Origin of the sequence: Acetobacterium sp. (assembly GCF_030652775.1) — a bacterium.
Lineage (GTDB): Bacteria > Bacillota > Clostridia > Eubacteriales > Eubacteriaceae > Acetobacterium.
The window spans coordinates 1-57,671 of the sequence record NZ_JAUSPS010000097.1; the positions used below are offsets into that span (position 1 = coordinate 1).

Below are 57,671 nucleotides of genomic sequence, written 5' to 3' on the forward strand. Positions count from 1 at the left end.
TGAACATCGTTTGCTAATACAAAACGATCCGACCTCAAACCAGGCACTCCATCAATATGTCACTCAGGCTAATAATGATGCGCTCGAGTTTGTCATAGTAACCTATCCTGATGGCAGCGGTCATGAAGAAATTTTCACTGACCAGAGCATTTTAAACTTGGCTTACCAAAACACTGTTACCCCATTAACAGAACCCTATTTTTGGATCGACGGCGATGCCGCGCTGGGACTGCATCTATTTTGCCGTTACCCACTGACAGATCCAAACCAGAATCCCAATGGCGCACTGCTGATGGGTTTGAATCTGGCTGATCAGGAAACGGTGGACTATATCAAAAACACCGCTGCTTTGGAGGCCACGGTTTTTGCCGGAAATACCCGGATTGCCACTACCATTATCAAGAATAATGAAACCCAGGTTGGCACCACCCTGGATCCGTCGATTGCCAAGATTGTTCTGGACAAGGGACTTACGTATGCTGGAAAGGCCGAAATTCTGGGTGATCCCTATCTGGTTACCTACGTTCCGATCATCAATCCTGGTGATGAGGTCGTTGGTGTTTTGTTTGTTGGAAAGTCCATGGTCTCCATTTTCACCATCCGCAACCAGATTATTCTATACCTTATGATTTCAGGCTTTTTCTTGTGGTTATTTTTTTATGTGCCTTCTAACCGCTGGCTGAAAATCAATATTACCAATCCCATCTGTTGGGTCGCTGACACAATGAAAATGATTTCCCAGGGGGAATACAAGGTTCTTGAACATATGCCAGAAGCCAAATATGAAGAAGTTGAAATGCTTCAAACCACCATGTATGACATGGTCAGTGAGTTGGTGACGGGCAAAAAAAACTTGGAAACAGCTGCTTATATTGATTCCATTACTGGTTTACCAAATCGGGTTGCGCTATATAAAAAATATCAAGAAACTCCTCTCGATGACAATCGGAACGCCTTAACGCTGATTTTTTACATTGACGTTGATAATTTGAAATACATCAATAATTTGTTTGGACATCGCGTCGGAGATAACCTGTTACGTCAGGTTGGCTACATATTACAGGGGTTGTTCAGCGGCTTCCCCCATTATGAGGTATATCGAATATCTGGCGATGAATTCGCCGTTTGCAAGATAGGTCTCCACAATACTGAAGAGATTTTCGCTCTTGCCAAATCAATTATCAAAGAATTCGAAAAAGCCATTACTATAGGTACGCAGATCATCAGTACCAGCGTCAGCATTGGCATATCCAGAAACGAATTATGTAATAAAAGTAAATGCATATCCTGTACCGACGGATGTAAGGATAATTTGGAAAAACTGCTGAAAAAATCAGAACTTGCTATGAATCAGGTGAAAATAAGCGGGAAAAATAATTTTATGATTTTTGACCCCTCCATGAATGTGATCATCCAGCGAAAAGCTTCTTTGCAGCAGGATTTAAAACAGGCTCTTAAAAACAAACAACTCGAAATTTATTATCAGCCAAAATTCGATCTCGCCTCAAACCGCTATGATGGTTTTGAAGCCCTGGTTCGATGGAATCACGCCGAACGTGGTTTTATCCCCCCCCTTGAGTTTATCCACATTGCTGAGGAATCAAACCTCATCATCGAATTGGGTGACTGGATTCTTGAAGAATCCTGCCGATTTATCCGTAATTATAATATCGCCCACCAGTCCAGTTATTCCATTGCGGTTAACATCTCAACCTTTCAACTTTTAAACGATGATTTCGAAGAAAAGGTAACAAAAGTACTTGAAAAAACAGGCTTAGATCCTTACCTTTTGGAATTGGAAATTACTGAAACCATGTTGATGAACTCCATGTCAATCGCTTATACGAAGCTCAACTTTCTCAGAGAAAAAAATGTCAGCATCGCACTAGACGATTTCGGCACTGGTTATTCCTCACTGACCTATTTGAAAGCACTGCCGATTACGACTGTCAAATTGGACAAATCATTTATTGATGATATTGCTACTGATGAACTTTCTTTGAAAATCGTCGAAAACGTCATCCAGATCGCCAAAAACATTGGCCTCAAAATTGTGGTAGAAGGTGTGGAAACCATTGATCAGTTAGAAATATTAAAACAGCTCCCCTGTAATAAAATTCAGGGCTACTATTTTTCAAAACCGGTCTCAGAATTGAATCTCACTAAGGTTCTCAGTGAATATCCATAAAATCAGACATTCACATTAATACAAAATAACGCCGATAAATCAGATTTATATATAATTCAGCCCTCCCAAGACCGACGATTATATCAATTGTCGGTTTTTTTCGTGCTCAATACTACACTTATTTCACTTTCTTGAAGCGAAATAATCTTTCTCAAAGAAGTCTATTTATCTTTCAGTTTTTAAACTATCTACCCCATCGTATTTTTATTGCATCAGATGCTTCTGCCCCACCCCCAGCGCTTGGTAAAAAGCAACATTTCTGAAAATTCGAACTTTTTTGGTCGAATCCATTCGAAACTGAATGGCATTCAGTTAAAAAAGAAAACGTCGTCATGACTCATGACCAACTCTCATTTTTACTTATTGGCAAGTTATTTCATTTTAGCTTAAGCAAAAATTAACCATTTTAACGAGCTATTTTGACATCATTAAAAATTCGAATATTGATCATCAAACGCAGTCCCTTTATTAGCGCCGTTTCTTCTCATATTACAAATTTCGACATCGACCTTATCCCGATGATTTCTTAAATGGGTTTAACAGTAAGATTGCAATTTCTTCGGGTCTATTGTATTATACGCATTGCCAATTTGTAAATAAATTGCAACATTCAATGATGCATTTAAGTCACACACAACACCGTGACACCATCATGTTTTGACATTGGAGGTCAAATGAAGAAAAACTTAATAAAAAGCGCATGTGTGAGTCTTGCCTTTGTTTTATGCCTGGGCATGGCGCCGGGCGCTGTTATGGCAGAAGAAGCAGAGGTAGATTTGACGCAAATCGCCCAGGCGGTAGAAACAGCTGAAGAAACAGCGCCTCTGCCTAACTTGTTTTCAGCACGAACTGCGGGACCAGGCTCAGATAATCCCTATTTTTTTGCCAATAACCCCTATTCACAGGGCGGATACGGCTTGCCGAATTGTACCGCTTATGCCTTTGGACGAGCGTATGAAATTTTGGGAACGACCCCAAATTTATGTATGGGCAATGCAAATTCCTGGTGGGACTATAATCAAAGCACTGGTTATTATCCCTCAGGATCCACGCCAAAGCTTGGCGCTGTTATCTGTTGGGGCGGCAGCTCAGACGGACATGTGGCAATAGTTGAAGCAATCAATGGCGATACGGTCACCCTTTCCGAATCAACCTATAGCGGCATCTACTTCCAAAACTACACCTATACCATTGGTGCTGAGAATGCCACCTCGGTCGGTGGTTTCCAGGGTTATATCTACATCGGTGATTACATTGATGCCGCAGCGGACACAACGCCCCCAGCCTTATCAAATGTGCTGGTTACCGACTATGAAGGTGAAGGAATTAAGGTCACCGCCCTGGTTTCTGACGACTTAAGCGGCATGGGACAGGTTTACTTTCCCGTCTGGACCGAAAACGGCGGACAGGATGATTTAATCTGGCATACCGGAACTGTTTCCGGCAATGTCGCCAGTTGTTTTATTCCATACAGTGATCACAATACCGAACTTGGCGACTATAATGTCCATGTTTATGCTTATGACAGCGCCGGTCACTACACCATGACCGCAACTTCTATCACCAAAACTGACACCTTTACCAGCTTAGGTGAAGTTGCTCTCGAGAGTTAAATAGTTAAGCAACTTTCAGCTAAAAGAAAAAGCCTTCCAGACAGCGTCAACGGACGCATCTGGAAGGTCTTTTTTTTTACTTTTTATAAGTTATTTCCGGGGATAATCTGACGGTGATAAAACCACCAGAGCCGGTCTTTTTAGTATTTGTCCATTTCCATATCATCCAGTATAATCTGCGGTTTTGCCGGTTGATGGCTGACTTGCTCAGTAATTTCCTGAGGGGCTGAAGCAACCGGTTGTCTTGAGCTTGCGGCACTGCTTGATATACCTTTCAGCTTAAACTCAGAAACCATATTCTTCAACAGTTCGGCCTGACCAGACAGTTCTTCGCTGGCTGCCGCACTTTCTTCAGCGGTTGCTGAATTGGTCTGCACCACCTGGGAAACCTGTTCAATCCCCTGGGTGATCTGGGCAATGCTGGTGGCCTGATCATTTGATGCTACGGCAATGTTGCTGACCAGATCGGTTACTTTGGCCACTGATTTTAAGATCCCTTCCAGACTGTCGGCGGTATCATTGGCAATTTTTGCGCCGGCTTCCACCTTGTCAATGGAGCCTTCAATCAGACCGGTTGTTTCATGTGCGGCATCAGCACTCCGAGCGGCCAAACTACGCACCTCTTCGGCTACCACAGCAAAGCCTTTGCCATGCTGTCCGGCCCGAGCCGCTTCAACTGCGGCGTTCAGCGCCAGGATATTGGTTTGGAAGGCAATATCATCAATGACTTTAATAATCTTGGAAATGTTATGGGAGGCTTCATTGATTGCTTCCATGGCATTGACCATGTCCCCCATCTGTTTGTTGCCCGCTTCGGCGGTTGCCCGAACCTCAAGGGTTCGTTCATTGGCGGCGTTGGCATTTTGAGCATTTTTCTTGGTTTCCTCAGCCACTTCATCAATGGAAGCGGACAATTGCTGGATGGCACTGGCCTGCTCGGTTGTTCCTTGAGCCAGTGCCTGGCCGCCATCGGATATCTGGCGGGATCCGGCTTCCACCTGGTTGGCGGAGTTTCCGATTTCGGTCAGGATTTCGCTGAGATGGGCGGTGATATCATTAATAGCATGTTTAATCGTGACAAAGTCGCCCAGATAGTTGGCCGTGATTTCCTGATTGAAATCGCCATTGCTGACCTTTTCCAGGGTTTCCGAAATTTCATGGACATACTGTTTCAGGAAGGCAATGGTTTTGTTCATATCTTCTTTGATCTGACCGTTTTGTCCCAAGTAGTCACCAACCATGGCCGTATTTAGATTACCCTGAGCCAGCTCATTGAGAACCTGGGAGGCTTCCTGCATCGGTTCGGTTAAGGCGTCCAGGGTGTTATTGAAGCCGTTGATTACTTTGGCATAATCTCCCGGGAATCGGGACGCATGAGCCCGGTTATTCAGATCGCCTGCCACGGCGGCTTTGGCCATGCTGTCAGATTCTTCCAGTAGCATAATAATGTTTTCCATCAACATGATAAAACCTGGTATTAACCGATCATTTTCGCTCAGTCGCCCAGTTGCCTTTAGCCCATCCAGCATTTTCATATCACCGTTTGAGATATCATCTACAGCTCTGACCACAATTATTAATGAATCTTGAATGGTATTGATAGATTTGGCAATTTCGCCATAAATCCCGGAGTATTCGGCATCAATTCGTTGGGTTAAATCATTTTTGCTCATCAGCGCTAAAACTTCATTTCCTTCTGTCAGAGCCCCAAGTCCATCAATACAGGAATTGATACTGTTTCTCAAAGCGGCAAAATCACCCTTGGCTTCCTGATTTATCTTTTCTGGGATTTCTCCCTTTCCGATCCGATCGATGTAGCCCGATGCCATGTTCAAAGGTTCAATTACCGCATCCAGCGTGGCATTAAACCCTGCTATGATATCCCTGTAACCACCATTTAGCGCATCTGTATTTCCGCGAACAGACAATCTGCCAGCTACTGCAGCTGCCGTCAACATTTCTGTTTCCTGAATTAGCTCCCGTAAAGACTTGACCATGTCAGCCATGCTGATTCCTAATACATCTTGATCGGATCTCGGGATGACATCCATCATCAGATCACCTGCTGCAATCCTTTCTGCTGCCATTGCCTGTTCTCTGGTATTGTCGGCCATCTCCCCAAACGCTGCCGTCAGCTCCGTTATTTCACTGCTGATGGCGGCAATTCCATCAGTACTCACTTCAACATTTCCGACCGCCAGCTTGTTAGCAACGCCGGCTAGCATATTGATTGGTTTCGCAATTTTTTTGGATGTAAAGGCGGTCAGCAGCACCATCCCAACAATAACAATCAGCATAATGATGAAAGTAATTAGCTGAATCAGATTATAGGCACTGTTAAACTCTTTATCCGGTAGACCAGTGGTTATCGTCCATCCGGTATTTCCGACCATCGCAACATAACCGTGATTATGTAACCCTTCACTGCTATATTCGATCGCTCCGGTCTTTTGCGTCAAAACGGCATCTTTGATATTATCGGACATATTTGAATCTTTGATATTGGTATTGATATATTCCTGGTTGGGATGATAAATCAGCTGTCCGTCAGCGCTTGCCAGAATGAAAAATCCTGTTTCCCCTAATTTATACTCGCTCATCATCGCCGAAACACTGTCCAGTGTAAAATCCAACCCCGTTGCGCTGATCACATCCTTTGTGCCAGCTCGATAAATTGGTGAAACGGCGGTAACCACCATTTTACTTGTCAGTGCGTCTACATAGGGTGCCGTCATCGTTGTTCCACCGACATCCATCATTTGGGTGTACCATGGTCGTTCAACCATGATCCAATCTGGACTTGCATAAAAACCTTTTGACAAAAGCAAATTATTCGAATCGGGATCGCCTACCCAGGCATCCAGAATATTTGGATCAGATGCCTTGACACCTGATAGTGACTTTTCCGCTTTTGCAAATCCCGGGGCTGCCATTGGATCCATGCCTGGCATAATCTCGGCTGTAACATCTTCAAACTGACTGTTGACAGCCATTTGTCTTGTGATTTCGAGATATTTGTTGAACGCTCCAGCAATTTCATTGGCTGCGGCATCGGATTCTGTCGCAAGCTGTTTCTCCGTCAGACCAGTAATTGATGTATTCACATTATACAGGGTTATGAACGAAGAAATACCGTAAATTATTACAATCGGGATACCGATGTAAATAAGTATCCGGGTTAGTAGATTAACCTGTTTTTTAGGCGCTGTTTCTGTTTTTTCCATATTAGTTTCTCCTTTGAATACTTAACATCGTGATGATATTCATATCATTGACTCCTTCTGTGCTCTTTGATACTAAATTTTAAGATGCTACGTGAACTCGTAAATTCGACAAAAAAATAAACGTTTTCATTGGTGCACATATATAATTATCGACAGCTTTGTTGTCACCTTAAGGGTAAATAATTGCCGTTTTGAGTAGTGTTTTTTCCCTGTTCGCACCCCCAGGAAACTATAAAAAAACAACGATGTTGCTATCGTTGTTTTTTTGTTTGTTTATTATTGAGAAACCGTACTTAATTCAATGTGATTATTCCGACAATAAGATTCCAGCAGGTCTTTGGCTAATTGGGCCTCTGGTGTATCTTGTTTAATCTTCATCAAATCCTGCAGAAGCGCAACGGCCTGGGTGTCATCCATATAACGAAACAAACCCGAACCCCATTTTGCCGATACTTTTCCCGTTGCATTGGCATGATAATTCCAGAATTGCATGTTTTTAGCTTCTTCCAGTGTCAGGGTGATTTTATTAGTCGATTGGGTTGAGACATAGCCTGATTCCCGATCATTACCTTCCAACACATCATCAATTAAAAATACTCCAAAAATAATTCGTTCCGCTTCCTTAGTATTTGGCAGACGGGTGGTGAGTACCGCCAAACTATTGCGCCGGGCACTCTTTATCTTTCTTGTTTTGCCGTCTCCATCTTCGCCAGCCATAACTTTCCAGCTTTTCAACAACTGACTCTCGTAACAGCCACTACCATCCACCAACGAATCGTCTAGGGCTGTTCGATCGATATCCCCATTGAGATATTGCGAGCAAAGACATTCTTTGCTGCCACACCAAACCCGCTTCTCTTTTTCGATATTATAACGAATCGTTGCATCACTGCAAACACCATTAAATCCGATTTGTTCTGGGGCTCCCCCATCGCAATAATTCAGTTTAAAGGCAATGTTCTGTCGGGTGTTGGTTTTTTTCGCCTTGGTTTTAGCCGGCAGTTTTTTCTTTGATTCTTCCAGAGCCTTTATATGCGCTACTCTTTTTTCCCGCTTTTCATGTTCCTCTAATTCCCGGCGCTTATCTTCCTCAACATCCTTGATTTTTATGAGACTATCAACCTGTTCAGCAATTGCTGGATCATTGATTTTCAAAAATTTCTTAAAGGCATCGGGATAGACAAACTTCTTTTCCGTAGGTTCCCCTGAATCACTCGCTCCAAATTCAATGACGACGTGACCATTTTCTACTTCTTTAATCTTTCCGGTACCGAAGGTTTTATGAGTAACCGCAGCTTTTATTAATTCAATCATTTTTTCTCCTATTCTATATGACCACAACAGTCTGGTACGATCATCTCTTCTCGTGCCCCTGAATCGGAATCAGATTGCCTCTGCCGACGGCTATTGCAATTAAATTATACCATAAAAAAATGAATCGTAAAACAGATAAAAAAAATTGGCCCCCGGAAATGGACTTTCACAATATTCAAAAATTCTGATGGAACTCAATCTACCTCTTTCACCTAGTCCTCAAACCAATCTTTCTTAAGTGTTTCCGTTTCCGCTTTTATTTCTTCAACAGTCTTCTCGATAACACTTTTTATGGCCTTTTCCTGACGATCTTTTTTACTCATCTTCCTTTTTAAGCGCCCATTCATCATTTCAGCTAGATAACCACCACGAAACATTTTAGGTTCAAAAGACACAATAAAAGCTCTTGGTTCATATTTCTCAATAATCTTCAGCAAATTTTTCTCGCATTTACGCTTGGTAAGAATATCTAAATTCGTTCGTTTTCCATGTTTTCCTTCCCCAAAATAAACAGTTACACCAAATCCTTCCTTTCTCAAGTCCTCAATCAAGGTTGTGTTTTCTTGTTCAATATTAACTTGAATCGTTGTAAATCCGATAGCTAATTTTTGCTCAATGTAAATACCCAAGGTTAAGCCGGCTGCAAAACCAGCGGCATATACAACCATCTCCAGAATACTTTGACCACCGGATAGGACGATCGCCAAACCAAAAATATAAATCAGCGCTTCCATGAATCCAAAAACGCAAGTCAGTACTTTTAAATTTTTAACCATACAAATGGTGCGTAGTGTCAACATGGGAACATAAAGTAACTGAATAAAAATAATTAAAAACAATCGCATCATCGCTACTCCTTTTCTTAAATGAGAATGGATCATTTGATTCTGTTTTGATTCGATTGCTTCGCATTATCACCCAGAAGCAGTCAGAATAGCCCAAAAATGTTTTCTAAAACATCTATTTCTTTTCATTGTATCAGATGCAAATCACAATAAAAAGGGTGCAACAGAAAATAAACGTATCCGTTTTTCAGGGTGCGACACTTTTTACCACTATCGTCACAAAAAACAGCGACTAAGCAACCGAATCCGATCTCGCAAAACTTAATAAAGTCAATCTTTTTTTGACAAATTGATTTTATTTTGCTATTATGATACATATCATCAAACAACATTATGTGAAGTATATGTATTGAGTAATTCTATTTGTGAGCTTGTTTACGTATTTGTCTGAATGTGGAAATAAGTAAGCTAATTATTAATCCAATGAAATTTACATGGAAAAACATCCTGGATGGAACTGGGGCTTGTATAGGATCAGCATGGTCATATACTATACTATTCTGCCTAAAATTTATTGGGCATTGTGAATGGTATAAGGTGAGTTATCTTTAGCGAAACCTATGCACTCTAACTCTGTGAACACAGAGTTAGAGTGCATTTTTTTTATAATCAATTCTGAACGAGTTGAAAATAAAATTATTCACAATCTCGCACCCCCTTCACCCTAACCAAATTTATTATGCGTATCTGAAAGGAACAAAAAATGCAAGAAGCGATCAAACTAACACAGGAACATTTGAATACCGACCAATCCTCAAATTATTTAATGAATAAATGGACCGATTGGCGCTGGCAAATTAAAAATACGATTCGAAAAGTCGACACGGTTGAGAAAATTATGGGAATTAAATTTTCTGATGAAAAGAAAAAAGAAATTAATGAAACCATTGAAAAATTTCCAATGGCAATCACGCCGTACTACTTATCTTTAGTCGACGAAGATGATTTTGAAACGGATCCAGTCTTCAAACAGTGCTTTCCAAGCATTGATGAATTACTCATCTCTCCCATTGATATGAAAGATCCGCTTCATGAGGATAAGGATAGTCCCGTCTGTGGTATTACCCATCGATATCCAGATCGGGTACTTTTTCATGTCAGTAATGTATGCGCAATGTATTGCCGTCATTGTACTCGGAAAAGAAAAGTTGGCGATGTTGACTCCGTTCCTTCGGATGAAATGATTACCGCAGGCATTGACTATATTAAAAACACACCCACCGTACGGGATGTTCTTCTTTCCGGCGGCGATCCATTCCTTTTGTCCGACGAAAAGCTGGACTATATCCTCGGCCTTGTTACCGCAATTCCCCATGTTGAAGTTATTCGTATTGGCACTCGCACTCCGGTTGTTCTTCCCTATCGGATTACCGACAACCTGATAAAAATTCTCAGTAAATATGATAACCTCTGGATCAACACCCACTACAACCATCCCCGGGAAATTACTAATACCTCAATCGCTGCACTAAAAAAACTAACCGGTGCAGGAATTCCTTTAGGCAACCAATCGGTGTTATTAAGAGATGTCAATGACTGTCCGCAAATTATGAAAAAACTGGTTCATAAATTAGTTGCAAACCGGGTCCGTCCCTATTATTTATATCAATGTGATTTATCAGAAGGGCTTGAGCATTTTAGAACCAATGTTGGTAAGGGCATTGAGATAATGGAAAATTTGCGAGGCCATACCAGCGGGTTCGCCATTCCAACTTACGTAATCGACGCCCCTGGCGGTGGTGGCAAAATTCCAGTAATGCCAAACTATCTTATTTCCTGGTCGACCAATAAGATAATCCTGAGAAATTATGAAGGCGTTATCACCACGTATCAGATGCCAGACACCTACGAGCACACGGCCTGTGACTTAAACTGCAATAATTGCAAGCTTCAATTAAAATTAAATAGCGAGGAAAGTGACCGCAAACCCATCGGTATTTCCAAATTACTGTGCGATTATGAAGATACCATCACACTCGTTCCAGAAAATCTTGAACGCGACCAAAGAAATCAAAATGATGAGGCCGTCGTATGACAGATATCATTGAAGGCTATGGCCATAGCCTTCTTCAGCACGGAAAAAACAGCAATCGAATCTATTTAATGAAATGTGATGTTTCCGAGGTCAACCAACTTATCTCGCATATGAACCAATTAGCGCTTGATAAAAATTATTCAAAAATTGTTGTCAAGATTCCAGATTCTCTCGATTTAATTTTTAAAGCAGATGGGTATCAAGAGGAAGCTGCGATCCCAAGCTTTTACTGCGGTAAGGAAACGTGTAAATTGCTGGGCAAGTACCTATGCCCTAAAAGAAAAAGCCTTACTAACGACATGGAATTAAAAGAAATTCTTTATGATGCAATTGAAAAACAAACAAACACGATCACTAAAACCCTTCCCGGAGAATTTAAAATCAGACAATTACTAGAATCGGATATACCCGAACTCGCACAAATATACAGCACGGTTTTTAAAAGCTATCCCTTTCCAATTTTTAAGGCAGACTATCTACTTGAAACCATGTCAGAACATGTTCTGTACTTTGGAGTATTTCACCATAATCATTTGGTCGCCGCTTCTTCCAGCGAAACTGATCCGGATAATTTAAATTCAGAGATGACTGATTTTGCGGTACTCCCAGCGTATCGTGGTCAACAGTTGGCTCTTCACCTCCTCCATGAAATGGAAAAAACTATGATTTATGCTGGCTATCATCTGCTCTATACTATTGCCAGAGCGTCTTCACATGGAATGAATACAACCTTCGCCAGAGCGAATTATCGATATGGCGGCACACTTAACAACAATACCCAGATTTCCGGATCAATCGAATCCATGAATATCTGGTATAAAGAAATATAAGTAGCTAAATGATTTACCAGCGGCGCAATCTTTTAACGCTGTTGCAGAATAAGTTGTGCTTAATCCGCCGCCATTATATAATAGTAGCAATCAATTAGGTAATTGCAAAATGAAAAAGATTTGAAGCTCAGAAAATTCGGCGGTAAAAACCAGACAGAATTCATGAAGTCGGACGGGAAACGGAACAACAAAGCAATGAATGTGTTGAAGAAGATTAAAAAAGAGCGCAAAAATAAAAGCTGGGCAAAGAAGATAAAAAGTCCAACTAGGCAACGAGTGGTTTAAGACTGCGTAAGTACTGATGCTGATGAATCGTATCGGAAAGAATTGCCGTGATCAGCTGGGTAATTCCAGCCAACAGCAAATCGGCGTGAAGTGTCTTGGCATTCTGAGTTTTACGGTTGGCAAGACAGAAACCGTCTTTAAAATGGTTGATGTATTGTTCAACAACGCCCCGGATTTTATAGATCCGAACCCATTCAAGTTTCCCACGAAGGGTACCGGGGTAAACCCGGAGATTTTTTCAGGATAGATGAAAACATCCGACCACACGAAGACGGAGTACAGGGATTTTTGCAGAAACACTGACGTTTGGCTTTCCCGGTTTGCTGTTTGATCCATTTTGTTTTGGGACAGGTGAATTTAAACCGGATCAGGCTGTTCTTTCGTTTGGCCCGCCCTTCGAATTTCATGGGAAGTGAAGGATCGTTTGGACAGCAGGGAATCCCATCTGCATTAACCGGACAATCCGGATAGGAAAGGCTGCCACGCTGATTCAATGGAATAAAAGCTTTTTCAAATTTCAGTTCCCCAAGAAGAGACTGATAAATCGCTGAACTATCAAACGCAGCATCGCTAATGAAAAGTTTGGGGATAATCAGCGGGTGCTTTTTAAAGAAATCTGTAAGAGCCGGTCAACAAAACGATGAAAGAGCGATTGTAAGTCCAGTAGGTATTTTTTTTGAAACGGGTCAGTTGTGATGCATGGGGAACCCGGTTAAAACTGCAGAAATCCCTGAGTTCTCTGGAAAACTTGAGAGAAGTAATCAGAAGTGTATCCGTGGGGATGGAAAAAATCCGCTGCAGGATCAGCGCCCAGAGAATCGAATAAAGTTCAAAATCCCGATATCGGCCATGAGCACAATAGTAATGCTGATAAAAAGAATGCCGAATCAACGCATGAAGATTCAGATTCTCTTCCAGTAGTGAAAGAAAGTGATGTTTGTCACTCTCAAAAAAATGAGTGCAATAAGAATAAATTTCAGCCAACGAAAGCTGTTTTTGTGATAAAATAGTCATAATATAACTCCTTTCAGGTTGATAGATTTGTTTTTAAGCAACTCAATTTTATCACAATCTGGTGAGGAGTTATATTTTTTTATGTCAAAAATATCCTGTAATTATGCGGGATTTGGCGTTTTGCAAACGCCTATTAACAACTAGTAAAGTGGAGGTATCCCGTGACAAAGGTTCTAATTCTAACATCGACGAAACGCATGGAAAAATTTTCTGATTTATCTGGCATCCCTACCGACTGGCAATTTATTTTTGGTGAGGACTTTAATACCGATGAGGCGGTACTCCAAACTGCCGGCGATGCTGATTTTATTTTTGCGGATGCCGTCCGAGAAGTCAGCAAAACCCTGATTAACAACATGCCCAATCTCAAACTCATCCATTCTGAAGGTGTGGGGTATAATAAAATTGATATTCAGGCCGCCAAAGAAAAAAAAATCTACGTCTGCAACAACACCGCCGCCAACTCTGCTGCGGTAGCGGAGCAAACCATCCTGCTGATGCTGAGTCTTCAGCGACGGCTCCTGGAAGGGGATCAGATGGTGCGTAGTGGTCAGCAGATCCAGGCCAAAGGTTCGTTTATTATGGATGGTATTCCGGAACTGGGTTCCAGTCATGTGGGGCTGGTTGGCATGGGTTCCATTGCCCTTGAGACCGCTAAGCGTTTGAAGCCATTTGGTACGCAGCTCAGTTATTTTAACCGTTCCCGAAAAAGTGCGGTTGAGCACGAATTGGGTCTTAGCTATCTGCCGCTGGAAGAGCTCTGCATGCAATGTGATATCATCAGCCTTCATTTACCGGTAACCCCGGAAACCACCGGCCTGATCAATGCGAAACTACTGTCACTGATGAAACCGTCTGCCCTGCTGATCAATACTGCCCGTGGCGAGCTGGTTGTTCAGGAAGATCTGGTCACCGCATTATCAACCGGACAAATAGCAGGGGCTGGTCTTGACACCCTGTACCCGGAACCGGTTATGTCAGATAATCCGCTGCTTAATCTACCGGAAAGCTGTCATTACAAACTGCTTTTCAGCCCCCATATTGGTGGAACCACCAAGCCGGCTTTTGAAAAAATGCATAAAACGGTCTGGGCAAACATTCTGGCGGTTTCAAAAGGAGTAGACCCGATAAATATTGTTAATGGTTTATAATTCATCAGAAAATAAGCAGGTCACCAGCTAAATGCTGGTGGCCTGTTCATTTGTAACTCATTCAATATTTAGCGAAACCTACTGTCGCAAATTTAAGGTAACCCATCGATACCATAAATGTGTTGTACATCATTTCTATCCATTATATAATGAAATCACCCAAAATTAGCGACTTAAATTAATTTACATGGAGGAACATCTATCATGGATATAAAGTACCCTGTTAACGAAACTGCTCCCGACGTTCAAATTATGAAAGCCAGTCCAGAGGCCTATGAAAAAGCCGCCCAGGCGATCCGAGCTGGTCAGATTGTTGTGATGCCAACCCTAACTATCTATGTGCTGGTCTGTGATGCCTTTAATGCTTCCGCACTGCAACGATTAAGAGAAATCCGTCATAGCCCAGCTGATAAACCAATTACGATCGTTATGGATAAATCCAAAATACCGGAATATGCGGTAATTGATGCACGTCAACAACAGATTATCGATATTTTTTCACCTTCCCCGGTTAGTATGTATGTTCAAAAAAAAGAAAAGACGCCACTTGACGCCGCCACTGCTTCTTCTGATGCTATTGTGGTTTATTTTCAAGATAGCCCCATTCGCGATCTTTACGAATGCTGCGGGACAATTCTTGCAATTAGTTCTTCCAATACAAAAGCTTTACTTGCCGCCAAAACCATTGCAGAATCGATTGCTTATTTTGGTAAAGATGTTGATTTGTACATTGACGGTGGGCCTGCTAAGGGCGACAATGCCAGCCCCCATATTGATATCCGGACATGCCCAGTTGAATCCCGACGGGAGGCGACGCATTTTCCTTTTGAAAAAATCAAGGCCATTCTGTCGGAGCATGGTTTAGTGTAAATCCTAACAAAAATGAAAGCGGATCCGCCGATTGAAAGTTCTTTTATAAAGACAAGTGTAACTTTAACTAAAAATATCTTTACTATTCTTGTCGCAGTGCATTCTCAACGGCTTTTTTTATCACCTGACTTGAATTCGTCGCGCCTGAAACAGTATCCACATCTATTTTTTGTTCCTTAATAATGGTGTCGGTAATCACCTCCGCCGCAGAGCCTCGTTCGTTCTGATGCTCAATCAGGTTGATGGTCTTAATTGCTCCATTAGCGACACCAACTTCAACATTTGCGGAGATATATCCGACATCGAATGTACCATCATAAACACCATCAGGGATTTGCGATAGATCGATGTTAGCAATCGTAATGCTGGCAACCGCTTTTTTATAGTTGTTTACATCACTGAGGTAACAGGCACCAAAAAAGATTCCGATCACCAGAATCGTAATAATTAGTGGTAATACAATCGTTTTAGTTTTAAACATTTTGTTTCTCCTTCAGAATCGAATTAAGCAGGGTATCAAAGCTGTATTTCAAAAAATCTTTTTTTGTTGTATCCATAGCCTGTTCAATGTATTGCTGTTTTTTCCAAGCCATCAGAATGATCCCCGATAAACTAGCCCAGAATATAAACACAGTCTCCGGGATTTTAATATCTGAACGAAAAACGCCCTGTTTAATCCCATCCAAAAAGAATGTCCCGATCAGTTCATTGATTTGCTCGCCCAATTCAAATATTTCTCGAAAAACCGGCGGCGTATCTTCGTTGTTAACATCCACATTGATTTCTTGAAGTACCGTTTGAAAATACAAAGGATAGTCATCACAATAGGCGGTAAGTTCATTACAAATTACATAATACCTTGCAAATAGGTCTTTCCCTGGTTGGGTTGCTGTCTGAATGCGATCATAAAGCATTTTCATGCTTTTCAATATAATGCAATTGACAATTTCTTCTTTATTTCTAAAATACACATATAAGGTTGCCTTACTGTATTCGGCTTCCCTTGCGATGTCATTCATCGTCGTATTCTCGACGCCATTTTTTTCAAAGAGTGTTTCCGCAATTGTTATAATACTGTCTCTATGAAAATCAGTTAATTCTTTTTTTCGCCGCCCCATATTAAACCCTCGTTTCATTAATTGTACTCTGGGTTTAATTATACCTACTCGCCTGTCATTAATCAAGCTGTTTATAAAAAATAACATCAAAAAAAATCCCCAGATTATCTGGGGATGATCGTTCTAATAATAATTATTTAAATTTGACTTGCTTTTTCATGGTCGCCACCCCGATATTGGCGATGATCCCCGCCACTCCGTTTTTAATGGGATTCACTCGGGTCGGATAAAAATAATCGGTTTTGGTGCGATAATATTCGTAATCCGCCGGCAGGTTCTGCTCAGAAAGACTGGCCATTTTTTTGAAAATCCGGAACCAGATCAGGTTACCCAACGATGGTGACGCCAGCTTTTTGTTTTGCATGGAATGATAGAGACGACCAGCGGCTTTTTCGATGTCTTTCTGAACCCGTTGCTCGTAGTCCTCGGTGGCATCCCATGGGGTTGCTGTTATTTTTAATTCGCAAACCTTATTACTGCCTCCTAAGGTCATTCCTAGTGATGAATTAACTTTGGATAAGCCCGAACCACCATTTGCTACCAGCATCAGTGATTGATTAAAAAACTTAGGTCGATGCAGGCTGTGGGCAAAGCGATCAATAAAGTTTTTCATCAACGCACTGACATTCATCGCATAGCCTGGAGTACTGAGAATGACGCCGTCGGCACTTAATATTTCTGCTTCAATGCTGTTTTTATCATCCTTTAGTGGACATAACTGCTCCCCTTTTCCAATGCAGGCAAAACAACCCTGACAGAGTTTCAAATTTACGTCCTTCAAAAAAATGTATGAAAATTCAACCTCAGCCAAACGAGAGAGCTCAACCTCAATCTTCTGTACGATCTCAAAGCCCTTCCCTTTGTGGGGACTTCCCATAATTGCAATTACTTTCATACTAACCTCACTTTACTTTACTTTATAATTTCCAATTTCATTGCTTATTTCTACCAAATTGTCAATCTGCACCCTGACCTTTTTTCTTGTTTTACGATGTTTATCATGATACAATCACAAAAAACATAGCTACGATACAGCTGGCCGAAAGTCACTTAGTTTTAAAAGCGCCGACGACAGTTGAAAAGTTCACTAGTTTCGCCAAAAACCAATTATTTACACGAGAAAGGACTGATCACAATGGATAAAAAAGAATCTGTAATTTTGGGACGTACTAAAGAAATACTCACGCTTATTCAGTTTAATTTTTTACATCTGCTCTTTTTTGAAGCAATCTATACCGTTGCTGGCACCATGATCATTTATCCCGGTGTTTTTTTTCTGTTCAACAAAATTATGACCCTTTTGGGGTTTCCTTATTTAAGCGGCTCGAATTTCTCTCAGGCAATGACCAATCCACTTTGTCTGGTAACCCTTCTTTGTTTCGCTTTTTTTGTCGCATTTTTTGGTTTGCTGGAATTTACCACGTTGATCCTGTTATTTAATGAAAGTCATTTTCGCCGAAAAGTTCAACTGATTCCGCTGTGTAAAGAGGGATTTAAGCGAGCAATCAAAATAGTCAAGGCTAAAAATTTCCCATTTGTCATTTTTATTCTTATCATCATTCCTTTAACCGAGTTTTCATTGTCTTCTAATTTTATTTCGGAAATCTCTATTCCTGAATTTATTATGAGCTATATCACGGCCAGCCCGTTGTACTCAACCGGCTTTACAGCGCTGTCGTTGTTACTGTTTCTGCTTTCAGTCATCTGGATTTTTTCATTTCACTATTTCACCCTGGAAAGCAGACATTTTTTTCAAGCGATCAAAAAAAGTAGAGTCCTGATTAAAGGGCATTTCTGGAAGACTATTTTCTTCGTCATATTCTTTAATATTCTGATTCTGATGCTGCTGGTTATTGCGGTGATTGTGCTTGAAATAATCGCTTTCTTTATCTTGGGGCAGCTCCTGAACCATCCGCTGGCTTTAGCCATTTTCATTGCCGCCTTTGGTTTTTTGGTGTCTGGTTTGTTTACCATCTTTCAGCTGCTCACTACATCCCTCAATTTAGCGGTGGTCTCCGAGCTTTATTATGCGTATTCAGCCTCAGCTAACATAATGGTTAATCCCGAACCGCTGGCAAAAGATCGATATAAAATAAAAGTGAAGCAAAAAACAATTGCAATCATCGGAATGATCACGGTTTTACTGTTTATTGCAATAAATAGTTTTGCGATCTTCAATACCTTTTCGGAGACCTTCAACGACCAATTTTTAACGGGGCCGCAAATAACTGCCCACCGCGGTGGTTCCAACCTGGCTCCGGAAAATACTCTGGCCGCTTTGCAAAAAGCCATCGACGAAGGCGCCGATTATGCTGAAATCGATGTGGCTCAAACCAGAGACGGCATCATTGTGGTATCTCATGATAATAACATTAAACGTATATCAGGCCAGGACTTAAACATCTGGTCATCAAATTATGCCGATATCAAAGATCTGGACATCGGCAGTTGGTTTGATCCACAGTTTAAAAATGAGCGTATTCCCACCCTGGCAGAAGCGATTGAGCTTTGCCAGGGCAAGATCCTTTTAAACATTGAGCTAAAACCCACCGGGCATGAAGCAAGTCTGGTGGAATCGACTGTTGCTATTATAAAGCAACATGATTTTTCTGACCAATGCGTCCTGGCATCCCTGGATTACCCTACCTTAGAAAAGGTTGGTTCCGTAGATCCTGATCAAAAACGGGCTTATATTACCGCTTTGGCGATTGGTGATATTCAAAAACTGCCGGTCGATATTTACAGCATCGAATCATCCTTCGTCACCCCGGAGATCGTTACAGCCATCCATCGGGAAAACAAAGAAGTTTTAGCCTGGACGGTCGATTCTCAGGAATCGACCGAGAAAATGGTGAAAATCGGCGTTGATAACATTATAACCGACGACGTGGCGCAGACCCAGGAAATCGTTGATCAAATGATCCGGCCGCGGGAACTGATTGATCGCATCAATGATTATCTTTTTGCTGATCTACTTTCATAAAGCTTGACCTGATAAATACTGTCGTTTTAAATGGAAGTACCATAGCAATAACAGTTGACCGATCTATTTAAGGTTTTCTTTGTTTTTCTTGATGAGATTGACAAACAGCTGCTCATTTGGAGACAACGCTTCGATTTTGGCTGTTTTTAAATGGTTGTAATAGGCATCCATGCTTTTTAATTGATCAATCAGTTTCAATAAGCTGTTATGCGCTTCCTGATCTTCTGGTGTTTGCGGTTTAACCTGGTCGAAGATGTTTTCCAGATCTTTTTTAGCTTGATTCATAATCGTTTGTGCATCGATGTATTCCTGATTTAACATATTATTCTTCTTTCTGACTGTATTTTGTGCTGATATAATATTCTATTCAAAAACATTACAAGTGAATAATATCACAAAAACAGGATGGTTGTGAACTAAATCTAACTCTCACTTAAAAAAGCGTATCAAACTCAGGTTTGATACGCAATCACAAGTTTAGAGCCGACGGTATTTCTTTAATGCGGTCACATTTGCTAAAAACAACACCCCAATAAAGATGACCGATCCCGCTAACCAGGGCCATATATCTAAAAACCCCTTGCCCTGAATCATAATCATTTCCAGGGCTGTGCAGCCATAATAAATTGGCGTTAGATAACACAGGTTTCCCAGCCCAAAGGGAATGGTATCAATCGGGATCAGTCCGGAAAAAAAGATCTGTGGAATGATGATTACCGGAATAAACTGAACCAATTGTAATTCATTATTGGCAAAGATGGATACCAGCGCGCCAACGGAAACCGCCGAAAACGCCATCAAAATCATCACCAACGTACATAAGGCGACCGATCCTTCGACCTGAAGCTGCAGTACATAAACGGCGTACAAGATAATCACCACGCTTTGAACCGCTGCCAGTAAACCATACCCCAGGGTATAGCCCCCGATGACATCGATCCGGCTGATCGGGGTCATCAGCATCCGTTCTAAGGTCTGTCCGAAACGCTCCCGAACAAATGACATCCCGGAAAGAATAAAGACAAAGAAAAATGAGATCACACCCAGAAAAACATAGGCGAGCGAATCCAGTTGATTATCCCCCGATGTTTCATAAACATAATCCATGATCATCTCGTTTTGTGCGGGTTGTAAGGCTTTATTTGTGTCAGTAATGGCTTCTATGGCGGCCGCGGACTTGGAATTTTTCTCCAGTAATTCAATGTGGGTTCCCTCGCTATCACTCCAGATCAGCGCATCGATTCCATTAATCTCCAAATAATCTACGGCCTCGGGTTTTTCTGTTTCTTCACTGACAGCGGCATGATTCTCAAGCTCCGTGACAAATTTTTCATTCATATCATAGACAGCAATCTTCGGCAGATAATTGGAATCACCGAGGATAAAAAATAACAGCGTTAAAACCAGTAGCGGTGCAAATAAAAGCAACCCCAATGATCGCTGATCGTTTTTCATTTGGCCAATGATCCGTTTGACAATGCTTAACATAATGTGACCTCCGCTTCTGACTGATTGTCGATAAAAAATAATTCTTCAATGTTTCCGTCTGAGGTCTGGTCGATTAAATTTTTAACCGTATCCCTGGCAATGATATGACCATTGCGAAGCAAGGCGGCATCATCACATTGGGTAACCTCATCCATGACATGGGTGGTAACCAAAATGGTTGTTCCTTCATTTCTAAGCTGCCTGAGATAAAGCCATATTTTGCGTCGCAGCACCGGATCAACCCCAACTGTTGGCTCATCCAGCACCAGCAGCTTTGGTTTGTGAATTAACGCTACCGCCAACGATATGCGTTTTTTCATCCCACCGGAACAATCGCGTACCAATTTGTTTTTACACGCCGCCATATCGACAATCTGGAGTAGTTCTTCGGCATTTGCTTCAAATGTTTTACGACTTTGCCGATGCAGGCCGGCAAAAAACTTCAGATTCTCCCAGGCTGACAACTCTTCGTACAGGGCCTCATTTTGCGGCATATAACCCATCTTCGCAAGCAGCTGACGGTTTGGCACGGCGATGCCGCCGATTGTTACAATTCCGCCATCCGTTGGAATGGCACCCATCATGATTCGCAGCAAGGTTGTTTTACCTGAACCGGATGCCCCCAGCAGACAGAAGATCCGACCCGAATCAATTGTCAAACTAATCTGTTCTAGAACACGCTGTTTTTTGAATGATTTATCAACTTCTAAAATTTCAATTCTCATTTCTAAATCCCTCTTCTTTATTTTATGAATATCCCCATTTTAGCCCTGTTCCTTTTAAAATTCAACCAACAGTCTTTTTCAAGCTGTTGGATTTTCTTGTTTATCCCAGCGGCTTCGTTTATAATCAAAATGAATGATCCCGTGAATGAGGTAAAACTGACATGAAGACGACTTTATCAAGCACCGCCAAAGTTACCCGCCAAAACTTGATTGATTCATTTTGGCTGTTATATTGCAAAAAAAGCATTGAGAAGATCACCGTCAAGGAAATCTGTGACGTAGCCGGCTACAATCGCTCAACTTTTTATGTTTATTTTAAAGATGCCTATGAAATTCTGGCAGAAATTGAAGAACAGACCATTACGGTGGAGGATTTTAAAAGCATTGTTATTAAGAACCTTTTTTACGGTAATCTTTTTCATGATCATCGCAAGAAAGCCATTTTAAAATCAATTCTTGAATTTTTCGAAAAAAACAAGACTTATCTCCCGGTTTTATTAGGTGAAAACGGTGATCCCCACTACAGGCAAAAGGTCTTGAAAAAGCTCACCCCGACGGTGCTATCAATATATAAAAAGCTGTCCCCACAGGAACTGCTGGAAGTACGCTATTTAATGGAATACCAGAGTGCCGCAATGCTTAGTATGATTGCAAAATGGTATGCCAATGACAAAGACCTGCCGACCGAGCAATTTCTGGAATTGCTGCTGGCCGTGACAACCAATGGGGTTCAAAGCGAGCTATCAAAATACCGACGCTGATTTAAATCAATCAATAATCCAAATCGATTCTCTTGAAAATTGAGGATCGGTTTTTTTATTGCCAAAATAGAACATTCCTGACAGAGCAGCGCTCATCTGGAAGTCCGAATGTCGTTTTAATAACGTTAATTAATTATCAAAGTATTCTTTATGACCACAACTCTTTTTTAAATTTCATAATATTTCCTTGATAGAAATCCGGTGCTATGATGTGGCCATCGGTTCGGTAGCAGAATTTTATCAAAATTTATTTTTAAGTTTATTTTAAAAATCGATCTCAAAAAATGAAAGGGAAAAAGAAATGAATTATTCAGAAGAAAGTTTGAAAATGCACGAAATGCATTCGGGGAAAATTGAGGTTATCTCAAAGGTGAAAATCGAAACACGGGATGATTTAAGCACTGCTTATACCCCCGGAGTCGCAGAACCCTGTCGACGCATTCATGCGGATGCTGAAGCTGTTTATAAATACACCTCAAAGGGCAATATCGTGGCCGTCGTCACTGATGGCACCGCCGTTCTTGGTCTGGGGGATATTGGTCCGATGGCTGGTCTGCCAGTGATGGAAGGTAAAGCCATCCTTTTTAAGGAATTTGCCGGTGTAGACGCCTTCCCCATCTGTCTGGACACGAAAAACGTTGATGAAATCGTTAGAACCGTTAAGCTCATCGCTCCTGGATTTGGCGGCATTAATTTAGAAGATATCGGTGCTCCACGATGTTTTGAAATCGAAGAGCGGTTAAAAAAAGAACTCGATATCCCAGTCTTTCACGATGATCAGCATGGCACGGCCATCATTGTTCTCGCCGGCATCATCAATGCCCTGAAAGTAGTTGATAAAAAGATCGCCGCTGTAAACGTCGTCGTCAATGGCGCTGGCGCCGCCGGGACAGCCATTGCTAAACTACTACTTTCTTCCGGAGTAACAAACCTGATTGCCTGCGATAAACCGGGAATCCTATACCGCGGGATGGCCGGTCTGGATGACGCAAAAAAAGAACTGGCCGAAATGACCAATCCGAAAAATATCCAGGGTACTCTGGCGGATGCATTGATTGGCGCAGACATCTTTATTGGGGTTTCGGCACCTGGGATTGTCAGCCAGGACATGATCCGCTCGATGAATCCAGATGCGATTTTATTTGCCATGGCCAACCCCACCCCGGAAATTATGCCGGATGAAGCCAAAGCAGCCGGAGCTCGGGTCATCGGAACCGGTCGTTCGGATTTTCCCAACCAGGTGAATAATGTTTTAGCCTTCCCGGGTATCTTCAGAGGGGCACTGGATGTCCGTGCCACCGAGATCAATGAAGAAATGAAGCTGGCTGCCGCTCATGCCATCGCGGCGATGATAAAAGATGAAGATTTAACCGATGTTAATATCCTTCCCAATGCACTCGATAAAACAGTAGCCGGCAATATTGCCAGTGCCATCAAAATAGCGGCCAGAAAAACTGGCGTCGCTCGAATTTAAGAAAGGTAAATGAGGTGTAGAAAAATGCAAATTCCAATTAAAAAAACGCTGGATCGGATTCCTGGCGGAATGATGGTTGTACCCCTGTTTTTAGGGGTGCTGGTCAATACCTTTTTCCCTCAATTTTTAGAAATTGGAGGTTTCACGACCGCTTTATTCAGCCCCAAGGCATCATCCACCATCCTGGCCTGTTTTATGTTTTTAATCGGTTCCCAGATTAATTTTAAATTGGCTCCCAAGGCGATTAAAAAAGGTGCTTTACTGATTACCGGAAAGTTTATTGTCGGCGCCGGGATCGGTATCTTTGTTGGTTTAGTATTCGGCCCGGCCGGCGTCCTTGGCTTATCCCCACTCGCCATTTTGGCGGCCTTAACCAACTGTAATGGCGGTCTATATGCCTCTTTGGCCTCCCAATATGGGGACGAGACTGATGTCGGTGCCTATGCGCTGCTTTCCATTAAGGATGGCCCATTCTTTACCCTGGTGGCACTCGGTGCCTCCGGTCTGGCTCAGGTTCCTTTTATGGCCTTGGTGAGTGTGTTGGTTCCCATTGTCATCGGGATGATTCTGGGAAATCTGGACGCCGATATGCGGTCATTCCTGGGCAGCAGCAAAATGCTGCTGATCCCCTTCTTTTCCTTCCCGCTGGGTGCCAGTATGGATCTGCAGACCATTGTCACCGCCGGAGGTCCTGGCATCTTATTGGGTTTCGTCGCTGCCTTTACTGGAATCGGCGCCTATATCATGCTGAAGCTGTTTAAAGAAGAACCGATTATAGGTCTGGCCACTGGTTCAACCGCTGGCAACGCCGTGGCGACCCCAGCAGCCGTAGCCGCTGCCGATCCCACCTTGGCTGTTATTGCCACCGTTGCCACTGCCCAAGTTGCCGCTGCCTGTGTGGTCTCTGACATTATCTGCCCTTTTATTGTCACCACGGCCTTCAAGCTGTTAAGTAACTACCAGGCTAAAAAAGCCAACGCCGCTACCTCGCAGGCTGAAGTCGCCTGATAAAATTTTCGTCACTAAATAGAAACGCGGAAGCTAAGACACGTTCGAAAGATTTGATATATAATGTCATTAACAAAATCTTTCCTGAGCGACTGTCTGTTAGTTTCCGCGTTTTACTGTTGTGTTTTCTGTCAATTAAAGAAACAGGTGAATTGATGTGAGAAAAAAAATAAAACTGCATACCAAGATTGCTCTGCTGGTCACCACCGTAGTCATCATTTCCATTTCCATTATTATCGCTTTTGCCGTTTCCTGGATGACCAATATGATTGAGGATAAGGCTCGCACCAACCTGATGAATGTGTCGATGATGGTTGCCCATTCTGACGAGATTATCCAGGCCTTGGAAAATAGAGATCCTGACGGCAGGATTGGCAGTTACGTCGACAACCTGCTCCCCGGTCTGGAACAAGTTGAGTACATCATTGTCGTGGATAAAGATGGCATCCGCCATTCCCACCCGAATCCGGCCATGATCGGCCAGACCTTTGTCGGCGGTGATGAACAACGAGCGGCGGAAGAAGGCGAAGCCTATATCTCCGAAGCCACCGGTACCCTGGGTAAAGCGCTCCGGGCTTTTGCTCCCATCTACGATTCTAAAAATAATGAAGAAATCGGCTTTGTGGCCGTGGGCACCCTTACTGACAGCATTGAATCCGCCAAGAATACCGCCCTTCTGTATGTTATTCTAATCAGTCTTGGCGCTTTGGCCGTCGGCGGGATCGGTGCTTTTCTTTTATCGAACAACATCAAAAAGATTCTGTTGGGACTGGAACCCGAAGAAATCAGCCAGCTATACACCGAAAAAACGGGGATGCTGGAGGCCATCCACGAAGGTCTTATTGCCGTTGACAACACTGGCCGGATTACCCTGATCAATGACGCAGCCATCGAGATTCTAAAATTCGGAACCGGATTTGACAAAGCCAATCTTCTCGGTCAGCATGTCGAAGCGGTTATTCCGAATACTGGGATGCCTAACATTTTGGAAACCGGTCAGTCCGAATTTGACCGGGAACAGCGCATTGATCACACCATCATTGTCACCAATCGCATTCCGATAATGAATGGCTCTGAAATCATCGGTGCAATTGCCAGCTTCCGAGACAAAACCGAGGTTACAAAACTTGCTGAAGAACTGACCGGCGCTAAAAAAATGGCCTGGTCACTGCGAGCCCAGAATCATGAATTTATGAATAAACTGCATACTATCTCCGGCCTGATCCAGCTGGAAGAGTATCATGAAGCGCTGGTTTTTATTTCGGACGTGGCTAAAAATCGCAATAATATCAGCGATATTTTAACCCGAAACATTCAGAATCCCTCGGTATCGGCACTTTTACTGTCTAAATATGCCAAAGCCGAAGAATGCCGGGTTAAGCTGGTTATTGATGCCGAATCCCGGTTAACCCGGCTACCCCAGTATATGACCGCCGAAGACATTGTTTCCATCATCGGCAACCTAGTCGAGAATTCTCTCGATGCGGTTAAAAACGATGGCACTGGCCTGATTGAAATTAAAGTCCTTCAAAATGATGCGACCTTAACCATTCAGATCCGGGACAACGGCGGGGGAATTCCCCTGGCCGATCAGGATAAGCTTTACACCCAGGGTTTTTCAACCAAAAAAGACCAGCGCGGCAACGGTATGTTTATCGTCAAAAATATTATCGACGCTGGCGGCGGAACCATCAGCCTTAACTGTGATGGCGGTGTTTTCTGGGATATCACTATTCCCATGAATCGAGGTAAAAAAAATGATTGAGGTAATGATCGTCGAGGATGATCCGATGGTTCGGGATATTAACGCCAAATTTCTGGAGCGAATTGAGGGTTTCAAGCTCTGTGCCGCAGTGGCAAGTCTTGACAATGCGCGGAAGTACATTGCCATTAAAAAACCGGATTTGATTCTACTGGATGTCTATCTACCTAATGAAAACGGCATTGATTTTCTCAAATGGATCCGAGAAAAAAATATTGATGTCGATATTATTTTAATCACTGCTGATAAATCAATTGACCGCATCCAGGAATCCTTTCGCTATGGAGCCGTGGATTATCTGATTAAACCCTTTAATAAAGAGAAAAAATCAAAAAACAAGTTGAATATGTGAAGGTGGGTCGGCCCCAGTATCGCTATCATAAACTATAATACGCTCCGCTTCCCGAAACTAAAACAGCTCTTAAATAGTTGATGACTACTTAAGGGCTGTTTTAGTTTTCCATTTTTAAAGCTGTATTAATGATTCTTTTTCTCCTGGGCATTTTTCAGTTCAATACTTTTTTCTCGGCATTCATCCGCATAATCTTCATAGGCTTCCCGGTAATCTTCATAATCGATGGTGCAATCGCGGTCATCAAAAGATTTGCAATAGCCTTCCAGGGCTTTCCAATCCCGGCTGTAGGCGTGAAAACTCAGGGCATGATGGGTATAGGAACCCAGTTTTTTAATCCCTGCTTCGCTGGCGATATACCTGGACAGTTCGATGAGGGCGAAAACATTCATGGCGACTGCCTTAACCCCATCATTGCTTCTAAATACCACGTCGGTATTTAATTTGCCGTCTTTAATGGTGTAATGAATGAGCTGCAGGCAGGGCGGATGATTTAGTCTGGCGGCCTCCTGATTGGCCACATGTAGGGTTGCCTGTCTGGTACCGGGATCTTCTTTTAGTTTGCTGATAATAAAATCAATGTTTTGGGAAAACAGATCATGATAGGTATAACCGTACATGTCTTTTTCAAAATCCTTAGTACCTTCAACAATCTCCAGGACGTAGTCCACCAGAGTTTCCAGCCCGGTTGGCATGGCCATGGTAATTTTTATATCCTGCACGCTGTCGATATCCATCAGCAGGTGAATTTCTTTTAAACTGTCTTCCCGATCCTGATTCTTCCCAATGACAACGTCGGCCTGATTCAAAGCCTTCATCGCCGCCTCAATGCCCTTATGTAGTTCCGTTTCGTGAATGTAAGTAACCATCATTTTCACATCGTATCAGCTTTTCAAATTAATCTCAAATCGCTAATACGAGATCCTTTCTATATAATAATACGTATCCGTTTATCTGTTCCATTGATGATCATACCATATCTTTCGGTAGATTTCATCTTTGTAAAAATCAAAATAAATCCCATAATGTCTTCAATTTTAAATAGCTGATCATATTTTACGGCGGAACTAGAAATTTTTTAGAAAGTTTTCCGTCACGGTGCCTCTTTTTATTGGCATCCCATGGGAGGGGCAAATCCAATCGTATTGGAGCTCTTTGATGATTGAAATCGATCGTTTCGCTTCCTCTTGATCCCAGATAAAAAAGCGCGGCAACAGGTCTAGTCTGCCCTTAATCTCCTGAAATAAATCCCCAATAAACACTACATTTCGATATTGAAAAATTGTGTGTCCCGGTGTATGACCCGGGGCATGAATCACCCGAACCTCGCCAAAATTTTGATTGACCAGATAGCAGCCAGAAATATGGGGCTTGGGGGGGCGGGATATTGTTTGCAGAATTCGTTTGATTCCCGGTCGATTTTTTTCGCCCATAATGTAGGGCACATCTTCCTGAGGCGCCCACACCTCAGCCTGGGTGGCATCCTGCAAGGCCTTAGCGTTGCCAATATGATCAATATCATGGTGGGTCAGCAGAATCTTTTTTATCGTCTGAACCGCTCCGTCCAGAGCTTCCAGTTCTGCCAGAATCTTCTCTACCAAGCCTGGCATACCGGTATCGATGAGAATCCCTTCATCCGAACGAATAAAAAACACATGTCCATGGCTGGCACAATCAAGCTGATAAACATTTTCGATAATTTCCATCTTGTTACGCTCCCAAAAGTTATTTTTTTATCAGATCCATAAAAGAAAAGCGGCCAGAATGGCCGCTGTACAGTGTCGATAATTATCGGTTCAGTTGCTACTCGCAAATTTTCAGGCCTGCGACTCTCTTTTTCCAACAGCAACAGCAAGTCCGATCAGCATGATCAGGGCTGCTCCCGCCACGGCAGCTTCCGATGCGCTAGTATCCACCCCGGTTTTGGGATTGGCTGAACTGGCATGCTGTTTTTTAAATGTTTGCGCCGAAAGCGGTTCAAGATACAAACAGGCCGCATCACGGTCGACATCCCCATAAATCGGGCTGATATCAATGCTACCTTCGGCCACAAGGGCCTTAGCGATAGCTCCCGATGTGCATAAATCAAGAATGCCATTGTTAATGATAATTTTATTATAGGAGAATAAGGCACCGGCATCGCCATGATCAGCAATCGATTCGACGACCGTATAGCCGCCGTTAAATACCAGTTTATCGTAGGCTCCGATACCACGGCTGTAACTGCTTGGACTATCGGTGAAAACATCAATATTTCCGCCATTGACAATTAGATCGCCAAAAGCAAACAAACCAAAGGCACCGGCATAATCACTATTATAAGCGGTCACATCAATGTTCCCCCCGTTGATGGTGAGATTACCCATTGTCATGACTTCAGCATTATCACCTGTCAGGATTCCAACAGCTGAGCTGGAACTTTCATATCCGACGGCAGCGATATCATAGGTTCCGCTGTCAATCACCAGATTTCCAACAACATTGATGCCGCCACCCATTAAATCAGGGGTCGCTTGTCCTTCGGCAATCAGCGTGCCTGTCCCGCTGGCATTCATATCACCTTCCACTTTAACGGCAAAACCATTATCTGTTTTTATAATATTAGTGCCAAGCAGAACGAGTTTAAACGGAACTGCTGCCGATTTGACATCAAGCTTTTCGCCTATAAAATTATTTAATGTCAGTTCGTTGGTTGCTGAATCATATGCATAATCAGAACCGCTGTTGGTGGCCAGAACATCGATGATCACACCATTCTGGGTTAAGCACAAATATGTAGCCGCCTGGGTTTCAAGCGCTTCCGGTTCGAGGTTTTCTACTACCGGTGGCTCCGAAACGGCCTTGGTTTCCAGGCTATTATCGGTAGGAGCTGTTATTTCTGCGACCGCTGGCAGCGGGGTAATTTCGGTACTGTTGGCTGTTTCTTCTGTTAACACAGTCTCCGCATCGACTGCTTCAGTTGTTACTAAAACCAGAGCTAATTCGTTGGTTGGTTCTTTTTCACTTACGGCTTCTCCAGCGGCTAAAGCTGAGACCGGAATCAGCATCGACAACATCGCCGCAACCATCAGCAGGGATAAAAATTTTGATATTTTCTTCTTCATTTTCTTCTTCATTTTCTTCTCCATTTCAAACTGTATTTTGATGAATTGTTGAGATTGGCAGCTACTCTTTAAAATCTTTGGTATCGTACCATTCTGTTTTTTCTCGTTTATATCATCGCATATGATTAAGATACCACAATCACAGAAAAATGTCGATGGATTATTCCATATTTCTTGCATGGCAACTGTTCACTTATCAGAACAAATGCAAAAAACCGCCTGTTGGCGGTTTTTTGTTAATAAGCACGCATTTCATTTATTTAGTACATTTTTTAATTGCTTAATTTCTTTTTCGATGCTGGTTCGGATTAGATATCCAGAGCTGCGTGGTAGCCCTGATAAATAGCGGTAGTGATGGTCGATGCTTTTACGCAATCGCCAATTTCGATAACGTATGGGGCACAGTCTACCAAGGTTTCAGCAATATTGCGTCGCGGCTTTTGTCCCAGAGCACAGATCACTGTCGTTCCAGGAACTAGCACTTCCTGGCCAGCAGTATCTTCACAGACAACCCCCTGATCAGTAACTTTAAGTCCTTTTAATTCAGTATGAACCTCAAAACCACATTTTGCAATTTCATTCATCATCAGCGGTCGATGACGAAGATTTGCGTCTGGAGCCAATTCTGGTCTCATTTCCACCAGGTGTACGGTCTTCCCTTCCCGGGCAAAATGGATAGCCGCTTCACAGCCTGCCAAACCGCCGCCTAAAACAACGATGGTATCCCCAACCTGGTCTTTATGCTTGTAGTAGTCGTTGACGACAATCACATTGTCACCATCCAAACCGGGAATTGCTGGAACGATGGGTTCCGAGCCGACTGCCACAATCAGGGCGTCAACATTTTCCTGATCGACGTATTCTTTTGTTACCGGTGTGTTCAGACGAATCTCAACACCGGCGTCTCTAGCCAGTTTTTCCAGGGTAACACCCAGTTCGTACATTTCATATTTAAATGGTATTGCCTGTTCGCCTTTGAGGATTCCGCCTAAGGCATCACCTTTTTCGCAAAGAATAACCTGGTGTCCCCGTTTGGCCGCCGTTAGTGCCGCTTCCAGTCCAGCTGGTCCACCGCCTGCCACCAATACCTTTACCGGATTGGCAGTGGGAATAACTTCAGTCCCATCCATTTCCCGACCAATTAAAGGATTAACGGTACAGCGTCGGGTGGATGTAACTGCCCGTTCGGCCATGCAGGTAAAACAGCGTAGGCATTTAATAATATCGGCATCCTGGTTGCTCATGACTTTTCGCGGCAAGAAGGGATCAGCCAACAGTGCCCGAGCCATTTCAACAATATCAGCCTGACCGGAGGCGATAATTTCTTCCATCATCGCTGGATCATTCAGTCCGCCCAGGGTTGCTACTGGCACCGAGACATGTTTTTTGATTTCAGCCGCCAGATAAACATTTCGGCCATGAGGTTCAAACATTGATGGATGGGTCAAGCCGAAGCCACTTTGATAGGTGCCTGCGGTAATGTGCAGTAAATCAACTTTCGATTCGACCATCTTGGCAATTTCAACCCCATCCTCCAGGGTATAGCCGCCTTCAAATAATTCCGAACCGCTCATCCGAAACTCGATCGGGAAACCTGGACCAACTGCATTGCGGACGCTGTCCAGAACTTCTAAGGCCAGACGAGCCCGGTTTTCTAATGGGCCGCCGTATTTGTCGGTTCGGTGGTTAAAAAAGGGCGAAAGAAACTGATTCAGCAGCCATCCGTGACCGCCATGTACCATGATCATTTCAAATCCTGCTCGTTTAGCTAATCCGGCCACCCGTCCGTAAGCGGCGACAATATCATCGATCAGTTCCTGAGTCAGTTCTTTAACTGGTCTTCCATCAGGACGGGTTCCGACGCTGGGTCCCCATTGAGCCATGCCGCCTTTTTTATCCTTGTCAGTAAGATAGGTGCCGGCATACTGTCCGGAATGGGATAATTCGACACTGGGAATGGCACCATGGCGACGAATCGCATCGGCCGTGTAAGTAAAACTGGCCAGTGAATCAACCGTTTGCAGATCAAGATGATACATATGAGATCCTTCGGTTTCAGGATGAACCACGCATTCACTGACCGTTACCGTAGCAGCACCACCTTTGGCTCGCAGTTCATAAAAAGCTTTTGATTTTGGGCCGATGGTACAATCTGCAGTAATATCGGTGCCTCCCATGGGTGCACCAAACATTCTGTTTCTGAAGGTTACATTACCAATTTTAATCGGTTTACATAAATTTGGATATTTTCGTTGCATTGTCAATTCTCCTTAAAATTTTTTCGTTGGTTCCGTCAATAATAAGCGGTCTATTTGATAAAATCTTAACATGATCTTTTGCTGATGTCAACAAAATCATGTAAGTATTTACATGTTTAAGTTACGCAACTTTAACTTGACTGCAAACGTTATTGACTAACTAAAAAATTATCCGAAATTCCGGCTAGGTTGTTAGGTATTCATACCCAAAAGAGATGCTTTACTTGGGTTCAGCGCTAAATTCTGAACCAACCTAGCAAAACAGATCTTTATAGTTCCTTTAATTGTATTCGAAAAAACAATTTGCGCTAAAATGACAGTGTTTTATCCTTGACGTTTATTCAAAAGATGGTTATCATTAAAAAAACACGAAAAGAGGAGCCTTATGATCTCAGAAAAAATGCTTGAAAAAATCAGGGAGCTCTGTAAGGACTTGGATGGTCTGTCCCAGGAGAGCTTTGAAAAAGGAATTAAACTTTTTGCCGCCGATAAGGCCGAATCCCGCACATCTCAAGTGGTTGATGTAATCAGTAAAAAAGAATATGAACGACTTTCAAAAAATTCCGAGTTTACCCAGGCCGCTGAGATCATCACCGACACCCTGACGCTGCTGGAAGAGCTGGATAATCTGGAATGGGTCTATAACGACCTGATTCGAAAACTTTATAACAGCCACCCTGACCGACCTGAACTAACCAAAGAAATTGAAGATAATACGCTTTATTGTCTTGAACCACCATTTAGCCGGTCAAAGTTCTTGAATTAGACCCATGGTGTTAATTCCAGTGTTTTGAGCTTGACGTATTTATTTACTCATCCTAGTTCCAGAAACTAATTCCTGGTCTTTTTCATAAAACACCGACTCCCCATCCTTTATTAATGTTAATGTGAAGAACGACCTTATCTGACAAACTGTCCAGACAAGGTCGTTCTTCACTTCTTAATTACATTTGAATGGTTAGCCCAAACAAATAAATAACATTACTAATGATTATTTCCGTCTATCAGTGCATTAAAACACAAATGCAATAAAGCTCCCGTCCTACACTGGTCATCCCTAGCTTGTTTGCTGGTCCGGTAAACTCAGTCGTCTTCTTTCTTCAGCCAGAATCCGATCAATTAGCGATTTTTCTGAAACATCTACCGCCTGAAAGCTGGATTCCGCAATCACTGAATCGCGGGCGTAGGAATCAAAGAGCTGTTGCTTATTCTGAAGAATTGTCATCATCTGTTCGTCCACACTGTTGTCGGTGAGCAGCCGGTATACAAAAACGGTATGGGTTTGTCCCATCCGATAAGCCCGGGAGATGGCCTGGGTCTCCAGGGCTGGTTTGATCTGAGGTTCGCAGATGATGACCACACTGGCCATTTGAATATTCAGACCCACGCCCCCGGCCTGAATCTGACAAATCAAGGCGGTACCTGGCGGGGCGGTACCGAAATCATCAATGATGGCCTGACGCCTGGCCGGGGTGACGCTGCCGGTTATCGGTTCCAGCGACCGATCAATCAAGGCCTGACTGAGCGTGTCAATCACATCCCGAAAAAAGGAAAAGATCAGAATTTTGCGGCCATTTTCCTTTGCCTCTGCGCAGATTTCCAACAACCGCTTGAGCTTGGGACATTCATTAACCCCTGAACCTGTCCAGGCCATCCTGCGCATCAGCATAAACTGACCATCCAAGACGGCCAGACGATAATCTTTTTGTTCCTGGGAACCAAAATCCACCCACTGTTCCTTTTGAATAAGCTCAGGCAGTTCGTTCAGGACATCATCCCGGTTTCGTCGCAAATACACTGGTGCAATCATAAGCCGGAACTGATACTCATTGGTCAGAACTTCTTTCTGACTGATTTTTTCGGCAATCTCCGGATTCAGCCTTAGTATCAGGCTGCTCATTTCCTGAAGATTGTTTTCCAGCGGAGTACCCGTCATGAAAAGAACCGCCTCCGCCCGCTTCACCAACTGATACAAGGCTTGTGACCTTTTAGCCTCAGGGTTCTTGACATAGTGAGCTTCATCGGCCACCAGCAGATCTACAGAAATCTCCGCCGGGATCGCAATGACCTTAAGCGTTTCGTATGTAGTCACCGCTACTCCGCCTTTCTCTGCCCATTCTGTTAAACGGATTTCCCGATCAGACCCATGGATGGAACTGGGTATAAGCTGGCTGTGCTGGATAATTTCCCGATACCAGTTGATCAGTACACTAGCGGGACAAATCACCACAAAATGGGTTTTCCCCGCCGCCTGAAGGTGCGCCATGGCGGCAATGGCTTCGAGGGTTTTTCCCAGACCCATTTCATCCCCAAGCAGGGTGTTTTTCTGGACAATCGCATACTTTGCTCCGAATTCCTGATACCCCCGTAGCGAGGATTTCATCAGCGCAGTGTTCAAGCTCAGGGCTTCCACCCGTTCCACCAGCTCCAGCGGCAGATCGCCCTGACGTTTTTGTCGATCTGCCTTGACCCCGGTGATCGCTTCCAGCAGTGCATAGTAAGCGGCGGCATTGCTGGTAAAATCCAGCCATACTTCTGACAGCGGCGTCCCCTGAATCAAGCGGTAGTGCTTTACCGCCTGATCCAGATCGCAGCCAGCATCGCTATCAAGAAAGCGGATTAAATTATTCAGGGATTGAAGCGCCGCTTCCTTTTTCTCAGTGCCAGTGAATAACCACCGAAAAGAGTTCTGGACACGCCGAGCCAGCTCCAGTTCCTGATAAAGCTGGTTTTCAAATTCATCCAGAATAGTTTTGCAGCTTTCATAATCCTCTTTACTCTGGAGCAGACAATATAGATTCTTGACCAGTCGGTCAGAAAACGCAGTCGGCGCATCCGGGTTTAACCTGGGAAAAAGCGTTTTGCGAAGCGAATCCTCAAAGTTTTGGGCTACCGCCATCGCCTGAAAGGCACTACGCTCGCCAACGCCCTGGATTTTGATTAGCTCCTTTTTACTCATCTTCAGAAGCTGAGCCATGTTCTCGACACCGGCCTCGCAGATGACTGCGGTACGGATCCCCAGCCCCGCTTCATTGATGCGTTCGATGGGAATAGCCATCAGCGCCGTCTCAATTTCTGCTCCCATAAACAACGCATAATCGGTATTCACGGTCTCCCGATATTTATTTTGCACCAGTGATTTAGCTCCAAAGATCAGGTCTTCAACTGCGCCAATGGTTTGTACAGAAAATTGCTTATCCGGTTTTTTCACGATTATTACTCCCATGCGATTGATTTTTGTGATTTTCCTTTATTGCCAGTTCAGCTCCAGACCGACCCCCACTTCAACCACAGGAATGTGCGAGTGAAAGGCAGCTTTGACAGCAAAAGCGGTGCAGTGGCAGGGATAGATCTGCTCGATCTGATTGTTTTTAAAATATTCAATGGTCTGTACCACCCGATCGTTGACCTCAAACAGATGGAATCCGCCAATGACTCCGCAAACCCGCTGGTCTCCAGTGACGGCTTTGGCGTATTCAATAATGTTACAGATACCGCTATGGGAGCAGCCGGTGATAATGAAAATTCCCGCTTCGCCGTGATAGACCAGGGCGGAATCATCCAGCAAATAATCATCGGTCAGGTCATCATCCTGCAGCTGTTTTCCAATCGGTTCCGCTTTTTCAAAAGCCATCACCCGGGGAATTTCGCCCAGAAAGGTGATATTTTCGGTAACCTTTACCGGGGTTCGGGTGAGCTTCAACTGGCACCTTTCTGCCAGTTCCGTTCGGGTAAAAGGAGCCGAAATTTTCAGGCCATCACATTCTTTGTGATTCAAGGCGTGGGGATGGGTGATGATCTGAACGGGTTTCGTCTTTTTTTTCTCTAACAGACTTTTTAATCCCCGGGTGTGGTCATCGTGGCCATGTGAAAGCACGATCGTATTAAGCTGGCTTAGATCAATGTTCATGCTTGCGGCATTTTTGATGAACAGACCCGAGTAGCCCACGTCAAAAAGAAAGGCCTCTTTCCCGTCCTCAATATAATAGCAGACCCCGGGCTCACCCCAAAAATATTCGTCGATAGTGGTGTTGTTATCAACAAGAACTTTTAGCCGCATTTGCTTTTCCATCTTCCAACTTTTTCTGAACCACAAAAAATAATTTCCGGGGTAGTGCCCCTTCCTCAAAATTATCAATGCCAAGGATCTCGAAACCTTCAGCCAATGTTTCCACCTTTTCTTTACTGAAGAAATGAATGATAAATTTGCCACATTCGTAGATATCTTCGCCATGGTGGGTGCCGGTGCCACAATCTGCGTCATCGGTATTCCGAGCCGTATAGATGGCGATGCCTTCGGTTTTCAACACCCGGTTTGTTTCTGCCGAAATAAAGGTCAATTCTAATGTTGTCAAGGCCATGCAATAAAGCATGTGGGAAAAGCAGGCATCAAAATGCTCTGCCTCAAATGGAAATGCCTGACGGACATCATGTCGAACCGTTGTGACCAGGTGCGAAACTTCCAACTCTTGTGCCCGTTCTTCGATGGCCTGAATTCCGGCCGCAGTATATTCGATGACAGTTATTTCAAACCCCTGCTGGGCAAAGTAAAGGGTATCACGCCCCTGACCGCCGCCCAATTCAAGGATCTTCCGGACGCCGTTATTTTTAAAAATTTCAACGGCCTTGATGGCGGCAATGCTGGGATCTGTCCCGAACATCTGGGGCTTGCTGGCAAATGTGTCCTCCCAGTGGCAATTCTGTTTATTAAAAATTTCTTTTTTCACTTCGATTTCCTTTCGTCACTTCAATTGTTTTTTTTGATTAACTGACCGTCATCCGATAAAATTCTGAAAAAACGTCCAATTTTTTATTTCAGTATACCGTGTCTAGTCCTGCTAGTCAAAGACCAACGCCGATAAAATCATCCTTTGTCTCATGTTTTTTTTAACAGGATTTCGAGCATCTTCCTAAATTAAATGATTTCAAATAAAAACCCCCTGGTTGATGACAGGGCATCAACCAAAGGGGTATCCTCAAATAATATTTAAAAAACTTTGGTCGTCCACTGGGAACAATCCCAGACTTCATTGACAAAGCTTTCGTAGAATTCCGGTTCATGGCAGACCATCAGAATGCCGCCATTATAGGCTTCTAAAGCTCGTTGCAGTTCGGCTTTGGCGTCGACATCCAGATGATTGGTGGGCTCATCCAAAACTAGAATATTGGTTTCCCGGTTGATCAGTTTGCAGAGTCGAACCTTGGCCTGTTCGCCACCGCTTAAAACCTTAACCATGCTTTCAATATGCTTCCGGGTCAGACCACATTGAGCCAGAGCCGAACGCACCTCGTTCTGATTCAGAGATGGGAACTCGTTCCATACCTCATCAATACAACTGGTGCGGATGTCCTGATCCATTTCCTGTTCAAAATAGCCGACATGCAGTTTTTCACCCTGTTCAACCGTACCGGCAACCGGTGGAATCAATCCCAGAATACTCTTTAGCAGCGTGGTTTTGCCAATGCCGTTGGTGCCCTTTAAAACAATTTTCTGTTTTCGCTCCATCACTAAATTCAGTGGTTTGGATAGGGGTTCATCATAACCGATGATCAGCTCTGCGGTTTCAAAAACCCGGCGCCCGGTTGCACCGGCTTCTTTAAAATTAAACCGCGGTTTGGGTTTTTCGGAGGCCAGCTCGAGGATGTCCATTTTATCCAGTTTTTTCTGTCGCGACATAGCCATATTCCGGGTCGCCACCCGAGCCTTATTCCGGGCGACAAAGTCTTTAAGGTCGGCAATTTCATTTTGTTGTTTATTGTAAGCGGCTTGTTCCTGGGCTTTTTTTGCTTCCAGCACTTCCTGAAACTTAGCATAATCTCCCACGTAACGGGTCAGTTTCTGGTTGTCCATATGATAAATGAGATTAATCACAGAATCGACAAAGGGCAAATCATGGGAAATCAGAATAAAGGCATTTTCATAGTCGTTAAGATAACGCTTTAACCATTCAATATGCTGTTCATCCAAATAGTTGGTCGGCTCATCCAGCAGTAGAATGTCCGGTTTTTCCAGCAGCAATTTACCGAGTAGTACCTTGGTTCGCTGGCCGCCACTCAGTTCGGTGATATCTTTGTCCATACCAATGTCGTTGAGGCCCAGGGCATTTCCCACTTCTTCCACCTTTGAATCGACCAGATAGAAGTCATGAAACTCCAGTAATTCCTGGAGGTCGCCCACTTCTTCCAGGCTCTTTTCGATCTCTTCAGGGCTGTCCTCAGCCATTTTTTCATAGAGAAAACCGATCCGACTTTCAATATCCAGCAAAAAATCGAATGCCGAAGTCAGCACATCCCGGACGGTCATCCCCTGTTTCAAAATGGCATGCTGATCAAGGTAGCCGATACGCACATTTTTGGCCCATTCCACCTTGCCCTCGTCCGGCATCAGCCTGTCCGTAACAATATTCATGAAGGTCGACTTACCCTCTCCGTTTGGCCCAATTAAACCGATATGCTCTCCCTTTAACAGCCGAAACGATACCTGATTAAAAATCGCCCGATCGCCAAAACCATGAGAAAGATTCTCGACATTTAAAATACTCATTTATTCTCCATTTCTTTTTTTACACAATTAAAAACACTTCCAGATTTGTGGTGCAGATCAGGAAGTGTTTAGTATATCCTATGATTCTTACATTTAAATTATAACATAGACCGGATCATTATACCAGACCTGACTGAGTGTTACTGAGCTGTTTGTTGATCATTTCTGTTTTAAATTAAGATTTTTTAAACATTACTTATTGCGCATCACAGGTCTTTTTTTGGGGTTACCTCTGGCCAGATAAAAATACAGGATTGCCTGAATCACGGTGACCAGACCCATGATTATTTTCTCAAACCAGGTAGCCCCCAATAGATTACCTAAGGTATTAACACAGGCAAATAAAAAGGACAGCCAGAGATATATTTTTGAAAACAAATTAAACTGTTTATAATCAATAACGCCCGCTGCCACGGCAATCAATGGTACGCCAAAGCACACCACAATCACACCGGTAATGGACGCTTCAAAAAAGAGTACAACGATTAATACCAGTGCAAAAACCAACCAGCTGATATACAATTTTTTATAGGCTTTCACCCGGATTAACCCAGATGCCGCCGCAATTACCGGGATGCCATAAATCATCATCACAATACTGGTGGTTGCCGTGCGAACAGCCGCATCGTAACTTTCCAGTAGTCCACCACTGATCGATTCATAGGGCAGAATTTTGAGGATGACCAATAAAAACATGCAGATTGTAAAGAGATTTAGCATAATGATGCCTTTGCCCGCAATTTTCCTGTTCATTTTCATAGCTCCTCCACCAGTTACTTGTATTGTCGCACTATCAATCAGTTTTGCAATTTAATTATTAAACTAAGATCCTACAAATTTTCTTAATTTTAATTATCTTCGATTCGCTCAGTAATGGCAGTTTTATAATAATCAATTTTATTATCCAGATTTACCTGATGTTCCTGGAGGTTCATTATTTCCCGACTCAGAATTTGTCGATGTTTAATTAATAGTTCCATGCGGTCTACTAGGGTAGCGTCCCCGACGGCCCGCATTTTTGCATATTTTTGAATTTCTTTAATAGGCATCCCGGTATCCTTTAGTCGCCTGATAAACTGAATCCAGGTCAAATCACTTTCTGAATAACACCGTCGGCCATTTTTAAGCCGCTGGGGCGTGATCAACTCCTGCTGTTCATAATAGCGCAAGGTGTGGATACTGAGATTGATCAACCGGGAAAACTCCCCAATCGTATAAGTCATCAGTCGCTCCCTCTTATTTAGAATTTTCATTAGAGTTTAAATTGAAAAAAACACTTGACCTCGAGTCAGCTCGAGATTGTATGATACTATCATATCAAAGAAAAGGAGATTTTAAAATGGGAAAAAGAAAATATATTGTAATAACTGGAGCAAGTTCAGGAATTGGTTGGGCAACAGCCAAGGCCTTTGCCCAAAGAGGTAAAAATCTTGTTTTAATCGCCCGACGACGTGAACGGCTGGAGACTTTGAAAAGTGAAATTTTAGAGGATTATCCCCAATTAGACATACAGGTGAAATCTGTCGATCTTTCTCACCTAGTAAATGTCTATCAGGTATATGACGAACTGAAACCCTATTTTATTGAAGCTTGGATCAATAACGCGGGTTGCGGTAATTACTCGGGGGTTACCGAACAAGATTTAAAGAAGATTGAGACTATGCTTCATCTGAATGTGGAGGCTCTCACCATCTTTTCATCTTTATATGTACGGGACTATTTCAATGTCGATGGCACCCAGCTGATTAATGTATCATCAGCCGGAGGTTATACCATTGTCCCAGGAGCGGTCACCTACTGCGCCGCAAAATTCTATGTTAGCAGCTTCACCGAGGGTTTGTCCCGGGAACTCAAGGAAAACGGTGCCAAGCTTCAAGCAAAAGTGTTGGCACCAGCTGCAACTCAAACCGAATTTGGTCAGGTTGCCAATGACGTCACCGACTATGATTACGACCACACCTTCGGGCGTTACCATACCAGCGATGAGATGTCCACCTTTTTGCTGGATCTCTACGATAACTCTGCCACGGTGGGTAGCGTGAGCCGAGAAACCTTTACGTTTGTTTTAAGCGACCCCATATTTCCTTATGCCGGAAAATCCAGTCATAATCAAAAGCTATAAACTGAGCCATGGGGGACGGTTGTTTTTGAAATTGCCTTGCGATTCATAATTAACCGTCCCCCTTGTTTAATGTTTCTCATATCCATTAAACAATTTGAAAGCCATTTCTTCAAATTTATTATATGTCAGCTTGAAAGCATCCAAACAATTTTTTTGTAATTAATGCAAAGATAATTTAAACATTCCAACATTTGACCAATCATTCCTGGCAACTAATTTATCTTGTTTTTACAAAATTATCCAGTCGTTCTTTTTCACTGGCACTAAACCTGATATGAACCTTGCCAAACCAGCCTTTGTTTTTTAAACGCAGTTCATACTCGCCGAATTTTTGCTTCCATTCATAATTGTCGACAACTTCCCAACTGACAAATCCTGGTAGATCCCGCATAAAATAAACCCCATTTTCCGAAAAAATCATTTTTGGATAGCTGGTATATAAAATGATCAAAAACAGATTATTGACATACACGCTCATCATTACCAGCAGATTACTCTCAAATCCATCACTAAAATACTCTAATAAACCTAAAACGATAACAAATATTATGAACAGACCAAATCCTCTGACAAACACTTTATCTGTCAGTTTTTCAACATAGGTTTTTGGATGTCCGGAATAATAAATACGTTCTTTACGAACCTGATCCAGAAGTTTTTTCATTCTGACTACCACGCCAACACAAAATAGGCTTATCCCAAAACCCAAAATTAATAATACCCAATCACTTAGTTTAAAATTTTCGGAGTTGAGCATCATAAAGCCGTTAAATCCTGTTATAAAAAGCGAACTGATTCCCACCAAGAACAAAGGTTTTTGGTTCAGTCCATAAATTCGGTTTAAACTTTTCCCTAACTCATCAGGCGAACCCATTTCCATGATCACAGTACTTTCAATTTCTTTGGGATTCAACCCATTTTTGGTAATTTCTTCTTCTATAGACTGCATGTGATCCATTAGTTCATCTTGTATTTCCTGATGTTTCTCCCTATCCAAGACCGATTGTAATACAGTTTGTATATACTCGATATATATGGTCTTCACAATGCACCTCCCAGAAGATGATTCATCGATCGACTGAAGACTTGCCAGTCATTTTCCAGCTTGACGAGTTCTTTTTTACCTTTTGAGGTAATCTTGTAGTATTTACGTTTTCGCGGTTTATCTTCCCAATACGCCAGAATCAGCTCTTTTTTCTCCATGCTATAGAGAATAGGATAAAGGCTGCCTTCCTTCCATTGAAATGTCTGCTGAGATTTTTCTTCCATATTTTTGATCATTTGATACCCATACATAGGTTCTTTTTCAAGCATTTTTAAAATAAGAATTTGTGCACTACCTTTTAACAATTCCTGATTTTGCATCGACTAAACCTCCTTACCTAGAATTCCTATGCCTAGACTACCATAGTATATTTTTGTTGTCAATTAAGAACCGACTTATTTTCATCTATTTAAACCATGTCCATTTTTCTTGCTTTGTCAGGTACCTTCGACCAACCATATACAAGTTCAAGGATCATCGCTCGACAACGCCTGGTCTTTCTGATATAGTAAAGTTAGTAAAATCTAGGAGGCTAATAATGAAAGATGATGAATTATCAAACGTAACGTCGGATCCTAAACCCGATCAGCCGGTAGTCATGGATAAATCCCAGGATTATGGTTTACTGGGGCTAGCAGTAATATTTGTCGTACTGGTTGTTTTTAATCTTTTTAAAGGTCAACCTATTGCCGATCTTAACGCCATTTTCTGGGGCTACCTGGGCATGTCCTACATTTCTAAATATCGTCATGAAAAATCAACGACAAACCTTGTAGCCGGTATTTGCGGACTCATCGCCTCCTTAGCATCTCTTGCAAGTTATATCCTAAGCTTCTGGTAAATTATGCTATTTTTCTAAATCTAAGGTAATCGTTTTTCAGTTGCTCCTATCTTCATAAAGCAACTACAAAAATATCCAGCAAAGTTTTCTCTTTGCTGGATATACAATGAAATGACTTGCTTTATTTCCTCAAAACATTAACCAATTGTCAAATCAACAAGTTCCCGGCTTATTTCCGGAAAATTTGACTAAATATTATTGCGAAGACTGCTTTTCCAGAAATGTGATCAGTCTGTCTGCCATTCGCTGATGACCTTCCGGACTTTGATGAATCCCATCTAGATACAAATCTTTATCAGCCCAATCGATAAAAGTTCTGAAATCCAGGACCGGAATTTGAGCAGTTTCGGCAATATCCCTTAACCATTTACAATACGCTTCGATCAGCTCAGCCGATTCTTCAAAATCGACTCTATCTCCGCCGCCTTCCTTAAGACCGACAGGCAGCAGAATCGGCAGCGGTTGGTTTGCCAGCCGGTAAAGAAGATGACATTCTTCCCGGTCCAGCTGAAATACCTTTGCCAGGCTATCTACCACCGGCGTGGACACATGAATCGGCCGTCCCTGTTCAAGCCAGGTATACCAGGTCAGGCTGATTCCGGCCATCTGAGCGACTTCCTCCCGACGTAAACCCGGGGTTCGCCGTCGCTGGCCTGATAAGAGACCAACCTGGGAAGGCAATATTTTTGCTCTCCGGGTTTTCAGGAAATCGCCCAGTTCCTTATAACGTTGCTGCTCGCTATCCATATGGTGTGTTCCTTTCTATTATAATTCATACCAGTATAAATACACTTCTGGTAATATTATAGCATCTGTAATATGCTTATTCCAGAAAAACAAATTGAATGATGGAGGTTATCGAATGAAGATACAATCAACAAAACTTGTTTATTTTTCGCCCACTGAAACCACCAAAGCCGTGGTTGAAGGCGTTGCGCAGGGGTTTAAAGCAACTGCAGTAGAGCGGATCGATCTAACTAAACCGATTGCTCGGTTGAAACCATTGCAAACCGGGGAAAACGAATTACTGATTGTTGGGGTGCCTGTTTACATGGGCAGGGTGCCGGAAGTGATCCGGGCGTGGCTGCAGTCCATCAAAGCTTTGAACACGCCGACAGTTTGTATTGTTGTCTATGGCAACCGGGTCTATGATGATGCCCTGCGTGAACTGAAAGACATTCTCACCGCCGACGGATGCATCCCCATGGCTGCGGGAGCATTTATTGGTGAGCATTCCTTTTCCAGTGATGAAACACCCATTGCCATCGGCCGACCTGATATCCGGGATCTCAGCCAAGCAAAAGAATTTGGCCAAATACTCAGAAAAAAACTGGCTGCGCTTCTATCGGTCCAGGAAATAAAAGATCTCAATGTGCCTGGAGAATTCCCTTATCGTGGCGAAACCAAACTCTGGGATGTCGATTTTATTGCCGTCAGCAATGACTGCAATCAATGCCAGATCTGTGCTGAGGCTTGTCCTGTAAGAGCCATCGATGTCGAAAACTGCCGCCTGATTGATCAGGAAAAATGCATCACTTGCTGTGCCTGCATCAAAAATTGTCCCCAACACGCCAGAACGATTAAACCCGGTCCGGTACATGATGCATCGATCCGACTGAACACCCTGTTTAAAGAACCTAAGCATCCAGAACTCTTTTATTAGGAGCTACCAGCTGTTATAAAAAACCCCTTTACCGATTAATAAGATATCGGTAAAGGGGTTAACAGGTTATCGCTTAAGTTGTGCAAAATATTTGTGCACAGGATAATGTCGAAAAATTTCTTGGATTTACTGCGAGCGTAGACCTGCTGATGTTGTTTTTAATTGGTTGGAGCCGGTGCTTTTACAACAATCAGTTCGAGCGTTTCGGTGTGCATGTTCTTGACATTCATTTTTGTTTTAAACGGAATTTTAAGCAGCGTTCCTGCTTCATACTCATGAACATCCTGATCATCAAGTCCAATTGAAAGTGTTCCTCTGATAACGGTCATATAGACGTTTGAATTGGAAAAATGCTCGGGTAGACCCTCTTCTTTATTAAATACCATATGCAGATAATGGATGTTTTCGTCAAATAATACTTTTTCCACTGCCTTATCATTACCTCTGGACAGCTTAAAAATTTGTTCTACCATTTTATAATCCTCCTTTTTTCTATGCTAAAATTAAAAAATTGCATCACTTGCCATGAACGATCCTTTTCGAGTCACCACTGCCACACCTTTCATACCGGTATTTTTCGCATCATCGATGCAGGCCTGTATCAACGCCGTCCCAAAGGCTTTTCCTTTGTTATTCCTTTTTCAGACCGACATAATAGCCACATACCCGATAGTCCACAATATTGTTGGGGGTCAAGTCTATTATTTCAAACGCACTCATCCAACTTCTATCCTTTCTTTTTCAACATTAATGGGTATAATCGATAATATTGATTGACTCACCGACCTTTTGCTCAATGGCTGTTTTCATCTGCTCCGCATGGGGGCACGGAAATCCGATGGGATTTCCTCTGGTGATGCATGAGGCCAAAACGATCGTGTCGGCACCACGCTTAACCATCTCCACCGCTCGTGTTACCGCTTTTTTACCAGGGCATCCTCCGCAGCTGTTGATGCCGATGATTTTAATTTCATCCTGAACGCCTTCAAATGCCAATTTCTTTGTATCCATTACCTTGAAACATGTCGTTGCCGGACACATATCTTCAGTTTGCATACATCTGATCAATCCAACTTTCATCGCCTTGCCTCTTTCCGCAATTTTCTCAATTCCCTTGTGCCGGTGCTTTTACACCATCAACGCTAATATGACTGGGTACAGATTCTTTCCAATTATTTTTGGTTTGAAATAATATGATAGCCACCGGTTCAACAAATATTGAAGACCTGAATGTGCCTGCATTAAAAATTGTCCCCAGATAATTGACAGATCATCAGGTATTCCTGCTCCAGTTCATCAATCACAAAAAAGCCAACCGCCTGATACATCTTCAGGGCATAATTGTCTTTCTGCACGGCTAACGACACCTGTCGGTAGCCCTTTATTGTCAAGTGTTGCAGCATCCGCTTCATGAGTGCGGTGCCGATGCCACTATTACGGTATTCCGGATAAAGTGAGATGGCGAATTCTGGCGTTTCATCATCGACATTTCCAAAGCCCCGAACCGCTCCGGCTATGATGCGTGTCCACACGGCACCAACAATTTTGTCATCGCACTCGGCGACCAGGCAATGGTCATCCGTTCTGCCGAAGTTTTCGATGTAAACCTGCAGTTCCGGCTGCTTGATCACATCCCTTGGCAGCCGATTTTGCTCGTCCGGCTGAAAAATGGCCTCATATAGAAAATCAGCGAGCAATGGTATTTCTGTCGGTTTGATTTCGCGAATAATATAGTCTTTCATGTTATCCTTTCCGCTGTTTGGAAAGGATTGACAGCATTAATCGCTGTCAATCGATCCCATCCACCGTTTTAATTTGAAATAAACATTTGAGTCCAGTAATGACTGTATCCAGAGCCAGATTGGGCATAACCTACCCCTAGCTTGTTAAATCCCGGATTTAAAATATTCGCCCGATGCCCCTCTGAATTCATCCAGCCATTCATAACCGCTTCCGGACTGGAATAACCGGCAGCAATATTTTCACCAGCCCCCTGGTAATTAATACCTAGTTCCGTCAGGACGGTAAAGCAGCTGCTTTGATTTGGTCGGGTGTGTGAGAACAACTGGATGATTTCTTCTGCTCTGATTTGCGCAGCCCGGGTTAAAGTGGCGTCACTCGTTACCAGGCCGAGATTTCTGGATGCCCGTTCCTTATTGACCAGGGCTATCACCTGAGCCTCAAAAGAAGGCGTGGTTGCCTCGATAAACGGCGTGTCCGTCTTTCCCGGAGCAGCGGTTCCCTTGGGCTGAACGACAATATAAATCCCTTCAAGGCGATAAGAATAGCCCTGGGAACCGGCACTTTCGCCATTTTTTGCCCAATCCAGCCAGCCATAGTTTTGGACATGAACCTGATAGTAAACATCAAACTGCTCGGCATTCACGCCGGTGAGTTTAATCTGGATCCCTTCCAGACGAAGGCTTTGGCCGGAGGTTCCGCTCATTTCCCCGTTACTTTTCCAACCTCTGGCAGTATCGGCCTCCCAGCCGATATTCTGAATATGGGTTTGATAGGTAATCCCCAAATCGGTTACCGGGGAATCAAGTTTGATTTCAATCCCTTCCAGGCGCAGACTTAAGCCCGAGGTTCCACTCATCTTACCATTTGACACAAAATCCTGCCAGCCGACATTCTGAACATGGGTACGATAACTGACATTTGGGGTGCTGGCGGCCAATATATTATTAGGCATAATCCCGATGCTGAGTACTAATGCAAATAAAAAATAGAAACACCATTTTGCAACTCGCTTCATCTTACTTTTTGGATGATCTAATCAAACGGTCATCCATCTCCTTTTTTATGTTATCTGTATTAATACCTATTATCGCATTAAATAATTAATCCTGAGTCGCAATGTCTTTATAATTCTGATTTTATCAATAGCCGTTTTGATTTTTTACCCAGTTTTTAAAAAATGAGATGGCACTGTCTGCCATTTGCCGATGGCCGGCCGGGCTCTGATGAATCCCGTCCAGATACAAATCCTTGTCGCTCCAATCGACGGCAGCTCTGAAATCCAGGGTTGAGATCTGGGATAATGCCGTATCGTCTCTTAACCACTGGCAGTAAGCCTCAATCATCCCCGCCGATTTTTTAAAATCGACCATCACTCCCCCTTCTTTAAAAGCCACCGGCAGATGAATCGGTGGCGGGATGGCAACAAAAACCTGAAGACCATTAGCGCTGGACTGATCAACCATGGTGATCATATTTTGGGCGGCACGCTCCCAACTGTGGTTAAAAAAGATATCATTATAACCACCCATCAGGATCACCCCATCGGGCTTTACATTAAAGACCTGTTTCTGGATTCGGTTCAGCATGCCGTCAGTGGTATCCCCGCTAACCCCGCGATTGACCATCTGGATTCCGGTCTTTTTTTCTGCAATTGTATGCCATTTTTCTTCCCGGGACACCTGATAACCAAAGGTCAGACTGTCCCCAAAACATATTATTTTCACGATTTTCTCCTTTTTTTCTGGAACAATTATTTGATTTTCAAATGTGATCATTCTTGCTCAACACCATTACTTTACTGTAAGCACAATGAATTGTTTGCATCATTTCAAAACCAAACTGAAAAAAATACTGATCCATCTCACATTTTAAAAAATCCTCAAAGGCTGCGGGTTCCAGTTTTTTAACGAGATAAAACGGGATTTTTTTTAACTGACTGACTGGTTCTTCCCATTCCACGACAATCAGTTTTCCGGCTGTTTTCAAAACTCTTCTGGCTTCCCCAAGCAACTTCCCCGCCAGATCAGGGCTGATCTCATGTAACACCAGCGATATCAGCACCACATCAAATTCCTCGTTTGGAAATTGCAGCTTTGACGCATCCGTATGAATCAGTTTGACGTTGGATATCTTCTCTTGTTCCAATTTAGCGGCCGCTTTTTTTAACATGGCTGCCGAAATATCAACACCGATCACTTTGGCATTTTTTCTTGCCCCAGCAATGGCAAACGCATTGGCTCCAGTTCCGGTACACATGTCCAAGATCTTTAATGGTTCATCACCTAATATCGAAATGACAGCATTTCGGGGACTGGAAGCCGCCTTTCTAAAGTAGGTTCGATCCAGTATATCGTAGACCTTCGCAGTAAATTGATAGTTTTCATCTGATTGCATTTTTTCTCACTTTCAAGGCGTGATCTGCCAAATTTCTCAGGCTCTAATTATCGCTCGTTTTCTTCACGGAATTCTTCTCTAAAGATGGAGTAAGCTTTGACATCCCGGATTTCACCGGTATATAGCTTTTCTGCTTGTCGGATTGTTCCTTCATAATAAAAACCACATTTTTCAATAACCCGCTGGGATCCCAAATTCGATGGGTAATGCACGACCGAGATCAGACAAAGGCCAAGGGTGTCAAAAGCATATGCCAGGACGGCTTTGGCAGCTTCGGTCATAATGCCCTGCCCCCAATAATCCTCGCTCAGTGCGTAGCCCAACATCCGTGCCTGATCGTTCTGGCGATGGGGATCTTCAATCAATCCGATTGAGCCAATGATCCTTTTGTCACGTTCAATTCCCCAGACGTTTTCCTGTCCAACAAATATTGTCTTCATGATCTCTGCTGTTTCTTGAATAGTTTCATGAGGCTTCCAGCCCGCCCGAGGCCCGACATTTTCGTTTTTAGAATAGGCAAAAACATCAGCGGTATCATCCATGGTTAAAGGTCTTAGCAGTAGGTTTTTTGTATTAATGCTCTTCATTTTATCCTCGCTCTTTTTATAACAATGTTTTTTAACCGAATGCTCTTTTTCTTGCTCTGCTTTATAGACTAAACTCAGCAGAACCTGGATATATTCATCAAAGTCTCCTAATTTTAAAATAATTGCCGCTCTGCTTTTTCCAGGTTTTTGACGATTTCAGCATATCTGCTGGTGGCAGATTCCGAAGGACATCCTTTTTGACAGAACCTAAAATGACTGATTTTTCGGTTGGGATGCTCAACTCTCAGCATCTGTTGATCATCCAGTTTTTGGCTGAGCGCCTCAAAAGCCGCTTTAAACCGTTGATCTTGTTGAGCCTTTGGATAAAAAGACAGCACATAAGTATAATAAAAAAGATTATACCTTAAAAATGGATATTCAACCTGATTAAACAGGCTTCCCATTCCATAATGACAGGGTCCCACCGGTGTTTTCACGGTCCAGTGATCAAGAAGGGTTTCCACGGCATCGTCCAGTTCTTTGCTGTCCAGATATTTTTTTGAAAATCGAAAGGCGTCCAAAGCCAGAAGTGTAACATTGGGATTTGAGAATTCCGTTTCCGGACCCCGGCCATAAATGAATTTATTACAGCGCCATCCGCCATCGTTAAAGCGATTGGCTAAGAGCCAGGCAAAGATCAATTGAACCCTTTTGTCCTCAGCATAACCATTACGACAAAGGGCGGCTGCCACATGCGCTGTATGACAGGGATAGATGGCACTCTTTGGTGCAATCCGCACCCGGCCATCTTCTCTGACTGCTGCCAGCACCAAGTCCGCCGCCCCCTGCAACGCCTCATGATCCGCTCTAATAGTTAATTCACTCATGATCATCAATGCTGTCAGGGTGCTGACTGGTTTTTCAATGCCGAGACGACCATCCGAGGTTGCCCAGAAGTCTGCCCCATTGTCATGGCGCATGGCCAGTAGTAAATCCAAGTCGGTTTTGTTGTTTTGTTGAATCATTTTTCACTACTCTCCTTTCGATTGAAAAAGTAATCGGTTTAAGATCAGTTGAGCTCGGTACCTGAGACTACCGAGTCCGTATAATATTGCCAGTTACAGAAAGATATCTGTAAAACTCTCCGATAAGCTGAAAGTTCTGTAAGCATTACGATTTCTGACTTTCATTTTTTGCCTCTATTTCAGTTCCGCTATAATCCCTGATGATGGCTTCGATCCCGGCAATGGTTTCGGCTTTACTGAGAACATAGTCGCTAGCCGGCAGGCTGTCAAAAAAGTCATCAAAGGCATGGATGATATTGGCTTCGTTAATGGCCAAGTGTTTAAAAATGGTTTCATCACCCCGCTGATAGTGGAGAATCAACCGGAGGGTGGGGTCTTCATTAGAAAATTCCACTGCCGAGCTCATAAATAGTCGATCCTCGTTGATGGCAAAACACTTTCGTTCATTGCCAACCAAATCGGCATGCAGTCGTTTAATCAGGTGCAGGCGTTCTTCAGCGGGAAAAGGATGAACCATTTCTTCGGGCAGATAAATATAGCCATCGGCCATAAATTGGCGTAAGTATTTCAGGGAAAAGACATCGACCATCCACTTGTTATCAGCCCGGAATTTATCATAAAACGGAATCACGGCCGCAAGTAGAGCCTCAAAATAAGGAAATTCCCGGTTTAACTGTTTTTCGATCATCTCATTAGTATAATAACGGGCAAAACAGGGTATCGGCTCCACCACATGTTTCATTGGGAGGGCTTCTTCCAGGGCGTAGATCTCAAAGAGATCCCGACTTTCCTGAATAAATGGATTACTACTTTCTAGGAGCTCGGAAAAACAACCATCATATACCTGATAAAGCCCCGCATCCCAATATACCACTGCGGTGGCGAGATCCTTTGACAGAGTGATCAATCGATCGGAAGTTAACAGATAATAGGGAAACACGCCACCATCAACCTGGGGTCTGTCGGATGATCGGTAATAAAAACGAGATTGATAATCGACATTGTTCAGCAGTGACAGCGCCGCCAGTTTTTTAAAGGCCAGCAGACTTTGATCAGCTTCTGATTCACTGCAATTTTGGGGAAAACTGACGATATCCTGTAATATTAGATTTTTTCCGGAGCCCATCATTTGCTGAAAAATGTAGTCATAGATGGCATCCCAGTCATACGTGATCACCTGCCGAATTTGTGGGGTCGCACTGGCAAAAATCTCGCAGTCAATAGCATTTTCCACCATTCGCAGGACATTGGTTTGTCCTCTGACAATCGCCATGCCATCGGTAGCCGTACTCTTTAAGGCTTCGCCGTTTTTTAAAGCGATTTCTTTTGAAAAAGGGATGGTGTGTTCGGTAAGTTCGGCAATCGTTTCGATCAGGCCGACGATGGCTTTCCGATTATAATAATTCCGCCGACCGACGGTTTCCATTTCCAGGAGATTTTTCAGTTCCGCTTCTTCCCCAGTCGACAGGCGCAACGCTTTGCACATGCCACTAAAAAAGGTTTTCGATGGCAGACGCTCGCCAGATTTTACCCGCTGCAGGGTCGAGCGGTTGATCTTTCCAATCTCCGCCAGAGATTGCACCGTTTCGCCGCTATCAAAAATTAGTTCTTCGATTCTTTGCGTAAATAATGACATGTTTAATTCTCCTTTTTTTGTGAGTTATCGCTTATAAGCTAGGCTTCCCCAATCATTAATTTGGCAGCCATATCAAAGGCCAATTCTTTATATTCTAAGTAGAACATCACCCCGATAATTATTAATCCACCGATCATAAATACCAGGTACATAATCCCCAAGCCCTTCAATCTTTTATTTCCGTTTGCTTTTCCATTTCTGTAATTCGTATAGGCCATTGTTCCAAAAGAGAAAATGAAGAGCGCAATGGGAATCAGGCTGTTAAAGATGTGTTGCTGAAATGGATCTATGTACTGCATCTTTTCTACGCTTTTTCGCCAAAATACGATTTTGCAATTTTATCCAATTGAGCGGCTATATCTGCGAAAGCCATATTCAAATCTAGCGTTTTTACACTAATGATATTACCACCCATCTTAAAATCACTGTCCGGCGTAATGTTTTCCTCGGTTTTGGCATATAATAGCATCCCCGCAACATTACCGGTATTGCCAACATCCAGATTTTTAACATAGGTAAAAATCTGGTATAGGTTGTTCGAATGTAGCGTCCGACTGTCATAATGAACCTGCATAGTATGGGCATAATATTTGGTATCGATAATAAGTATTTTCTCTCCGTTTCTTAATGTGATGTCAGTCTGCATAATCGGTAGAAAATGAAAAACGCCAGCGTCGAGGTTCCACTCTATCTGTGTCGCTGCCGCTCGCAGCTGGGGATGATGATATCGATAATACTCCAACACAAATTTTTCATACAGGCGCGACATCCGCTGCTCATCAAGAAATGTTGCCATTTTGAATTCACCTTTGTCAGTAGAGAGCAGCATCCCAACAAGGACAAAATAACATATGTTCAACAACATTTTATAAGTCTGATTGTTTCTTCGATACCTTAGCCTGTTCCATTTTATACAAGATGGTTCAATCATTTCGACACTGTTAAAAAAGAGCATTACTTTTTTCAGCGCTGTTCTGCGGTTGACATTCACAGATGGCTGTCGCAAAAGGATGATAGCTGTTGTTTTCAGGATCTGGTTAAATACATTATTTTCGGATAATGCATCATATTTACAGGTGATTTTTTGTTTTCGCTGTAATTTGCAAATGATTGTCCCGGGGACATCCAGTTTTCCGCGCATCACAGAGAGATTTTCGCATTCAGAAATATATTCCCGATATAAACCCTGCTTCAGTTGTTGCGCAATACCTCTGGCAAGGATAGCTGCAAAAAGATCATGGATGTTTTCAAATTCTTCCGACGCTACTTCATCGTAGTTTGATTGCTTTAGCACCTGAAATGCGTAAGTGAGCATGTAATAAATATTCCTGATGAAAATTCCTTTGTCATTAGTCACTGAAAACACCACGCAATATGTTTTCCCAGCGTTGCAGCTTTGCCGGCTCATCAAACCAATACTCGCTCAGCATCGGGAGAATGTCATATTCAACGACCTCCATCATCCACTCATCCGTACATTCACTCTGTTCGCAGAAGTAACTGTGACCAATCATGAAACCTTTTCCTAGCGAACTATCCGCAGCAATTTCTTTATTCAGTTCTTTGATTCTTTCTATTAAGGTATTGAACGTGTCATAATCGAATTTCGCCTGATAAGCTTTGAAACCATCAGCATTAAACCCTGTTTTCATTTCAAAGAAACTAAAGCGCCGACGCAGAGCATAATCGATCATCGCAAGGCTGCGGTCGGCGGTGTTCATCATCCCGATGATGTATAAATTTTTCGGTACTGTAAACGGCTTTCCACTATAGTCATAAGCAAGTGTTATCTTTTCGCCCCGGTAACTCTTTTCAATAAGCATAAGCAGCTCACCGAAAATTTTGCTCATATTGCCACGATTAATTTCATCGATGATAAAAAAGAACGATTTATCAGGTGCGTTTGCTGCTTTTTGACAGAAACGATAAAAAATCCCCTTTTGCAACTCAAAACCTTCCCCCTGGGGCTTGTAACCCATGATGAAATCCTCGTAGGAATAGTTTTGATGGAACTGGATAAATTCAATACGGTTATCGTCTTTCTCATTCATCATGGCGTAAGCCAGACGTCTGGCCGCAAAGGTCTTACCAACACCTGGAGCTCCTTGCAAAATCAGATTTTGCTTATTCTTTAATAGCGAGACCAGGGTATCAAATCGTTCGCCTGTCATATAAACTTCTGCCAGAAATTTATCTTTGGAATAAGCTTCGATGGGTCCAGCTCGAGCAACAGGATTTTCCTCACGAACCATATCTATGATAAAATCAAATTCGCCCTTGGTTAGCTTAAAAAGACTGCCTTGTGGATTTGTGAAGTACTCCATGCGCTCCAGCTCCAGGCAGTTTTTCAGTGTTGCATAGGCAATGGGTATGGTGAGTCCCTCAATTTTTTCAAAATAAAGATTTTTGCCATCATTTTCCTGCGTTACTTTCGCAAGTGCCACAACTTGTTTCACTGGTTGAGATTCGTATCCAATGATGAGATCACCGGCTTTAGCGTCCAAAAAGTTTTGGAAAATACGACGTTTGTTGCCGTTATCGTTGTACAGAGTATAACTCTGTATCTCGCCAATGTCGATATCAGAAAAGCTCCAGATTTTAGGATTAGCATTCAGCCACCAATATCCATTAGCATCTGGAATTTTAGTCGTCGGAGAAACCAGTGACACTTCGGATAAATCAAACTGCTCCAATGCTTTACACAGTTCATCACGCAATTTCCATATGTAGCTACCCTTTGTGCGTTTATCTGCATACCTGCCGACATACAGAATCGGCCACCACTTTGAATTATCAGTATCCGTAGTCATAACCGGACATTTTGTCGCATCGGCAATGCGCTTAGCCAGCGAAGATGACCCAATATTATAAAAATTACTTGTTTCGCCATACTTTATAGCAAGCTGTGTGCAGGTGGCCATCCCGCCATAATCTTTCATGCGCTTCATGATTTCAAGACTATTTTTTGCAAATACATTTTCATCTGCAAGCAAGGCCAACCATTCATCAACTGAGATATTAGGGCTATAATCTGTCGGGAACCACTCGGCGGTATCCCCATTTTTTGAATAGAAATGGGAATTAAAGTAAAGAACATCAATCGTTAACGTTTTTAAAGCGGCATCTGGATAGCAGGTATCTGTGAGGTTGGATTTTAGCTGTTCTATCAGGGAATCATCATTGTGCAATTGATCACAGATTTCATTATAAAGATTGAAGCCTCCAACAAGATTAGCAGAGGTTGCCCCTTTTTTCGGCACAAAGTCACTTCCCAGTGCCTTTGCCATCGCATGACATTCTGAATATTTATAGATATAATATTTATCCGGGTAGCGAAGCCAAAGGTAGGTGCTGATTGAGTTTGAATTCTGATAATGCTGCTTCCAAGTGCCCTCACCGTATTTGAACCTGATAGCCTCAGCATCCGACTGAAATTTTTCGACTCTTTCAACCATATCCTTTGCTTCATCAAAAAGGTTGATAAACATCGCTCTGGTCGCTTCGGAATCAGCCTGAGCAAAATCTTTTATCATACCTCGCGGGAAATTATTTGTAGAAGCAAGTAAGTTGGATGTTTTCCCTGTCGCCATGTGAAACATTTCAGCAAAATTCAGAGTAGTGATATCCCAGTGATCTTGGAAGCACTTGATCGCCTCCCATTTGTATTTCTCGTCTGCCCAGTGGATCGGGAAATGTTTTTTATATGCCGCCAATACTGCTGCTAAACTATCTGTGTTTATCATCATCTTCCTCCTTATCTAATACTTGATCTAAACTATTTATTCTTACCGCCATCGTACTTGATAAACCAGTCCGTAACTGGCTGACTTTCAATTGGTTATGGTTCTGACGATCATTGCTATCACCTATTTTGCTCTGACATATTCGATAGCTTCCTTGCCGGTAATGTATTCGACGTCAATGGCAACTAGGTAAGTTTCGGTGCATTCGGTTATTTCTTTTTGTTTGGCAGCTTCCGGCTGATCGCCGGAATACTTTTCGATTAAGGCTTTAAAAGCACTTTGCCATTCGTCGCCTTCCACCATTCTTGCCTGTCCAAAAGCGATGACACTTCGAAAATAGGTGGTGTACTCGGCACTGACAATTCTATCCTCATCAATAACCGCAAAAGACACTTTCGGATTTTAAAAAATAGCATCGATTTTATGCCCAGCTTTAGCGGAGTGAAAATAGATTTTATCATTATAATAAACGTAGCTGAGAGGCACAGCATAAGGATAGCCATCATCACCAAAACAGGCCAGAACTCCGTTTGTGCAACGGTTCAAGACGGCGATGGTATCTTCCCGTGATAATAATTGTTTGTATCTTCGCATTTTTCTGAACATGGTTTTACCTCGTTTAAATGTTTGCATCCCAAAACATCATTCAAAGCTTTATTATGATTCCTTGGAATAATTTAACCTACACTTCCATATAGGAATCAATTTCGAGTATATACAATAACACGATTACTACTACCAATTTGTTTAGATTCTATTAGAGTATTGGCATTAAAATTATAGACATATCGGTCGGGAGGGTTTACATCCATTTCAACTTTTTGAAACGCCGTACTTCCAGAACTCGTTGTGTATGGTTTGTAATAGTTCCACTTGTAAGCTTCAATTGTCCCAGATTTTCCATCTCGACTGATTGAAACAATCCGATAGCGATATTCATGCCATTTCATACCCAACCACAATAGACCAGATTCTACATTTGGCTCTCTGATCTTTAGGTGAGGTCCAGCAACGTTCAATGATTGATTACACCAATCGCCTTTAATATTATTTAAGAACGCATCGACACTGACATATGGTGTCGTAGTTGCTCCTGGAGCCACACTTCCTTTTGGAAAAACAAGGATATTTATTCCTTCTAAACGTAAACCTAATCCCTGGGTGCCCGCTTCTGCTCCATTTTTAGCCCAATCGAGCCAACCATAGTTTTGAGCATGAACCTGATAATAAATATCAAACAATTCAGCATCTGAACCGGTCAGATTAACCCGGATCGCTTCAAGACGAAGGCCTTGTCCAAAGGTCCCGCTCGTGACACCATCTGCTTTTGATCCCTGCCAACCAATATTTTGTACATGGGTGCTGTATGATACTCCCACATCGTAACCCTGCTGATCTAGTTTTATTTCAATCCCTTCGAGACGGAGACCTTTTCCTGAAGTGCCGCTCATATCACCATTGCTTTTCCAGTCCTGCCAGCCCTCGTTTTGAACATGGGTGCGATATAAACACAATGGGGTTGTCATTGCATCGGTGCTGACTGATACTGCTTCCTCACTAAGTTGAACATTGTCTTCAGCAACTATAGGTATTTGAACATCAGATTTTTCTTGAGTTTCTGCCATCACTCCCATTGGAATAGCGGTTAACAACAGCATGAGAGTTAATAATAAACCAATAACGAACTGAATTTTATTTTTCATTTCTTCCTACCTTGTAATTTTATTTTCGTCGACATCTTTTAATCATACAATTGATGTTGACATTATCCCATAAACCCATTAACAACAGGGTACAGGTCTTGATTAAACTGAACAAGTCACTGCCATTCTTTTTTATCTATGCCAATGCGATTAGGTTAAATTTTTTTCAGAAGTATTTTTTGAAAACTCTGCTTGCCAGAAACACATGTCCATCAATTTCATTGGTGGATAATCATAACCTGAACGTTTTAATTCTAATCGAATCGATTCGAATTCCTCTTCA

General features: G+C 42.8%; 50 protein-coding genes and 3 pseudogenes. 16 read left to right on the forward strand and 37 right to left on the reverse strand.

All coding sequences use genetic code 11. From position 1 onward, the window contains the following. Both Q7J41_RS17015 and Q7J41_RS17020 read left to right on the forward strand, forming a co-directional pair. Window positions 1-2,188: EAL domain-containing protein (locus Q7J41_RS17015; RefSeq protein ID WP_304889637.1), on the forward strand; the 2,188-nt coding region annotated here is incomplete at its 5' end. Window positions 2,189-2,862: 674 nt separating this feature from the next. Beyond that, on the forward strand, window positions 2,863-3,801 hold the full coding sequence (locus tag Q7J41_RS17020) for a CHAP domain-containing protein (protein WP_304889638.1): 939 nt from the start codon (window positions 2,863-2,865) through the stop codon (window positions 3,799-3,801). 140 nt (window positions 3,802-3,941) lie between these two features. On the opposite strand, the gene Q7J41_RS17025 is transcribed toward Q7J41_RS17020, so the two are convergent. The 3 genes from Q7J41_RS17025 to Q7J41_RS17035 all read right to left on the reverse strand — a co-directional run bounded on the left by Q7J41_RS17025 (window position 3,942) and on the right by Q7J41_RS17035 (window position 9,187). After that, a complete protein-coding gene (locus tag Q7J41_RS17025; protein WP_304889639.1) occupies window positions 3,942-7,025 on the reverse strand; it encodes a methyl-accepting chemotaxis protein in 3,084 nt (1,027 codons plus the stop codon). A gap of 276 nt (window positions 7,026-7,301) precedes the next feature. Beyond that, window positions 7,302-8,339, reverse strand: a complete 1,038-nt coding sequence (locus Q7J41_RS17030; protein WP_304889640.1) for a hypothetical protein — start codon at window positions 8,337-8,339, stop codon at window positions 7,302-7,304. A 212-nt stretch (window positions 8,340-8,551) separates the two neighbouring features. Beyond that, on the reverse strand, window positions 8,552-9,187 hold the full coding sequence (locus Q7J41_RS17035; RefSeq protein ID WP_304889641.1) for a DUF2179 domain-containing protein: 636 nt from the start codon (window positions 9,185-9,187) through the stop codon (window positions 8,552-8,554). Between the two features lie 700 nt (window positions 9,188-9,887). On the opposite strand from Q7J41_RS17035, the gene ablA reads away from it, so the two are divergent. Both ablA and ablB read left to right on the forward strand, forming a co-directional pair. After that, entirely contained in the window at window positions 9,888-11,219 is a 1,332-nt protein-coding gene (ablA, locus tag Q7J41_RS17040) for a lysine 2,3-aminomutase (RefSeq protein WP_370651034.1), read from the forward strand. Continuing rightward, window positions 11,216-12,049 carry a putative beta-lysine N-acetyltransferase gene (gene ablB / locus Q7J41_RS17045; RefSeq protein WP_304889642.1) on the forward strand — a complete coding sequence of 278 codons (834 nt, stop codon included), beginning with the start codon at window positions 11,216-11,218 and terminating at the stop codon, window positions 12,047-12,049. The genes ablA and ablB overlap by 4 nt, the downstream gene beginning before the upstream one ends. Window positions 12,050-12,385: 336 nt before the next feature. On the opposite strand, the pseudogene Q7J41_RS17050 reads toward ablB, so the two are convergent. Further along, a pseudogene (locus Q7J41_RS17050) lies at window positions 12,386-13,342 on the reverse strand (transposase). A gap of 167 nt (window positions 13,343-13,509) precedes the next feature. Here Q7J41_RS17050 and Q7J41_RS17055 point away from each other — a divergent pair. Together Q7J41_RS17055 and Q7J41_RS17060 are read left to right on the forward strand one after the other, a co-directional pair. Next, window positions 13,510-14,499, forward strand: coding sequence for a 2-hydroxyacid dehydrogenase (locus tag Q7J41_RS17055; RefSeq protein WP_304889643.1), 990 nt, complete (start codon window positions 13,510-13,512; stop codon window positions 14,497-14,499). 204 nt (window positions 14,500-14,703) lie between these two features. Further along, window positions 14,704-15,369, forward strand: coding sequence for an L-threonylcarbamoyladenylate synthase (locus Q7J41_RS17060; protein WP_304889644.1), 666 nt, complete (start codon window positions 14,704-14,706; stop codon window positions 15,367-15,369). A gap of 82 nt (window positions 15,370-15,451) precedes the next feature. Here Q7J41_RS17060 and Q7J41_RS17065 read toward each other — a convergent pair whose 3' ends face one another. Genes Q7J41_RS17065 through Q7J41_RS17075 form a run of 3 tightly spaced genes read right to left on the reverse strand, consistent with a single transcriptional unit; the run spans window position 15,452 to window position 17,382 of the window. Next, window positions 15,452-15,850 carry an FMN-binding protein gene (locus Q7J41_RS17065; RefSeq protein WP_304889645.1) on the reverse strand — a complete coding sequence of 133 codons (399 nt, stop codon included), beginning with the start codon at window positions 15,848-15,850 and terminating at the stop codon, window positions 15,452-15,454. Next, entirely contained in the window at window positions 15,843-16,574 is a 732-nt protein-coding gene (locus tag Q7J41_RS17070) for a TetR/AcrR family transcriptional regulator (RefSeq protein ID WP_304889771.1), read from the reverse strand. The genes Q7J41_RS17065 and Q7J41_RS17070 overlap by 8 nt, the downstream gene beginning before the upstream one ends. A 46-nt stretch (window positions 16,575-16,620) precedes the next feature. After that, window positions 16,621-17,382: an NAD(P)H-dependent oxidoreductase gene (locus tag Q7J41_RS17075; protein WP_304889646.1), complete on the reverse strand. Its 762-nt coding sequence runs from the start codon at window positions 17,380-17,382 to the stop codon at window positions 16,621-16,623. 240 nt (window positions 17,383-17,622) lie between these two features. On the opposite strand from Q7J41_RS17075, the gene Q7J41_RS17080 reads away from it, so the two are divergent. After that, a complete protein-coding gene (locus tag Q7J41_RS17080) occupies window positions 17,623-19,470 on the forward strand; it encodes a glycerophosphodiester phosphodiesterase (RefSeq protein WP_304889647.1) in 1,848 nt (615 codons plus the stop codon). 63 nt (window positions 19,471-19,533) lie between these two features. Here Q7J41_RS17080 and Q7J41_RS17085 read toward each other — a convergent pair whose 3' ends face one another. The 3 genes from Q7J41_RS17085 to Q7J41_RS17095 all read right to left on the reverse strand — a co-directional run bounded on the left by Q7J41_RS17085 (window position 19,534) and on the right by Q7J41_RS17095 (window position 21,683). Further along, window positions 19,534-19,791, reverse strand: coding sequence for a hypothetical protein (locus Q7J41_RS17085; RefSeq protein ID WP_304889648.1), 258 nt, complete (start codon window positions 19,789-19,791; stop codon window positions 19,534-19,536). A 156-nt stretch (window positions 19,792-19,947) separates the two neighbouring features. Next, on the reverse strand, window positions 19,948-20,958 hold the full coding sequence (locus tag Q7J41_RS17090) for an ABC transporter permease (RefSeq protein ID WP_304889649.1): 1,011 nt from the start codon (window positions 20,956-20,958) through the stop codon (window positions 19,948-19,950). Continuing rightward, window positions 20,952-21,683, reverse strand: a complete 732-nt coding sequence (locus tag Q7J41_RS17095) for an ABC transporter ATP-binding protein (RefSeq protein WP_304889650.1) — start codon at window positions 21,681-21,683, stop codon at window positions 20,952-20,954. Before Q7J41_RS17095 ends, Q7J41_RS17090 begins: the two co-directional genes overlap by 7 nt. 161 nt (window positions 21,684-21,844) lie before the next feature. Here Q7J41_RS17095 and Q7J41_RS17100 point away from each other — a divergent pair, with 161 nt between their 5' ends. The 5 genes and pseudogenes from Q7J41_RS17100 to Q7J41_RS17120 form a co-directional block, all read left to right on the forward strand. Continuing rightward, window positions 21,845-22,444, forward strand: a complete 600-nt coding sequence (locus Q7J41_RS17100) for a TetR/AcrR family transcriptional regulator (protein WP_304889651.1) — start codon at window positions 21,845-21,847, stop codon at window positions 22,442-22,444. Window positions 22,445-22,745: 301 nt separating this feature from the next. Further along, window positions 22,746-23,918 (forward strand): NADP-dependent malic enzyme, encoded by a 1,173-nt coding sequence (locus Q7J41_RS17105; RefSeq protein ID WP_304889652.1) that lies wholly within the window; start codon window positions 22,746-22,748, stop codon window positions 23,916-23,918. Window positions 23,919-23,942: 24 nt separating this feature from the next. Then, the gene (locus Q7J41_RS17110) at window positions 23,943-24,926 is read left to right on the forward strand and encodes a 2-keto-3-deoxygluconate permease (RefSeq protein ID WP_304889653.1); all 984 of its coding nucleotides are present in this window, start codon (window positions 23,943-23,945) and stop codon (window positions 24,924-24,926) included. Between the two features lie 157 nt (window positions 24,927-25,083). After that, window positions 25,084-26,691 (forward strand): sensor histidine kinase, encoded by a 1,608-nt coding sequence (locus Q7J41_RS17115; RefSeq protein WP_304889654.1) that lies wholly within the window; start codon window positions 25,084-25,086, stop codon window positions 26,689-26,691. After that, window positions 26,684-27,013, forward strand: a pseudogene (locus Q7J41_RS17120) (response regulator); the annotation flags it as partial. The gene Q7J41_RS17115 and the pseudogene Q7J41_RS17120, both read left to right, overlap by 8 nt. A 152-nt stretch (window positions 27,014-27,165) precedes the next feature. On the opposite strand, the gene Q7J41_RS17125 reads toward Q7J41_RS17120, so the two are convergent. The 4 genes from Q7J41_RS17125 to Q7J41_RS17140 form a co-directional block, all read right to left on the reverse strand. Continuing rightward, window positions 27,166-27,912 carry a thymidylate synthase gene (locus Q7J41_RS17125; RefSeq protein WP_304889655.1) on the reverse strand — a complete coding sequence of 249 codons (747 nt, stop codon included), beginning with the start codon at window positions 27,910-27,912 and terminating at the stop codon, window positions 27,166-27,168. 195 nt (window positions 27,913-28,107) lie between these two features. Continuing rightward, on the reverse strand, window positions 28,108-28,746 hold the full coding sequence (locus tag Q7J41_RS17130; protein WP_304889656.1) for an MBL fold metallo-hydrolase: 639 nt from the start codon (window positions 28,744-28,746) through the stop codon (window positions 28,108-28,110). A gap of 111 nt (window positions 28,747-28,857) precedes the next feature. After that, complete coding sequence (locus Q7J41_RS17135) at window positions 28,858-30,156, reverse strand: LPXTG cell wall anchor domain-containing protein (RefSeq protein WP_304889657.1); 1,299 nt, start codon at window positions 30,154-30,156, stop codon at window positions 28,858-28,860. Between the two features lie 296 nt (window positions 30,157-30,452). Continuing rightward, on the reverse strand, window positions 30,453-32,402 hold the full coding sequence (locus Q7J41_RS17140; protein WP_304889658.1) for an FAD-dependent oxidoreductase: 1,950 nt from the start codon (window positions 32,400-32,402) through the stop codon (window positions 30,453-30,455). A gap of 385 nt (window positions 32,403-32,787) precedes the next feature. On the opposite strand from Q7J41_RS17140, the gene Q7J41_RS17145 reads away from it, so the two are divergent. After that, a complete protein-coding gene (locus tag Q7J41_RS17145) occupies window positions 32,788-33,168 on the forward strand; it encodes a hypothetical protein (protein ID WP_304889659.1) in 381 nt (126 codons plus the stop codon). A 291-nt stretch (window positions 33,169-33,459) separates the two neighbouring features. Here the strand turns inward: Q7J41_RS17145 and Q7J41_RS17150 are convergent, their stop codons facing one another. The 6 genes from Q7J41_RS17150 to Q7J41_RS17175 all read right to left on the reverse strand — a co-directional run bounded on the left by Q7J41_RS17150 (window position 33,460) and on the right by Q7J41_RS17175 (window position 40,169). After that, window positions 33,460-35,613 (reverse strand): DEAD/DEAH box helicase, encoded by a 2,154-nt coding sequence (locus Q7J41_RS17150; RefSeq protein ID WP_304889660.1) that lies wholly within the window; start codon window positions 35,611-35,613, stop codon window positions 33,460-33,462. Window positions 35,614-35,652: 39 nt separating this feature from the next. After that, a complete protein-coding gene (locus Q7J41_RS17155; RefSeq protein ID WP_304889772.1) occupies window positions 35,653-36,462 on the reverse strand; it encodes an MBL fold metallo-hydrolase in 810 nt (269 codons plus the stop codon). Then, window positions 36,440-37,129, reverse strand: coding sequence for a class I SAM-dependent methyltransferase (locus Q7J41_RS17160; RefSeq protein WP_304889661.1), 690 nt, complete (start codon window positions 37,127-37,129; stop codon window positions 36,440-36,442). Before Q7J41_RS17160 ends, Q7J41_RS17155 begins: the two co-directional genes overlap by 23 nt. A 260-nt stretch (window positions 37,130-37,389) precedes the next feature. Next, window positions 37,390-38,946 (reverse strand): ABC-F family ATP-binding cassette domain-containing protein, encoded by a 1,557-nt coding sequence (locus Q7J41_RS17165; protein ID WP_304889663.1) that lies wholly within the window; start codon window positions 38,944-38,946, stop codon window positions 37,390-37,392. 192 nt (window positions 38,947-39,138) lie between these two features. Further along, window positions 39,139-39,699 carry a hypothetical protein gene (locus tag Q7J41_RS17170; RefSeq protein ID WP_304889664.1) on the reverse strand — a complete coding sequence of 187 codons (561 nt, stop codon included), beginning with the start codon at window positions 39,697-39,699 and terminating at the stop codon, window positions 39,139-39,141. A 95-nt stretch (window positions 39,700-39,794) separates the two neighbouring features. After that, window positions 39,795-40,169 (reverse strand): MerR family transcriptional regulator, encoded by a 375-nt coding sequence (locus Q7J41_RS17175; protein ID WP_304889665.1) that lies wholly within the window; start codon window positions 40,167-40,169, stop codon window positions 39,795-39,797. 116 nt (window positions 40,170-40,285) lie between these two features. Here Q7J41_RS17175 and Q7J41_RS17180 point away from each other — a divergent pair, with 116 nt between their 5' ends. Then, entirely contained in the window at window positions 40,286-41,068 is a 783-nt protein-coding gene (locus Q7J41_RS17180) for an SDR family oxidoreductase (RefSeq protein ID WP_304889666.1), read from the forward strand. Between the two features lie 217 nt (window positions 41,069-41,285). On the opposite strand, the gene Q7J41_RS17185 is transcribed toward Q7J41_RS17180, so the two are convergent. Both Q7J41_RS17185 and Q7J41_RS17190 read right to left on the reverse strand, forming a co-directional pair. Next, window positions 41,286-42,113, reverse strand: coding sequence for a permease prefix domain 1-containing protein (locus tag Q7J41_RS17185; RefSeq protein WP_304889667.1), 828 nt, complete (start codon window positions 42,111-42,113; stop codon window positions 41,286-41,288). Continuing rightward, complete coding sequence (locus Q7J41_RS17190; protein WP_304889668.1) at window positions 42,110-42,433, reverse strand: PadR family transcriptional regulator; 324 nt, start codon at window positions 42,431-42,433, stop codon at window positions 42,110-42,112. The genes Q7J41_RS17185 and Q7J41_RS17190 overlap by 4 nt, the downstream gene beginning before the upstream one ends. A 218-nt stretch (window positions 42,434-42,651) precedes the next feature. Here Q7J41_RS17190 and Q7J41_RS17195 point away from each other — a divergent pair, with 218 nt between their 5' ends. Continuing rightward, on the forward strand, window positions 42,652-42,954 hold the full coding sequence (locus tag Q7J41_RS17195) for a DUF6442 family protein (RefSeq protein ID WP_304889670.1): 303 nt from the start codon (window positions 42,652-42,654) through the stop codon (window positions 42,952-42,954). A 195-nt stretch (window positions 42,955-43,149) separates the two neighbouring features. Here the strand turns inward: Q7J41_RS17195 and Q7J41_RS17200 are convergent, their stop codons facing one another. After that, on the reverse strand, window positions 43,150-43,701 hold the full coding sequence (locus Q7J41_RS17200) for a helix-turn-helix domain-containing protein (protein ID WP_304889671.1): 552 nt from the start codon (window positions 43,699-43,701) through the stop codon (window positions 43,150-43,152). A gap of 115 nt (window positions 43,702-43,816) precedes the next feature. On the opposite strand from Q7J41_RS17200, the gene Q7J41_RS17205 reads away from it, so the two are divergent. Next, window positions 43,817-44,617: a 4Fe-4S binding protein gene (locus Q7J41_RS17205; RefSeq protein ID WP_304889672.1), complete on the forward strand. Its 801-nt coding sequence runs from the start codon at window positions 43,817-43,819 to the stop codon at window positions 44,615-44,617. Window positions 44,618-44,775: 158 nt separating this feature from the next. Here Q7J41_RS17205 and Q7J41_RS17210 read toward each other — a convergent pair whose 3' ends face one another. From Q7J41_RS17210 to Q7J41_RS17275, 14 genes and pseudogenes are all read right to left on the reverse strand, one after another. Then, window positions 44,776-45,090: a cupin domain-containing protein gene (locus Q7J41_RS17210; RefSeq protein WP_304889673.1), complete on the reverse strand. Its 315-nt coding sequence runs from the start codon at window positions 45,088-45,090 to the stop codon at window positions 44,776-44,778. Between the two features lie 274 nt (window positions 45,091-45,364). After that, window positions 45,365-45,697: a CGGC domain-containing protein gene (locus tag Q7J41_RS17215; protein ID WP_304889674.1), complete on the reverse strand. Its 333-nt coding sequence runs from the start codon at window positions 45,695-45,697 to the stop codon at window positions 45,365-45,367. 161 nt (window positions 45,698-45,858) lie between these two features. Beyond that, entirely contained in the window at window positions 45,859-46,359 is a 501-nt protein-coding gene (locus tag Q7J41_RS17220) for a GNAT family N-acetyltransferase (protein ID WP_304889675.1), read from the reverse strand. A 68-nt stretch (window positions 46,360-46,427) separates the two neighbouring features. Further along, a complete protein-coding gene (locus Q7J41_RS17225; RefSeq protein WP_304889676.1) occupies window positions 46,428-47,375 on the reverse strand; it encodes a CAP domain-containing protein in 948 nt (315 codons plus the stop codon). A 124-nt stretch (window positions 47,376-47,499) separates the two neighbouring features. After that, window positions 47,500-48,084 (reverse strand): GDSL-type esterase/lipase family protein, encoded by a 585-nt coding sequence (locus Q7J41_RS17230; protein ID WP_304889677.1) that lies wholly within the window; start codon window positions 48,082-48,084, stop codon window positions 47,500-47,502. A gap of 37 nt (window positions 48,085-48,121) precedes the next feature. Continuing rightward, window positions 48,122-48,754 (reverse strand): class I SAM-dependent methyltransferase, encoded by a 633-nt coding sequence (locus Q7J41_RS17235; RefSeq protein WP_304889678.1) that lies wholly within the window; start codon window positions 48,752-48,754, stop codon window positions 48,122-48,124. Window positions 48,755-48,801: 47 nt separating this feature from the next. Continuing rightward, window positions 48,802-49,341, reverse strand: coding sequence for a GNAT family N-acetyltransferase (locus Q7J41_RS17240; RefSeq protein WP_304889680.1), 540 nt, complete (start codon window positions 49,339-49,341; stop codon window positions 48,802-48,804). A gap of 113 nt (window positions 49,342-49,454) precedes the next feature. Next, on the reverse strand, window positions 49,455-50,306 hold the full coding sequence (locus Q7J41_RS17245; RefSeq protein WP_304889681.1) for a prenyltransferase: 852 nt from the start codon (window positions 50,304-50,306) through the stop codon (window positions 49,455-49,457). A gap of 145 nt (window positions 50,307-50,451) precedes the next feature. Next, window positions 50,452-51,942: a hypothetical protein gene (locus Q7J41_RS17250; protein WP_304889682.1), complete on the reverse strand. Its 1,491-nt coding sequence runs from the start codon at window positions 51,940-51,942 to the stop codon at window positions 50,452-50,454. Window positions 51,943-51,980: 38 nt separating this feature from the next. Beyond that, window positions 51,981-52,241, reverse strand: a complete 261-nt coding sequence (locus Q7J41_RS17255; RefSeq protein WP_304889683.1) for a hypothetical protein — start codon at window positions 52,239-52,241, stop codon at window positions 51,981-51,983. 5 nt (window positions 52,242-52,246) lie between these two features. Further along, window positions 52,247-53,350 carry a 5-methylcytosine-specific restriction endonuclease system specificity protein McrC gene (gene mcrC, locus Q7J41_RS17260; RefSeq protein WP_370651035.1) on the reverse strand — a complete coding sequence of 368 codons (1,104 nt, stop codon included), beginning with the start codon at window positions 53,348-53,350 and terminating at the stop codon, window positions 52,247-52,249. Then, the gene (locus Q7J41_RS17265; protein WP_370651036.1) at window positions 53,292-55,688 is read right to left on the reverse strand and encodes an AAA family ATPase; all 2,397 of its coding nucleotides are present in this window, start codon (window positions 55,686-55,688) and stop codon (window positions 53,292-53,294) included. Before Q7J41_RS17265 ends, mcrC begins: the two co-directional genes overlap by 59 nt. A 120-nt stretch (window positions 55,689-55,808) precedes the next feature. Beyond that, a pseudogene (locus tag Q7J41_RS17270) lies at window positions 55,809-56,291 on the reverse strand (pyridoxamine 5'-phosphate oxidase family protein). A gap of 95 nt (window positions 56,292-56,386) precedes the next feature. After that, the gene (locus Q7J41_RS17275; protein WP_304889685.1) at window positions 56,387-57,388 is read right to left on the reverse strand and encodes a hypothetical protein; all 1,002 of its coding nucleotides are present in this window, start codon (window positions 57,386-57,388) and stop codon (window positions 56,387-56,389) included. Between the last annotated feature and the right edge of the window lie 283 nt (window positions 57,389-57,671).

Coding starts and splice junctions, on each gene's coding strand:
- Q7J41_RS17075 (WP_304889646.1), bottom strand. CDS start 17,382: ATGAAAGTAATTGCAATTATGGGAAGTCCCCACAAAGGGAAGGGCTTT.
- Q7J41_RS17085 (WP_304889648.1), bottom strand. CDS start 19,791: ATGTTAAATCAGGAATACATCGATGCACAAACGATTATGAATCAAGCT.
- Q7J41_RS17190 (WP_304889668.1), bottom strand. CDS start 42,433: ATGCAAAATCAGGAATTGTTAAAAGGTAGTGCACAAATTCTTATTTTA.
- Q7J41_RS17065 (WP_304889645.1), bottom strand. CDS start 15,850: ATGTTTAAAACTAAAACGATTGTATTACCACTAATTATTACGATTCTG.
- Q7J41_RS17155 (WP_304889772.1), bottom strand. CDS start 36,462: ATGCGGCTAAAAGTTCTTGTTGATAACAACACCACTATCGACGAATAT.
- Q7J41_RS17165 (WP_304889663.1), bottom strand. CDS start 38,946: ATGAGTATTTTAAATGTCGAGAATCTTTCTCATGGTTTTGGCGATCGG.
- Q7J41_RS17060 (WP_304889644.1), top strand. CDS start 14,704: ATGGATATAAAGTACCCTGTTAACGAAACTGCTCCCGACGTTCAAATT.
- ablA (WP_370651034.1), top strand. CDS start 9,888: ATGCAAGAAGCGATCAAACTAACACAGGAACATTTGAATACCGACCAA.
- Q7J41_RS17025 (WP_304889639.1), bottom strand. CDS start 7,025: ATGGAAAAAACAGAAACAGCGCCTAAAAAACAGGTTAATCTACTAACC.
- Q7J41_RS17265 (WP_370651036.1), bottom strand. CDS start 55,688: ATGATGATAAACACAGATAGTTTAGCAGCAGTATTGGCGGCATATAAA.
- Q7J41_RS17275 (WP_304889685.1), bottom strand. CDS start 57,388: ATGAAAAATAAAATTCAGTTCGTTATTGGTTTATTATTAACTCTCATG.
- Q7J41_RS17215 (WP_304889674.1), bottom strand. CDS start 45,697: ATGAAAGTTGGATTGATCAGATGTATGCAAACTGAAGATATGTGTCCG.
- Q7J41_RS17180 (WP_304889666.1), top strand. CDS start 40,286: ATGGGAAAAAGAAAATATATTGTAATAACTGGAGCAAGTTCAGGAATT.
- Q7J41_RS17200 (WP_304889671.1), bottom strand. CDS start 43,701: ATGGATAGCGAGCAGCAACGTTATAAGGAACTGGGCGATTTCCTGAAA.
- Q7J41_RS17030 (WP_304889640.1), bottom strand. CDS start 8,339: ATGATTGAATTAATAAAAGCTGCGGTTACTCATAAAACCTTCGGTACC.
- Q7J41_RS17095 (WP_304889650.1), bottom strand. CDS start 21,683: ATGAGAATTGAAATTTTAGAAGTTGATAAATCATTCAAAAAACAGCGT.
- Q7J41_RS17250 (WP_304889682.1), bottom strand. CDS start 51,942: ATGTCATTATTTACGCAAAGAATCGAAGAACTAATTTTTGATAGCGGC.
- Q7J41_RS17035 (WP_304889641.1), bottom strand. CDS start 9,187: ATGATGCGATTGTTTTTAATTATTTTTATTCAGTTACTTTATGTTCCC.
- Q7J41_RS17100 (WP_304889651.1), top strand. CDS start 21,845: ATGAAGACGACTTTATCAAGCACCGCCAAAGTTACCCGCCAAAACTTG.
- Q7J41_RS17175 (WP_304889665.1), bottom strand. CDS start 40,169: ATGACTTATACGATTGGGGAGTTTTCCCGGTTGATCAATCTCAGTATC.
- Q7J41_RS17140 (WP_304889658.1), bottom strand. CDS start 32,402: ATGCAACGAAAATATCCAAATTTATGTAAACCGATTAAAATTGGTAAT.
- Q7J41_RS17110 (WP_304889653.1), top strand. CDS start 23,943: ATGCAAATTCCAATTAAAAAAACGCTGGATCGGATTCCTGGCGGAATG.
- Q7J41_RS17145 (WP_304889659.1), top strand. CDS start 32,788: ATGATCTCAGAAAAAATGCTTGAAAAAATCAGGGAGCTCTGTAAGGAC.
- Q7J41_RS17240 (WP_304889680.1), bottom strand. CDS start 49,341: ATGAAGAGCATTAATACAAAAAACCTACTGCTAAGACCTTTAACCATG.
- Q7J41_RS17255 (WP_304889683.1), bottom strand. CDS start 52,241: ATGCAGTACATAGATCCATTTCAGCAACACATCTTTAACAGCCTGATT.
- Q7J41_RS17130 (WP_304889656.1), bottom strand. CDS start 28,746: ATGGAAATTATCGAAAATGTTTATCAGCTTGATTGTGCCAGCCATGGA.
- mcrC (WP_370651035.1), bottom strand. CDS start 53,350: ATGAGCCGGCAAAGCTGCAACGCTGGGAAAACATATTGCGTGGTGTTT.
- Q7J41_RS17245 (WP_304889681.1), bottom strand. CDS start 50,306: ATGATTCAACAAAACAACAAAACCGACTTGGATTTACTACTGGCCATG.
- Q7J41_RS17020 (WP_304889638.1), top strand. CDS start 2,863: ATGAAGAAAAACTTAATAAAAAGCGCATGTGTGAGTCTTGCCTTTGTT.
- Q7J41_RS17080 (WP_304889647.1), top strand. CDS start 17,623: ATGGATAAAAAAGAATCTGTAATTTTGGGACGTACTAAAGAAATACTC.
- Q7J41_RS17070 (WP_304889771.1), bottom strand. CDS start 16,574: ATGTTATTTTTTATAAACAGCTTGATTAATGACAGGCGAGTAGGTATA.
- Q7J41_RS17125 (WP_304889655.1), bottom strand. CDS start 27,912: ATGATGGTTACTTACATTCACGAAACGGAACTACATAAGGGCATTGAG.
- Q7J41_RS17205 (WP_304889672.1), top strand. CDS start 43,817: ATGAAGATACAATCAACAAAACTTGTTTATTTTTCGCCCACTGAAACC.
- Q7J41_RS17090 (WP_304889649.1), bottom strand. CDS start 20,958: ATGTTAAGCATTGTCAAACGGATCATTGGCCAAATGAAAAACGATCAG.
- Q7J41_RS17225 (WP_304889676.1), bottom strand. CDS start 47,375: ATGAAGCGAGTTGCAAAATGGTGTTTCTATTTTTTATTTGCATTAGTA.
- ablB (WP_304889642.1), top strand. CDS start 11,216: ATGACAGATATCATTGAAGGCTATGGCCATAGCCTTCTTCAGCACGGA.
- Q7J41_RS17135 (WP_304889657.1), bottom strand. CDS start 30,156: ATGAAGAAGAAAATGAAGAAGAAAATATCAAAATTTTTATCCCTGCTG.
- Q7J41_RS17105 (WP_304889652.1), top strand. CDS start 22,746: ATGAATTATTCAGAAGAAAGTTTGAAAATGCACGAAATGCATTCGGGG.
- Q7J41_RS17220 (WP_304889675.1), bottom strand. CDS start 46,359: ATGAAAGACTATATTATTCGCGAAATCAAACCGACAGAAATACCATTG.
- Q7J41_RS17235 (WP_304889678.1), bottom strand. CDS start 48,754: ATGCAATCAGATGAAAACTATCAATTTACTGCGAAGGTCTACGATATA.
- Q7J41_RS17210 (WP_304889673.1), bottom strand. CDS start 45,090: ATGGTAGAACAAATTTTTAAGCTGTCCAGAGGTAATGATAAGGCAGTG.
- Q7J41_RS17195 (WP_304889670.1), top strand. CDS start 42,652: ATGAAAGATGATGAATTATCAAACGTAACGTCGGATCCTAAACCCGAT.
- Q7J41_RS17170 (WP_304889664.1), bottom strand. CDS start 39,699: ATGAACAGGAAAATTGCGGGCAAAGGCATCATTATGCTAAATCTCTTT.